At 35.1% G+C, this 57671-nt stretch carries 50 protein-coding genes and 3 tRNA genes (1 of these 53 running past the window's edge); 27 read left to right on the top strand and 26 right to left on the bottom strand.

Going from position 1 to position 57671, the window contains the following annotated elements; translation table 11 throughout:
- The 3 genes in view from FHP04_RS00270 to FHP04_RS00260 are tightly spaced (at most 9 nt apart) and all read right to left on the bottom strand, a layout consistent with a single transcriptional unit that may run on beyond the window.
- Positions 1-1573 carry the 5' end (the start) of a CHAT domain-containing protein gene (locus tag FHP04_RS00270; RefSeq protein ID WP_139853832.1) on the bottom strand. The gene continues 1691 nt to the left of window position 1, outside the view, so only the first 1573 of its 3264 coding nucleotides appear in the window; it begins with the start codon at positions 1571-1573; its stop codon lies beyond the left edge, outside the window.
- On the bottom strand, positions 1570-2316 hold the full coding sequence (locus FHP04_RS00265) for a tetratricopeptide repeat protein (RefSeq protein ID WP_139853831.1): 747 nt from the start codon (positions 2314-2316) through the stop codon (positions 1570-1572). Before FHP04_RS00265 ends, FHP04_RS00270 begins: the two co-directional genes overlap by 4 nt.
- A 9-nt stretch (positions 2317-2325) precedes the next feature.
- The gene (locus FHP04_RS00260; RefSeq protein WP_139853830.1) at positions 2326-2898 is read right to left on the bottom strand and encodes an RNA polymerase sigma factor; all 573 of its coding nucleotides are present in this window, start codon (positions 2896-2898) and stop codon (positions 2326-2328) included.
- A gap of 289 nt (positions 2899-3187) precedes the next feature.
- On the opposite strand from FHP04_RS00260, the gene FHP04_RS00255 reads away from it, so the two are divergent.
- The 3 genes from FHP04_RS00255 (at position 3188) to FHP04_RS00245 (ending at position 6438) form a co-directional block, all read left to right on the top strand.
- On the top strand, positions 3188-4279 hold the full coding sequence (locus FHP04_RS00255) for a diphosphomevalonate/mevalonate 3,5-bisphosphate decarboxylase family protein (RefSeq protein WP_139853829.1): 1092 nt from the start codon (positions 3188-3190) through the stop codon (positions 4277-4279).
- Positions 4280-4445: 166 nt separating this feature from the next.
- Positions 4446-5384, top strand: coding sequence for a mevalonate kinase family protein (locus tag FHP04_RS00250; RefSeq protein WP_139853828.1), 939 nt, complete (start codon positions 4446-4448; stop codon positions 5382-5384).
- Between the two features lie 142 nt (positions 5385-5526).
- Positions 5527-6438 carry a geranylgeranylglycerol-phosphate geranylgeranyltransferase gene (locus FHP04_RS00245; protein ID WP_139853827.1) on the top strand — a complete coding sequence of 304 codons (912 nt, stop codon included), beginning with the start codon at positions 5527-5529 and terminating at the stop codon, positions 6436-6438.
- A 38-nt stretch (positions 6439-6476) separates the two neighbouring features.
- On the opposite strand, the gene FHP04_RS00240 is transcribed toward FHP04_RS00245, so the two are convergent.
- Positions 6477-7010 carry an RNA methyltransferase gene (locus FHP04_RS00240; RefSeq protein WP_139853826.1) on the bottom strand — a complete coding sequence of 178 codons (534 nt, stop codon included), beginning with the start codon at positions 7008-7010 and terminating at the stop codon, positions 6477-6479.
- Between the two features lie 219 nt (positions 7011-7229).
- On the opposite strand from FHP04_RS00240, the gene mutS reads away from it, so the two are divergent.
- The 4 genes from mutS (at position 7230) to FHP04_RS00220 (ending at position 10898) form a co-directional block, all read left to right on the top strand.
- Entirely contained in the window at positions 7230-9866 is a 2637-nt protein-coding gene (gene mutS, locus FHP04_RS00235) for a DNA mismatch repair protein MutS (RefSeq protein WP_179951765.1), read from the top strand.
- Positions 9867-10049: 183 nt separating this feature from the next.
- Positions 10050-10122 (top strand) — tRNA-Gly (locus FHP04_RS00230).
- Between the two features lie 64 nt (positions 10123-10186).
- Positions 10187-10270, top strand: a tRNA-Leu gene (locus tag FHP04_RS00225).
- Between the two features lie 121 nt (positions 10271-10391).
- Positions 10392-10898 carry a hypothetical protein gene (locus FHP04_RS00220; protein ID WP_139853824.1) on the top strand — a complete coding sequence of 169 codons (507 nt, stop codon included), beginning with the start codon at positions 10392-10394 and terminating at the stop codon, positions 10896-10898.
- Between the two features lie 76 nt (positions 10899-10974).
- Here the strand turns inward: FHP04_RS00220 and FHP04_RS00215 are convergent, their stop codons facing one another.
- Genes FHP04_RS00215 through FHP04_RS00205 form a run of 3 tightly spaced genes read right to left on the bottom strand, consistent with a single transcriptional unit; the run spans position 10975 to position 13335 of the window.
- A complete protein-coding gene (locus FHP04_RS00215; RefSeq protein WP_139853823.1) occupies positions 10975-11235 on the bottom strand; it encodes a hypothetical protein in 261 nt (86 codons plus the stop codon).
- A 52-nt stretch (positions 11236-11287) separates the two neighbouring features.
- Positions 11288-12055 (bottom strand): TIGR03915 family putative DNA repair protein, encoded by a 768-nt coding sequence (locus FHP04_RS00210; RefSeq protein WP_139853822.1) that lies wholly within the window; start codon positions 12053-12055, stop codon positions 11288-11290.
- Positions 12052-13335 (bottom strand): putative DNA modification/repair radical SAM protein, encoded by a 1284-nt coding sequence (locus FHP04_RS00205; RefSeq protein WP_139853821.1) that lies wholly within the window; start codon positions 13333-13335, stop codon positions 12052-12054. Before FHP04_RS00205 ends, FHP04_RS00210 begins: the two co-directional genes overlap by 4 nt.
- A 100-nt stretch (positions 13336-13435) precedes the next feature.
- On the opposite strand from FHP04_RS00205, the gene FHP04_RS00200 reads away from it, so the two are divergent.
- Positions 13436-14203, top strand: coding sequence for a LexA family transcriptional regulator (locus tag FHP04_RS00200; protein WP_179951764.1), 768 nt, complete (start codon positions 13436-13438; stop codon positions 14201-14203).
- A 52-nt stretch (positions 14204-14255) separates the two neighbouring features.
- On the opposite strand, the gene FHP04_RS00195 is transcribed toward FHP04_RS00200, so the two are convergent.
- The 3 genes from FHP04_RS00195 to FHP04_RS00185 form a co-directional block, all read right to left on the bottom strand.
- The gene (locus FHP04_RS00195) at positions 14256-14504 is read right to left on the bottom strand and encodes a hypothetical protein (protein ID WP_139853820.1); all 249 of its coding nucleotides are present in this window, start codon (positions 14502-14504) and stop codon (positions 14256-14258) included.
- Between the two features lie 52 nt (positions 14505-14556).
- Complete coding sequence (locus FHP04_RS00190) at positions 14557-14772, bottom strand: hypothetical protein (RefSeq protein ID WP_139853819.1); 216 nt, start codon at positions 14770-14772, stop codon at positions 14557-14559.
- Positions 14773-14919: 147 nt separating this feature from the next.
- Complete coding sequence (locus FHP04_RS00185; protein ID WP_139853818.1) at positions 14920-16164, bottom strand: 3-deoxy-D-manno-octulosonic acid transferase; 1245 nt, start codon at positions 16162-16164, stop codon at positions 14920-14922.
- A gap of 137 nt (positions 16165-16301) precedes the next feature.
- Between FHP04_RS00185 and FHP04_RS00180 the strand changes: the two genes are divergently transcribed.
- The 3 genes from FHP04_RS00180 (at position 16302) to FHP04_RS00170 (ending at position 18873) form a co-directional block, all read left to right on the top strand.
- The gene (locus tag FHP04_RS00180; RefSeq protein ID WP_139853817.1) at positions 16302-17462 is read left to right on the top strand and encodes a DegT/DnrJ/EryC1/StrS family aminotransferase; all 1161 of its coding nucleotides are present in this window, start codon (positions 16302-16304) and stop codon (positions 17460-17462) included.
- A 33-nt stretch (positions 17463-17495) separates the two neighbouring features.
- Positions 17496-18518 carry a UDP-glucose 4-epimerase GalE gene (gene galE / locus FHP04_RS00175; RefSeq protein ID WP_139853816.1) on the top strand — a complete coding sequence of 341 codons (1023 nt, stop codon included), beginning with the start codon at positions 17496-17498 and terminating at the stop codon, positions 18516-18518.
- A gap of 163 nt (positions 18519-18681) precedes the next feature.
- Positions 18682-18873, top strand: coding sequence for a hypothetical protein (locus FHP04_RS00170; RefSeq protein WP_139854400.1), 192 nt, complete (start codon positions 18682-18684; stop codon positions 18871-18873).
- A 96-nt stretch (positions 18874-18969) separates the two neighbouring features.
- Here FHP04_RS00170 and FHP04_RS00165 read toward each other — a convergent pair whose 3' ends face one another.
- Entirely contained in the window at positions 18970-19437 is a 468-nt protein-coding gene (locus FHP04_RS00165) for a hemerythrin domain-containing protein (protein ID WP_139853815.1), read from the bottom strand.
- 166 nt (positions 19438-19603) lie between these two features.
- Between FHP04_RS00165 and FHP04_RS00160 the strand changes: the two genes are divergently transcribed.
- A complete protein-coding gene (locus FHP04_RS00160) occupies positions 19604-19948 on the top strand; it encodes a cupin domain-containing protein (protein ID WP_139853814.1) in 345 nt (114 codons plus the stop codon).
- 57 nt (positions 19949-20005) lie between these two features.
- Complete coding sequence (locus FHP04_RS00155) at positions 20006-21331, top strand: D-serine ammonia-lyase (protein WP_139853813.1); 1326 nt, start codon at positions 20006-20008, stop codon at positions 21329-21331.
- A gap of 111 nt (positions 21332-21442) precedes the next feature.
- On the opposite strand, the gene FHP04_RS00150 is transcribed toward FHP04_RS00155, so the two are convergent.
- The 4 genes from FHP04_RS00150 to FHP04_RS00135 all read right to left on the bottom strand — a co-directional run bounded on the left by FHP04_RS00150 (position 21443) and on the right by FHP04_RS00135 (position 26034).
- On the bottom strand, positions 21443-22486 hold the full coding sequence (locus FHP04_RS00150; protein ID WP_139853812.1) for a hypothetical protein: 1044 nt from the start codon (positions 22484-22486) through the stop codon (positions 21443-21445).
- Positions 22487-22715: 229 nt separating this feature from the next.
- The gene (gene fabD / locus FHP04_RS00145; protein ID WP_139853811.1) at positions 22716-23597 is read right to left on the bottom strand and encodes an ACP S-malonyltransferase; all 882 of its coding nucleotides are present in this window, start codon (positions 23595-23597) and stop codon (positions 22716-22718) included.
- 106 nt (positions 23598-23703) lie between these two features.
- Positions 23704-24558, bottom strand: coding sequence for a fructosamine kinase family protein (locus FHP04_RS00140; protein ID WP_246051376.1), 855 nt, complete (start codon positions 24556-24558; stop codon positions 23704-23706).
- A 30-nt stretch (positions 24559-24588) separates the two neighbouring features.
- Positions 24589-26034 (bottom strand): M28 family peptidase, encoded by a 1446-nt coding sequence (locus FHP04_RS00135; RefSeq protein WP_139853810.1) that lies wholly within the window; start codon positions 26032-26034, stop codon positions 24589-24591.
- 167 nt (positions 26035-26201) lie between these two features.
- Between FHP04_RS00135 and FHP04_RS00130 the strand changes: the two genes are divergently transcribed.
- Positions 26202-26750 (top strand): sigma-70 family RNA polymerase sigma factor, encoded by a 549-nt coding sequence (locus FHP04_RS00130; protein WP_139853809.1) that lies wholly within the window; start codon positions 26202-26204, stop codon positions 26748-26750.
- A 6-nt stretch (positions 26751-26756) separates the two neighbouring features.
- Positions 26757-27011, top strand: coding sequence for a hypothetical protein (locus FHP04_RS00125; RefSeq protein WP_139853808.1), 255 nt, complete (start codon positions 26757-26759; stop codon positions 27009-27011).
- Here the strand turns inward: FHP04_RS00125 and FHP04_RS00120 are convergent.
- Positions 27008-27826: a UbiA prenyltransferase family protein gene (locus tag FHP04_RS00120; protein ID WP_139853807.1), complete on the bottom strand. Its 819-nt coding sequence runs from the start codon at positions 27824-27826 to the stop codon at positions 27008-27010. The two genes, FHP04_RS00125 and FHP04_RS00120, sit on opposite strands and share 4 nt — an antisense overlap.
- 244 nt (positions 27827-28070) lie before the next feature.
- Here FHP04_RS00120 and gcvP point away from each other — a divergent pair, with 244 nt between their 5' ends.
- The 7 genes from gcvP to FHP04_RS00085 all read left to right on the top strand — a co-directional run bounded on the left by gcvP (position 28071) and on the right by FHP04_RS00085 (position 36442).
- A complete protein-coding gene (gene gcvP / locus FHP04_RS00115; protein ID WP_139853806.1) occupies positions 28071-30920 on the top strand; it encodes an aminomethyl-transferring glycine dehydrogenase in 2850 nt (949 codons plus the stop codon).
- Between the two features lie 115 nt (positions 30921-31035).
- On the top strand, positions 31036-32094 hold the full coding sequence (locus tag FHP04_RS00110; RefSeq protein WP_139853805.1) for a 3-oxoacyl-ACP synthase III family protein: 1059 nt from the start codon (positions 31036-31038) through the stop codon (positions 32092-32094).
- A 41-nt stretch (positions 32095-32135) separates the two neighbouring features.
- Complete coding sequence (locus tag FHP04_RS00105; RefSeq protein WP_139853804.1) at positions 32136-32657, top strand: methyltransferase domain-containing protein; 522 nt, start codon at positions 32136-32138, stop codon at positions 32655-32657.
- Positions 32657-33511 (top strand): glycosyltransferase, encoded by an 855-nt coding sequence (locus FHP04_RS00100; RefSeq protein WP_139853803.1) that lies wholly within the window; start codon positions 32657-32659, stop codon positions 33509-33511. Before FHP04_RS00105 ends, FHP04_RS00100 begins: the two co-directional genes overlap by 1 nt.
- 102 nt (positions 33512-33613) lie before the next feature.
- On the top strand, positions 33614-34717 hold the full coding sequence (locus FHP04_RS00095; RefSeq protein WP_139853802.1) for an alkaline phosphatase: 1104 nt from the start codon (positions 33614-33616) through the stop codon (positions 34715-34717).
- 217 nt (positions 34718-34934) lie between these two features.
- Positions 34935-35675, top strand: a complete 741-nt coding sequence (locus tag FHP04_RS00090) for an MlaE family ABC transporter permease (protein WP_179951763.1) — start codon at positions 34935-34937, stop codon at positions 35673-35675.
- Entirely contained in the window at positions 35672-36442 is a 771-nt protein-coding gene (locus FHP04_RS00085) for an ABC transporter ATP-binding protein (RefSeq protein ID WP_139853800.1), read from the top strand. The genes FHP04_RS00090 and FHP04_RS00085 overlap by 4 nt, the downstream gene beginning before the upstream one ends.
- Positions 36443-36455: 13 nt before the next feature.
- On the opposite strand, the gene FHP04_RS00080 is transcribed toward FHP04_RS00085, so the two are convergent.
- The 3 genes from FHP04_RS00080 to FHP04_RS00070 form a co-directional block, all read right to left on the bottom strand.
- Positions 36456-37892, bottom strand: coding sequence for a DUF389 domain-containing protein (locus FHP04_RS00080; protein WP_139853799.1), 1437 nt, complete (start codon positions 37890-37892; stop codon positions 36456-36458).
- Positions 37892-39013 carry a mannose-1-phosphate guanylyltransferase gene (locus tag FHP04_RS00075; protein WP_139853798.1) on the bottom strand — a complete coding sequence of 374 codons (1122 nt, stop codon included), beginning with the start codon at positions 39011-39013 and terminating at the stop codon, positions 37892-37894. The genes FHP04_RS00080 and FHP04_RS00075 overlap by 1 nt, the downstream gene beginning before the upstream one ends.
- A 118-nt stretch (positions 39014-39131) precedes the next feature.
- Entirely contained in the window at positions 39132-39728 is a 597-nt protein-coding gene (locus tag FHP04_RS00070) for a SprT-like domain-containing protein (RefSeq protein ID WP_139853797.1), read from the bottom strand.
- Positions 39729-39981: 253 nt separating this feature from the next.
- On the opposite strand from FHP04_RS00070, the gene FHP04_RS00065 reads away from it, so the two are divergent.
- Together FHP04_RS00065 and FHP04_RS00060 are read left to right on the top strand one after the other, a co-directional pair.
- Positions 39982-42363, top strand: a complete 2382-nt coding sequence (locus FHP04_RS00065) for a TonB-dependent receptor (protein ID WP_139853796.1) — start codon at positions 39982-39984, stop codon at positions 42361-42363.
- Positions 42364-42433: 70 nt separating this feature from the next.
- A complete protein-coding gene (locus FHP04_RS00060; RefSeq protein ID WP_139853795.1) occupies positions 42434-43588 on the top strand; it encodes a PepSY-associated TM helix domain-containing protein in 1155 nt (384 codons plus the stop codon).
- A 14-nt stretch (positions 43589-43602) separates the two neighbouring features.
- Here FHP04_RS00060 and FHP04_RS00055 read toward each other — a convergent pair whose 3' ends face one another.
- From FHP04_RS00055 to porU, 6 genes are all read right to left on the bottom strand, one after another.
- Positions 43603-44283 (bottom strand): SDR family NAD(P)-dependent oxidoreductase, encoded by a 681-nt coding sequence (locus FHP04_RS00055; RefSeq protein WP_139853794.1) that lies wholly within the window; start codon positions 44281-44283, stop codon positions 43603-43605.
- Positions 44284-44412: 129 nt separating this feature from the next.
- Entirely contained in the window at positions 44413-46047 is a 1635-nt protein-coding gene (locus tag FHP04_RS00050; protein ID WP_139853793.1) for a pyruvate dehydrogenase complex dihydrolipoamide acetyltransferase, read from the bottom strand.
- Between the two features lie 3 nt (positions 46048-46050).
- A complete protein-coding gene (gene pdhA, locus FHP04_RS00045; RefSeq protein WP_139853792.1) occupies positions 46051-47049 on the bottom strand; it encodes a pyruvate dehydrogenase (acetyl-transferring) E1 component subunit alpha in 999 nt (332 codons plus the stop codon).
- Between the two features lie 177 nt (positions 47050-47226).
- Complete coding sequence (cdd, locus tag FHP04_RS00040; RefSeq protein WP_139853791.1) at positions 47227-47709, bottom strand: cytidine deaminase; 483 nt, start codon at positions 47707-47709, stop codon at positions 47227-47229.
- Between the two features lie 78 nt (positions 47710-47787).
- Positions 47788-48969, bottom strand: coding sequence for a type IX secretion system outer membrane channel protein PorV (gene porV / locus FHP04_RS00035; protein ID WP_139853790.1), 1182 nt, complete (start codon positions 48967-48969; stop codon positions 47788-47790).
- Positions 48970-49003: 34 nt separating this feature from the next.
- On the bottom strand, positions 49004-52843 hold the full coding sequence (porU, locus tag FHP04_RS00030) for a type IX secretion system sortase PorU (RefSeq protein WP_139853788.1): 3840 nt from the start codon (positions 52841-52843) through the stop codon (positions 49004-49006).
- A 226-nt stretch (positions 52844-53069) separates the two neighbouring features.
- Here porU and gldJ point away from each other — a divergent pair, with 226 nt between their 5' ends.
- On the top strand, positions 53070-54743 hold the full coding sequence (gene gldJ / locus FHP04_RS00025) for a gliding motility lipoprotein GldJ (RefSeq protein WP_139854396.1): 1674 nt from the start codon (positions 53070-53072) through the stop codon (positions 54741-54743).
- Between the two features lie 78 nt (positions 54744-54821).
- Positions 54822-56102 carry a UDP-N-acetylmuramoyl-tripeptide--D-alanyl-D-alanine ligase gene (locus tag FHP04_RS00020; protein ID WP_139853786.1) on the top strand — a complete coding sequence of 427 codons (1281 nt, stop codon included), beginning with the start codon at positions 54822-54824 and terminating at the stop codon, positions 56100-56102.
- A 126-nt stretch (positions 56103-56228) separates the two neighbouring features.
- On the opposite strand, the gene FHP04_RS00015 is transcribed toward FHP04_RS00020, so the two are convergent.
- Complete coding sequence (locus FHP04_RS00015; protein ID WP_139853785.1) at positions 56229-57209, bottom strand: YitT family protein; 981 nt, start codon at positions 57207-57209, stop codon at positions 56229-56231.
- Between the two features lie 147 nt (positions 57210-57356).
- Between FHP04_RS00015 and FHP04_RS00010 the strand changes: the two genes are divergently transcribed.
- Positions 57357-57434: transfer RNA gene (locus tag FHP04_RS00010), tRNA-Val, on the top strand.
- Positions 57435-57671: the final 237 nt, after the last annotated feature.

The following is a 57671-nucleotide window of genomic DNA, read 5'->3' as shown; positions in this document are numbered from 1 at the left end:
TATTTTCTGATAGATGGTATTTAGAGGCTACGTTGGTAAGAATTGCAGTAGGTTTTCGATACTGTATAACAATAGAGTCGGCCGTGCTCATTTCTTCTGCCTTATTGAGAAGGTTAAACGCTATGGCTTTGTCGCTATACTCTAAGGATTTTTTATAATTTTTTAATTTGAAATGTACTATAGCCAAGTTTTGAATCTGGAAAAACTCTTGCAATGTGTTTTTCAAACTATTATTTTGGGAATACTCATAAGCTTCTTCTGCTGCCGAAATAGCCTTGTCCTTTTCTCCTGTTTTCACATAAAACTTAGACAAGTGAATAAACCGATCCAAATTATCCACAGAGTAGCGTCCTTCTGATATTTTCTTGTAAATTCTATCCCCTTCTTCGTAGTAAAACTTAGCTTTTTCTAAATCTCCCATTTCTTCATATAGAGTGCCGCCAACAGAATAAGCTGAAGCTTTCCAATAAGAATCAGCAACCTCGTTGTTTTTGTAATAATCAATTACTTTTTTTAAGTGTAGTTCAGCGTCTTTAAAATTTTGATTCGTTGTTTTAGCTTGAGTTAAAATGATATGTGATATAATCAAATTCATATCGTTTTCTTCATATTCTTTTTGCTTAAGAGCATAGGAATACTCTAAGATTTCTTCGGTTCGTTTAAATTCACCTAAGGTGTTGTGATAAGAACCTAGATTGTCTAATGTGCTAAAAACAAAACCCTTTGCTTGTTTTACGGCATGTTCGTCATTAGAGGTTTTAATGAACTTTTGAAAGTCTTCAATTGCCTCATAGGAAATAGAAATAGCCTCTCGGTTTTTTCCCATTGCATTGAATAAAACAGACATATTCATTTTAAGTAAGCTCGGTCTAAACAGTTCGTTTTTTAAATCGGTGGAGTCGGTTTTATTTAAAGCATTTAAAGCTTTCTCGAAGTAATATTTCGAACTGTCTAATTTAGATTCTTGCCATAATATTCCACCAAGAGCTGTATAAACCTGATTGAAAGATGTGTAGTTTTTTGTTGTGCTTTTATTGTAAAGGGCCAATGACTTTAAATAATGGTTTTTAGCTAATACATAATCTCCAGTTCTCATTTTGTAGTACCCCAACATATATTGAACTGAAGCTGCATCGGTATTTTCAGGATCAGTAATACGTGAAGTTGGTGCTACGGCTTGTTTGAGAATGTTGTATGCTTTTTCTGTTTGCCCTGAATTGTGGTGAACAGATGAAAGTTCGTGCAGCGCTATTTTAATATAATGTGGGTTATTTGATGAGATTATATAATCTGAAAGTTGTTTCGCTTTATCTAATGCTTGTTGTGTTTCTCCATTGTTGAGTTTTAAACTACCTTCAAGCTTTATGTATTCGGAAAGACTGTCGTATTTCTTTATATTTTTATATAATTGAATGTTATTTTTTACAATGGTTTTAGCTTTTTCTAATGAATCTTGACTAATGAGATTTTGAATTTCACTAACCGTCAGAATTTTTTTTTGGGAATAAGATGAAACAGTGCCGAGAAAGCAAAGTAGGGCAAATACACCTATTATTTTGACAATTTGTTTCATTCTTTCTCAAGTTGTCTGAGGAGTTTAGTGTTTTGAATTGATGGGGTGTTTTTAAGTAAGTTTTTGGCTTCTTCAATTTTACCTTCCTTTATCTTAGCTAAAGCCGCATAATACGCAGCTTCTTCTTTAAACATACCTTCTTGAAAACGCTCTTGATTTGTCAAGTACTTTAATGATTCGCTAGCATCTCCTAAAGCTAAATTTGCTACTCCTAAGAAGTAGTTTAATGTGTCGTTTTCTGGGTTGTCTATTAGTAAAACCTCCCATTTCGAAATTGCTTTTTTATAATTTTCTTGCTTGTAGTCTAACATCCCTTCATAAAATTCATAACTATCTGCACTTCCCATTTTTAAAGGTAATCCGATATCGGGTTTAAAGTTTTCTGCAAAAATCTTTTCAGCAGTGTTGTTGCTATCTAACATCCAAAATATACCAAACAACAATATCAATATTGCAGCAGCTGAATACCACATTGTATAGGATTTTGTTTTGGGAGATGACAGGCTTTTTACTTTCGAATTTTCAGTTTCGTCTACGTGTTTGTGAAAATCATTCATTTTGGAACGTCTAATGCTGTCTTCTATCTCTTCACGTATTTTTTTTATGTGTTCTATTTTTTGTTCAAAATCAGGTATTTGTTTTATTTCTTTAGAAATAGAATATTTGTTTAAATCGTTTTCTCGATCTAAATAGGTTTCAATCATATCCCACTCTACTTGGGTGATTTCTATTTGGGTTTTCATTGTGGGGGATTATTTATAATTTAATGCTATTTCTTTTAACTTTTGAATGCATCTGTATTTCTTATTCTTGGCAGAAGCTTCTTCTATACCAAGGTTTTCTGCTATTGTTCTTAAGGGGGCTTTATAAAAATAAAACTGAGTTAAAATGTCTTTACAGGATTGCCCTAAGTTGTTGAATGCATTTAGTGTAATAGACATTTGTAATTCGGCTTTTTCTATTTCATTAGTTTGTACATTGTCTTCAATTGAAAATTGATACAACTTGTCGTTTATAGATGTTGTTTTCTTTTTTGTTGCACTTCTTGTGTAATCTATCCACTTGTTCTTCGCTATGGTAAACAAGTAGGCTTCTATTTGTTGTTCGTTAATAGGTTTAAAATCTCCAGAACATATTTTTTTCCAACAGATTAAAAAAGCCTCTTGGAATATATCTTTTGCATTATCTACGGCACCTCCATTTTTTAATATATAATACTTAGTTTTAGGGTATTCGGCCAGGTAAAATTTTTGCATAGGCATTTCTTTATTGGTCAAAAAAGCATCCAATAGCACGAATTTTTCCTTATTTAGTGTATTATTCATAGAAATTACTATGAAATATACAACATTTTTAAATTAGATTGTTAAAACACCTTATATTCTATATTGTGCTTTTGTGTTTTTTATATGTTACCAATGAATTGTTTATTGTTATAATGGGAAAATCTAAAAAGGTCATCACTAAAAAGCATTTATTTTGAAAAAAGTTTATTTCTGCTGGAAAGGGTGTGATTTTCAGATGAAGAGATAATCACCTCAAGAAGCAAAGGATTTTAAATTGTTATCGCATTCATCAAAAAGTATTTTACTTTTGTTTTCTTAATTTTTAATTATGGCAATAGATCGTTTTGTTGGTTCAAGTTATTCTCAAAAACTTTCCTCAGGGAGTGTTTCGTGGCAATCGCCTAGTAATATCGCATTGGTGAAATATTGGGGAAAGTACGGAGAGCAATTACCAATGAATTCTTCTATTAGCTTTACGCTTAAAAATAGTCATACAAACACCACAATATTCTTCGAGCCAAAGAGTTCTGGCGAATTCGAATTTGAAGTGTTTCTTGACGGAAAGAGGGAATCTTCTTTTGAACCGAAGATTTTAAAATTTTTTGAAAGAATAGAAAAGTACATCTCTTTCTTAAGAGATTATAAATTTAGAATTGAAACCTCAAATAGCTTTCCGCACAGTAGTGGCATTGCTTCTTCCGCTAGTGGAATGAGCGCTTTGGCACTTTGTTTAGTGGATATGGAGCATCAACTGCGCTCAGCTCCCGATGGCTCACCTTCATTGAGCGAAGCAGATATACAAAAAGCTTCATTTCTTGCTCGTTTAGGGTCGGGTAGTGCTTGCCGTAGTTTGCAAGGACCAATTATTGTTTGGGGAGAACATCCCGAAATAGAAGGAAGTAGTAATCTTTATGGAACGCAATACAAGTTCGAGGTACACGAGAATTTCCACAATTATCAGGATACCATTTTACTAGTAGATAAAGGTGAAAAACAAGTTAGCAGTACTGTAGGTCACGAGCTTATGCACGACCATCCTTTTGCGAAACAACGTTTTGAACAAGCTAATTCCAATCTTTCTAAACTCATTCCCGTTCTAAAAAATGGCGATGTTTCTGAATTTATAAAAATCGTAGAGAGTGAGGCGCTCTCATTACACGCGATGATGATGACTTCTATGCCTTATTTTATTTTGATGAAACCAAACACGCTCGAAATTTTAAATCGTATTTGGGCATTTAGAGAGGAGACAGGTAGTAAGGTTTGTTTTACCCTCGATGCTGGTGCAAACGTACACGTTCTTTATCCCGAAGCTGAAAAGGAAAGTGTGCTAAACTTAATAAACACCGAGCTTTCGCAATTCTGCAAAAACAATGAGTTTATTGTGGATGAGGTCGGTTTTGGAGCAGTAAAAAAATGATAAATAAATCATACTTTGTTTTAAGACAGATAATTGTATAAAATAGAATTTAGTTTTAGGACAAAATAATTTACGCTTGTAATTCTTAAAAACTGTATCTTTGCAGCTCATATAGGTTAATTATTACTAAAAATAGTATTTTTAGACCTCACTAAGAATTTATCATATGCACGGCCCCTTATTTTACTCTAAGATTTTACTTTTCGGAGAATACGGAATTATAAAAGATTCTAAAGGACTTTCTATACCGTATAATTTTTATAACGGGGCGTTAAAGATTGATAAGCATCATACAGTTTCCACACACAAGTCGAACGCTAGTTTAAAGCGATTTGCAGATTATTTGGAAAATCTTCAAAGTGAAAATCCTGAATTGGTTTCTTTCGATATGCAGGCGTTAAAAAATGATATTGAAGCCGGATTGTATTTTGACAGTAGTATTCCACAGGGATATGGAGTAGGGAGTAGTGGTGCATTGGTAGCTGCCATATATGATAAATATGCTACCAATAAAATTACTGTTCTTGAAAACCTTACACGTGAAAAACTATTAACCCTTAAGAATGTTTTTGCCGAAATGGAATCTTTTTTCCACGGAAAATCATCGGGTCTTGATCCTTTAAACAGTTATTTAAGCCTGCCTATCTTAATCAATTCTAACGATAATATTGAACCTGCAGGTATTCCATCTCAAACCGAAAATGGCAAGGGTGCAGTTTTCTTATTAGACAGTGGAAGCACAGGTGAAACAGCGCCAATGGTTCAGATTTTCATGGAAAATATGAAGCAGGAAGGTTTTAGAAATATGTTGAAAGACCAATTTGTGAAACATACAGATGCTTGCGTTGAAGACTTTCTTCAAGGCGATGTAAAATCACTTTTTGGAAATATTAAACAACTTTCTAAAGTTGTTTTGGAAAATTTTAAACCTATGATTCCTGCACAGTTCCACAAACTTTGGAAAAAAGGAATAGACAGTAACGCCTACTACTTAAAACTATGTGGCTCTGGCGGAGGTGGATATATGTTAGGTTTTACCGAAGATATCGATAAAGCTAAAGAAGCGCTAAAAGATTACAAGCTAGAAGTTGTTTATAATTTCTAATCTAAGGATTACAAGTTATTTACAATCGTGAATCTGTCTGGTCGAGCACATTCGGATCCTCACCATAAGTATATGTTATTATCGACTTCGTTCAAGTAGTATTGATAATTATTTAAGCATCCTATTTTCAACCTTATAGTTTATGCTCAACCGAAAACAAAAGCTCCTTTTTCTTAAGTTTTTTAGCCTGTTTTCAGTGGTTCGTGGATACAATATTTTAATAATTGTAATTGCCCAATACCTTACTAGTATTTACATTTTAGCACCCGAACTCCCCGTTCGAGAAGTTTTATTCGACGTTAATTTATTAATGCTAGTGCTAGCTTCATCTACTGCGATAGCAGGGGGTTACATCATCAATAGTTTTTACGATAGCGAGAAAGACCTTATCAACAGACCTAGAAAAACAATGTTGGACAGACTGGTAAGTCAGCGTACAAAACTTTCTACTTATTTTGTTTTAAACTTTCTTTCGGTAGTATTTGCTAGCTACGTTTCATTTAAATCGGTTGTCTTTTTCTCGATTTATATCTTTATGTTGTGGTTCTATTCGCACAAACTCAAGAAATATCCTTTTATAGGAAATATGGTGGCAGCCGTACTTGCAGTAGTGCCCTTCTTTGCAATTTTTGTACACTATGCCAATTTCGATATAGTGATTTTTGTTCACGCAACTTTTCTGTTTCTACTTATTTCTATGCGTGAGTTGGTTAAAGATTTAGAAAACCTAAAAGGAGATATCACGCACGGATATAATACAATTCCTGTGGTTTATGGTGAAAAGACTTCTAAACTTATGCTTACGGCTTTAAGCCTGTTAACGCTAGTGCCAATAGTATTACTAATTACAAAGTTTAAAGGTGAAATAGGGTATATGGATTTCTATTTTTACGCAAGTATTGTCGGCTTAGTATTGTTTTTAACAGTTCTGTGGAAATCGAAAAATAAGATTCATTATCTTATTTTACACAATATACTAAAGCTTGCCATTGTAATTGGGGTGTTTAGTATTGTATTGATTAACCCAGGCTTCTTAGCAAATAAATTGTTTTAAAAGAAAAAAACTAACCACTCACCACTCATCACTAACTTCTACTTCATTTTAACAAATAAATCCCAAACCACTACGCCAACGCTTACTGAAATATTAAGTGAATGTTTTGTGCCAAACTGTGGGATTTCAATAACTGCATCGCTTGCAGAAACAACTTTTTGCTGCACGCCTTTAACTTCATTTCCAAAGATTATAGCGTAAGTTTTGTCTTTTGCTACAGTAAATTCGTTGAGGTTTATTGAGTCCTCAGCTTGTTCGATAGACGCTATATAAATGCCTTCTTCCTTCAATTTAGAAATAACATCAAGTGTGTTTTCGGCGTATTCCCAATCTACACTTTCTGTTGCACCAAGTGCGGTTTTATGGATGTCTTTGTGCGGAGGTTGTGCGGTGATACCACAGAGATAAATCTTCTTAACTAAAAAAGCATCGGAAGTGCGAAATACAGAGCCGATATTATTCAAGCTTCTAATATTGTCGAGAATAATAATTAACGGAGTTTTTTCTGAAGCTTTGTATTCTTCAGGATTAATACGGTCTAATTCGCTATTTTTTAGTTTGCGGTTTTTCATAGGCCGGCAAAGTTAATTCTAATAAATTAAAAGTGGAAGGCTAGTTTGTGCTACTTCATAAAAAGATAGGGTTAAGAAAAAGGTGAATTAAAAAATCATTCAACGCGAGTTTTACAAAATCTCGGTTTATTGTTGATAAAACAAGATAATTCATATACACTTCATTTTAAAGGAAACTGCAATTTCGTTACTTTTATCGGTTAAAGAATAATTAGAGTTATGGCGAAGAAGGTTACCCCATTAATGAAGCAATACAACAATATTAAAGCTAAGTATCCAGATGCTTTGCTGTTGTTTCGTGTAGGGGATTTTTATGAAACCTTTGGTGAAGATGCTATTCGTGCTGCCAAAATATTAAACATCACTCTTACGGCACGAAATAATGGGGGCGATAAGATGGAGCTTGCAGGATTTCCTCATCATTCACTAAATACGTATTTGCCAAAGTTGGTTATGGCCGGTTGTCGTGTGGCAATTTGTGATCAGTTGGAAGATCCAAAAATGACCAAAACCATTGTAAAACGCGGAGTGACCGAATTGGTTACTCCAGGTGTTGCCTTTAACGATGATATTCTTCAATCAAAATCAAATAACTTTTTAGCTGCGGTGCATTTCGGTGCTTCAAAGGGATCGGCCAAATCACAAAATATTGGTGTTTCATTTTTAGATGTGTCTACAGGTGAGTTTTTAGTTTCTGAAGGCCCGGCAGAATATGTAGATAAATTACTTCAGAATTTTAGCCCATCTGAAGTGCTCTTTTCAAAACAGAAACGCAAGCTTTTTGCTGAAACTTTTGGAAATGAATATCACGTGTTTCACCTTGAAGACTGGATTTTTCAAGGAGATTATTCTTTTGAAACCCTTACGAAGCATTTCAACACCAAAAACTTAAAAGGCTTTGGAGTTGATCATTTAGAAGAAGGGATTGTTGCTGCAGGGGCTGCGCTTCATTATTTAAGTGAAACTAGACACACCAAGCTTCAGCATATTTCAAGGTTGTCTAGAATAGCCGAAGACGAATATGTTTGGATGGATCGATTTACAATTCGCAATTTAGAGTTGTATCACTCCACACAACAGAATGCTGTTACGCTTTTAGATGTTATAGACAAAACTATTTCACCAATGGGTGGAAGGCTTTTAAAACGCTGGATGGCGCTGCCACTGAAAAACGTTGAAAAAATAAATAGACGACACGAAGTTGTTAGCTTTCTACTTGAGAATCCTGCAGTTTTAGAGAAAATTCAACAATACACAAAGCGGATTAACGATTTGGAGCGACTGATATCTAAAGTTGCCACTGCTAAAGTAAATCCGCGAGAGGTTATTCAGTTAAAAAACTCTTTGGAAGCCATTGTGCCTATTAAAGCACTATCGTTAAACTCAAAGAACGAATCGCTAAAAATTATAGGCGAACAATTACACGATTGTGAACTGCTACGAAATAAAATTAAAGAAACACTTTTTGAAGAAGCACCTGTAAATGTTGCTAAAGGAAATGTAATTGCAGAAGGTTTTTCAGAAACACTTGATGACCTTCGTAATATATCAGTAAATAGTAGAGGATATTTAGATGAAATGCTAGAGCGTGAAACCAATCGCACAGGTATTTCTTCTCTTAAAATAGGTTCAAATAATGTTTTCGGATATTATATTGAAGTTAGAAACACTCATAAAGACAAAGTACCAGCAGAGTGGATACGCAAGCAAACCCTTGTAAATGCCGAGCGTTATATAACCGAAGAACTTAAAGAATACGAGGCTAAAATTCTTGGTGCTGAAGAAAAAATCTTAGCCTTAGAACAAGAGTTTTTTGCTAAGTTAGTAGAGTGGATGCTAGAATATATAGCTTCAGTACAGCAAAACGCTGCCTTGATAGCGCAATTAGACTGTTTGTGCTCTTTCGCAACTCAGGCTAAAGAAGCGAACTATAGTCGTCCGCTACTTGATAATTCCTTCGATTTAGAAATAAAAGACGGACGTCACCCCGTTATTGAAAGGCAATTACCACCCGATTCCCCTTATATTGCAAATGATGTTTTCTTAGATAGGGAATCTCAACAAATTATTATGATTACCGGTCCTAATATGAGTGGTAAGTCGGCAATACTTAGGCAAACAGCTTTAATAGTATTGTTGGCACAGATGGGGAGTTTTGTTCCTGCATCGGCTGTTAGGATGGGTTGTGTAGATAAAATTTTTACCAGAGTAGGGGCTAGCGATAATATTTCGATGGGCGAATCTACTTTTATGGTTGAAATGAATGAAACAGCAAGTATTCTAAATAACCTATCGGAGCGCAGTTTAATTCTATTAGATGAAATTGGACGTGGTACTAGTACTTATGATGGGATATCGATTGCTTGGGCGATTAGTGAATACTTACACGAGCATCCTTCTCGCGGGAAAACACTTTTTGCTACGCATTACCACGAGTTGAATGAAATGACTGAAACTTTTGAGCGAATCAAAAATTTCAATGTCTCGGTAAAGGAATTAAAAGACAATGTGCTTTTTCTGCGAAAATTGATTCCTGGTGGTAGTCATCACAGTTTTGGGATACACGTTGCAAAAATGGCTGGAATGCCACAAACGGTCCTTCAGCGCGCAAATAAAATCTTAAAAAGGCTAGAAAAAAATCACGGATCGGAAGAATTGACTGAAGAAATGAAGTCTATTTCACAAGATGAAATGCAATTGAGCTTTTTTAAATTAGACGATCCTCTGCTTGAAGAATTGCGTGAAGAAATATTAGATATTGATATTGATACACTTACGCCTGTGGAAGCTTTAATGAAGCTAAATGAAATTAAGCGAATGTTAGAGCGGAATGCAACGTTAAAAATAAAAAAGTAAATTTTGAAAATAATTTCTCAAAAAACACTTTGTGATTGAAGTAAAATTTATAAATTTGCCTCCGCTTTGAATAAGAAGCGACGTTCATTAAAAATCTTGCGAAAATAACCTTCTCAGGTAAAATTGAGAAAATAGAGTATCTTCAAATTTATTGGAGGTGCTTGTTTCGGTTTTTAAGAATACGCGAAAATAGCTCAGTTGGTAGAGCGCCACCTTGCCAAGGTGGAGGTCGCGGGTTCGAATCCCGTTTTTCGCTCAACTGAAATCCCGTTTTTCGGTGTTTTTGTTAAGTCCAGGTTGTATTAGACAACCTCTTTTAAGCTCGAGTGGTGGAATTGGTAGACACGCCGGACTTAAAATCCTGTGACCATTTGGTCGTGCGGGTTCAAGTCCCGCCTCGAGTACGAAATCCCCTTTGTTGTAAAACATTGGGGATTTTTTTTATCTGTTATTTATTAACCTTTTATTTCTCCCTAATTCTCTTCTATTCCGTAAATTTGCCATTCATCAAAATGCTAAAAGCTAATGGCTAATTTGATATTGAATATTCTTTCTCTTGGCACAAAACCACTCATCGAAAAACAGCGAAAGTTCCACAACTTAATCGTTGAATTTAGACATAGGTTTTCAAATCCACAGCGAGCTTCCAGGGCTTTAGATGATATTAAGGAGTTCTATGAAAAATTAGACAACCTCGATTTCAACTATGTTTTCTTTAAAGATTACTATCGTGAATATATAGAAAACCTAAACAGGTTTAGACCACAGGACAACAATCCCGATCTAACTTTTATCCGAATAGCGCTTACAGAGAATAAGTGGAAGCCAACCGAACCATTGCCAATATTTGTTCACCATTTAAAATATAAGAATAGACTAACTTCTGGATTGTTTATTTCTCGAGAGAAAAAACTAAATCTCAAAAAAATAAAAGATACCAAGGTAATTACTGAAGCGAGCAGTAAGTCTGAATCGGATAAAAAATGGACTAGGATTCCAATTAGAGAAGAAAGAGAGAAGATGTTAAGATAATCTTCGATTAAACTATAATGCAAAAAAAAGCCTTTTCAATTAAGAAAAGGCTTAAATTTTATAGCAAATTTATTGCTTACTGACCGTCAGTTGCGTCTTCTACAGCATCTTTAGTGTCTTCAGCAGCATCTTCGATAGCATCTCCTGCATCTTCCATTGCATCTCCTGTTGCATCAACAGCATCATCAATAGCGTCACCAGCGTTATCTAGTGCGTTTTCAGTTTCAGTTTCAATAGACTCAGCAGTTTCGTCAACTTTTACTTCAGTAGTTTCTCTACAAGAGTAAACAGAAGCAACTAAAGCAAGAGCTGCAAGTGATAAAAATATTTTTTTCATTTTGGTAATATATTAGTGATTAATAATGAGCAAAAGTAAGTAAAAAAATGATTCAAAATTTTTTTTCTGTTAAAAATTTCCAATACCGCTTAGGAATATGCTTAATATGTAGCTTAATATTCTTTCTTGAGCCTATATTACTGCTATTAAAGTAATTGAACCATAGCTTTTGAAACTCTATTTCTTCATACGTAAAATATAAAGAAGCTTTATCTCCTCTGTGGATATCTTTTGATAGCTCTAAGGTAATGGTTTGAACGTTTAATAAGTCGTAAAATATTCCATAATTTCTTTTTATATCGTAAATCAACCACCTTTGATCTGCATATCTACTTTTGAAGTGGGATGTGTTTAAAGGTAAAACATCAAAATCTGGTTCTATTGTAGCGAAGTATATTCCGTCCTTAGTAAGTTGAAATCGTACAAATGCATCCATTCTGTGTTTTTCTCTATCTACCTTTTTTACGGTTTTTTCTAAATGTAAAATTTCCGAATCGGTAAAATCATTTTCTATACTTACACTCGCGGATAACGCTTTTCTTATATAATAGAGAATAGTATTTTCAATATTTAAGGTTTCACTTAAAAATGCTTTATAAAGCTTAGTCTTCGCCTTAGGTGATATTTTCTTAGACAAGCCCTGCCAGACTCGCTTGGCTTTTTTTGGTTCAGAAAGTATTGTTATGCTATGGTCGAAAAAGTTAGGTTCGTAGTGCTCTTCTTTTATAATTGAAACTTCTTTTAACTTGTGTTCATAAACATAGAACACACTCGACAAAAGACCTTCAAAAGAACCATCGTATTTTAAAATGGTTTTCACGCAGATAGTGTATTCGGATTGTCGAAAAGGCTTAATTGATTGCTTAAAGTTGCCGAAAACTTGGAACTCGAGTTTGATAGAATTATGCTTTTGAGTTGTGCGGAGGTTCTATCCTTTGTTTCAAAAGTAGTAGAATCGCAAACAATAAAATATTTAGCTCGGTTTAAGGAAGCTCCAATAGATTTTAAGTTTTCCCAATTTAACTTTCGATATCTGCGTGCCTTGATAATTTTATTTACAGATTTTAGTCCTAAGCCTGGCACGCGTAATAACATTCTCATATCAGCTTTATTGACATCTATAGGAAACTGATCTAGATTTCTCAACGCCCAACTTAATTTTGGATCTATATCCGACTCTAGATTTGGGTGTTCTTTGTTTAACAGTTCACGAACGTCAAATCCATAAAAGCGAAGAAGCCAATCGGTTTGGTAGAGTCTGTTTTCGCGCAAGATTGGAACGGCCGATCCGATTGTGGGTAAGCGACTATCGTTGCTGATTGGGACGTAGCCCGAATAATAAACCCTTTTTAGATTAAACGATTTGTAAAAATATGCTGAAGTGTACATTATTTCAGCATCGGTTTCGCCACTAGCCCCAACTATCATTTGAGTACTTTGCCCAGCGGGAGCGTAAATGGGAACTTTTTTCAGAAGTTTCTTTTCATTTTTATATTGAATGATTTCATTTTTCACTTTTTCCATAGGTTTTATAAAATCCTTTCTATCCTTTTCAGGTGCAAGGAGTTTTAAACCTTTTTCAGTTGGAATTTCAATATTCACCGACAGTCTATCTGCATAAAGTCCGGCTTCTCGCATCAATTCATCACTCGCACCGGGAATAGATTTTAAATGAATATAACCGTTGAAATTTTCTTCTTGCCTGAGCTTTTTTGCCACTGCAATTAGACGCTCCATGGTGTAATCGGCATTCTTGAAAATTCCACTGCTAAGAAACAGGCCTTCTATATAATTTCTTCTGTAAAAATTAATAGTTAGATCTACCACTTCTTGAACTTTAAAAGCAGCTCGTTTTATGTCGTTACTTTTTCGAGTTACACAGTAAGCGCAATCAAAAATGCAGTGATTGGTTAAGAGTATTTTTAATAGCGAAACACATCTGCCGTCTTCGGTATAGCTATGACATATTCCCATGCCATTGCTATTGCCTAAACCTTTATATGTGTTCTTTCTATTACTACCGCTAGACGAGCAGGAAACATCATATTTTGCTGCGTCTGCCAGTATTTCTAACTTTTCATTTATTCTTTTAAAATCCATACAATATTGGAATATTGCCAAAATTAAGGAAATAATCCTAGAAAGTAGGTTTAAATCCAAAATTAATTTGGATATATTCCAAAATGAAGTATATTTGTGTATGGAATCTAAACTAACCATTGAGGCACAGCGATTTAAGAAAATTCGCGAAGAACAAAGACACACCCAGCAATCGTTTGCTGAACTTTTAGATATTGGGTCTACCACCGCTGATATTGAGCGTGGTAAAACAAAAATTACTGGGAAAGTAGTAATGGAGTTAATGGCGCAATTTAATATTAATCCATTGTGGCTTTACGGCAAAAGTTATGAGAAGCACATCGATTCTTCCAGAGGAGATGTTAGTCCAAAAATTATCACTTTAGATACCGAAGGCAATGACAGTATTCTTTTAGTGAATCAAAAAGCTGCGGCTGGTTATCCTAACAACATTCAGGATACAGGTTGGTATCAAACTTTACCAGCATTTAATATTCCTTTGCCAGAATATAGAAATGCCTCATATAGAGGTTTTCAAGTAGAAGGAGATAGTATGTTGCCAAATATAAAACCTAATGAATGGGTTTTAGGTAGGGCAGTAGCAAGTATTAATGAGGCTACCGATTCTAAAATTTATATTGTTGTTTTAAGAGATTCTGTTTTAGTGAAAAAATTACAGAAAATACCTGGTAACCCTCAGTCTATTAGGCTGATTTCACTAAACGAAAGTTATTTACCTATAGAAGTAAAAGTAAGAGACATTCAAGAGCTTTGGATGGTAAATAGTAAGTTGAGCTTCGGTGTAGATGAGCCTTCAGAAAGTAGTTTGCTAAGACAATTGCAGCAATCTATGGATGAATTAAAAGGACAGATAAGCGGGTTGAAATAAAAAAGGATGCTCATTTCTGGGCATCCTTTAATTTGTATAGGCAAGATGAAAATTAGTCTCTATCCTTTACTTTAATTTTAGTATCACCGTCTTCGTCGGTTTTAATTTTCACCTTTTCGTCTTCGGTTTTCATTTTAATTTTGTCACCGTCGTCTTTTACTTTAATATCTGCGCCCTTGTCTTGCATGTCCTCAATTAAAGTTTCTTCTAAGGTTTCTTCTTTAGTTTCTTGATCTCTACAAGATGTAAGAGAAACTGTTAAAAATCCTGCAAATAAGGCAATCATTGTTAATTTTTTCATTGTTTGATTTAGTTTTAGTTAGTGATTAGTTTATGTTAAAATTACAAAGTGATTAGTCGTTTCCGATTTCATCAATTGTTTTGTCTATTTCTTCATTTACTTCCTTGTCTACTTTTTTAGCAGCTCTTTCTAAAATTCCCTCGTTGTCTGTTTTTTCAGGAGTTTCAACTTTTACTTCGCGAATTACTTCTTTAGTTTCAGTTTTAGTTTCACGACAAGAACCAAGTGCTACAGCAGATATAGCAAATAATAAAATTAATTTTTTCATATATAGATTTAATTAGATTGTTTGGACAAATCTAAGGTAATTAAAAATACACTTATGGTAATTAAATACTAAAAAATGTGAAAGAATTACTAATATAAAAGAGGATTTTTAAATAAGTACGACGTAAATCGTGAAATAAATGAGGGTTTAATTGTGGTGTTTGGCAATGTAATCCAGCACTTTATTGGTGGCTCCAGTGTTTGAGTTAACAAAGTGTCCACTAATCATTCCTGTTTTCTTTCTATAGTTTGCGTCAGAGACCAACTTTGTTAAAACATCACTAAGTTCTAGGGGATTTGAAATTGAAAATAGGCCAGCTAAATTGCGGAGTCGTATGGCTTCGGGGAACTCATTGTAATTCTTTCCAATTATAATAGGCACTCCAAAAGTTGCTGGTTCTAAAATGTTATGTAATCCCGTTCTACCCATAGCACCACCTACATAGGCTATATCTGCATAGCTGTATAACTTGGTAAGAAGACCAATGCAGTCAATAATTAATACGGAGTATTCGGCGAGATTAACATCGTCTTTCTGTGAATGAAGAATAACTTTTTGTTTGTATAGTTTTTCGGTAAACGCCTCAATTTTACTTTGTTCAATTTTATGAGGCGCAATAATAAATTTCACATTTCTTGGTGCTGAATTTATATAATCTAAAAGTACAGCTTCATCTTCTGGCCAAGTACTCCCGCAAACAATACAAAGTGAGTCTCCTTTAAATTCCTTAGCAAACTTTAGCGTATTGTTCATTTCAATTTGATGAGATACTCTATCAAATCGAGTGTCGCCACTTAAGGTTGTGTTTTTAAAACCTATGCTATTTAATAGTTTAACCGAATTTTCTTCTTGTAAGAAAAAGTGGTTGAAACTTTTTAGCGCTTTCCGCATAAATCCTCCATAAGGTTTAAAAAAGATTTGATTATCTCTGAATACCCCAGAAACAAGTAGGGTAGGGATGTTTTTCTTTTTTAATTGAAGAAGGTAGTTTGGCCAGAACTCATATTTTACAAAAATTGAAAGCGATGGATGTATAGCATCTATAAATCGCTTAGCATTTAAAGGTGTGTCCATAGGTAGATAAACAACTACATCTGCTAAAGATGTGTTTTTCTTAATCTCATAACCCGAAGGTGAAAAGAAACTAACTATGATTTTATGATCGGGTTTTGCCTTTTTCATCTCCTCCATAATCGGTACTCCCTGTTCAAACTCACCTAAGGATGCGCAGTGAAACCAAATAGTTTTATCGGAAGTCGAGATGTTTTTACCAAGAATATGCACCACATCTTTTCTGCCATCAACAAACAATTTTATTTTTTTGCTGAATAGCGCCACAATCCTCAAGGCGAAGGAGGCTAAATAAATAAGTAGGTTATAGATTATGTGCATCGCGTGTAAAAATACCAAAATTCGACATCCAAATTCTAAAATATCCTCTCAATAATCTAAATCGCCAATAACTCGTTAAGTTGAAGTTTACAAACTTCATTTTTCGTAATTTTACAAATTCAATACTATTACAAAAAATGAGAAAAATTCAAATGGTAGACCTTAAGGGTCAATATAAAAATATTAAGGAGCGTGTAGATAGTTCTATTATGAACGTAATTGAAACTACAGCTTTCGTAAATGGTCCAGAAGTTCACCAATTTCAAAAGGAGCTTGAAGATTACCTTGGGGTAAAACACGTTATTCCTTGTGCAAACGGTACCGATGCCCTTCAAATTGCTATGATGGGTCTTGGCTTAAAACCTGGTGATGAGGTTATCACTGCCGATTTTACTTTTGCCGCAACTGTAGAAGTTATTGCACTTTTACAGTTAACTCCGGTTTTAGTTGATGTGGATCCGGTTAACTTCAATATTGATATTGAAGCAATTAAAAAAGCTATTACTCCAAAAACAAAAGCTATTGTTCCTGTACATCTTTTTGGTCTAGCGGCCAATATGGATGAAATTATGGAAGTTGCTGAACAACACAATCTTTATGTAATTGAAGATAACGCCCAAGGAATTGGCGCAGATTATACTTCAAAAGATGGCACTAAGAAAAAAACTGGTACTATTGGGCACGTTGCTTCTACTTCATTTTTCCCTTCTAAGAACTTAGGATGTTATGGTGATGGTGGAGCAATTTTCACAAATGACGATGATTTGGCGCACATAATTCGCGGCATTGTAAATCACGGTATGTACGAACGTTATCACCATGATGTTGTAGGCGTTAATAGTAGATTAGATTCTATTCAAGCTGCTGTGCTTCGTGCAAAATTACCTCATTTAAATGACTACAATAAAGCTAGAAAAATCGCAGCTCAAAAGTATTCTGAAGCTTTTAAAAATCATAAGAACATCATCACACCTACTGGCTGTGGAAAGTGTTCGAATGAAGAAATAGATGGATGCAACTGTCACGTTTACCACCAATACACCTTAAAGATTGTAGATGCAGATCGCGATGCTTTAGTGAAACATTTGAATGAAAACGAAATTCCTTGCGGTGTTTATTACCCAATTCCGTTACATCTTCAAAAGGCTTACAAAGATGAGCGATATAAAGAGGAAGATTTTGAGGTTACCAATCAGTTAGTTAAAGAAGTTATTTCTTTACCAATGCATACCGAGCTTGATGATGAGCAGATAGATTATATCACAAAAACTGTCATCGAATTTATGGAGAATAATTAATAAAGAAATAGCCTGAGTTACAGGAGTAGAATTATGAAAAAAATATTAGTAACAGGAGGATTAGGATATATAGGTAGTCACACTGTAGTTGAATTACAAAAAACAGGATATCAAGTTGTAATTATAGATAACTTATCCAATTCGTCTTTAGACGTTTTGGAAGGTATTACAGATATTACTAAAACTCCACCCACTTTTGAACGTTTGGATCTTCGTGAGAAAGCGGCAGTATCCGACTTTTTTAAGCGCAATAATGATATTGATGGTATTATTCACTTTGCAGCAAGTAAAGCTGTAGGGGAAAGTGTAGATAGACCATTATTGTATTACGAAAATAATCTAAACACTCTTATTTATTTGCTTCAGGAGTGTAACACTCATCATATCAATAATTTTATTTTCAGTTCATCTTGCACTGTTTATGGTGAGCCAGATTCGTTGCCAATTACCGAAGATGCTCCTGTAAAACCTGCTACTTCACCTTATGGTAATACCAAGCAAATTGCTGAGGAGATATTAAAGGACACTTGTTCTGTTTCTTCTTTAAAAACTATTGCACTACGCTATTTCAATCCAATTGGAGCACACGAAACTGCGTTAATTGGTGAGCTACCTGCGGGAGTGCCTCAAAATTTAGTTCCGTTTATCACTCAGACTGCAGCTGGAGTTCGCGAACAACTTTCTGTATTTGGTGACGATTATCCAACTGAAGATGGTAGCTGTATTCGCGATTATATTCATGTTGTAGATTTAGCAAAAGCACACGTTATTGCTTTAGAACGCCTTCTTTCAGAAAAAAACAAATCGAATTATGAAGTTTTCAATTTAGGTACAGGAAGAGGAAGTTCTGTGCTGGAGGTAGTAAATTCGTTTGAAAAAACTACAGGGGAAAAATTGAATTACAAAATTGTAGATCGTCGCCCAGGTGATGTTATTTCTGTTTACGCCGATACTAAAAAAGCTAATGAAGAACTAGGTTGGAAGGCACAAAAAACAATGGAAGAAGCCTTAGCATCTGCCTGGAAATGGGAGCTGAAAGTACGTGAAAATTCATAAAAACGTAAGGGTTTATAAAATCGTTTATTTAAACTTAAGATAGGTTTAACGCTCATTTTTTGGAATTAGGAGCTAATATTTGTTTCTTTGCACTCGAATAGTACTCTGGACTTCTGCTTCAAAATGAATGCTTTGCGAGCTGAAGGGGGTCAAAAAAAATATGATGAAGTTAGTTTCAGTGAAACGACAAACAAAAACAGAAAAACGATTTACACAAAAAATGGGAATGTTCACAACAAGTGTGATTTACATTAAAAAAACATTTTTAAACATCCCTTTTAAAACATTACACAAATATCGCGAAACCTATTATGGTGAAATTAAAGATTGCGAAGATTGTGTTATAAGTGCTTAGAAAAATTGTGAATTCATAATTTTGAATTCAAAAGAAACGCCGAATGATTCCTTATCATTCGGCGTTTTTTATTTTAGTTGATTTAAGATATACACATCAAACCTCCCAAAACCGGTCTGTCCACTCATCATCCGAAAACTTTAATTGGGAGTGTTTTTCCTCGACTTCCTTCCACGCTTCTTGAGTAGTAATAGCTCGTATTTCTTGGTATAATATGCGTTCTTCAAAGCCTATATAAGTAGTTAGTTCCTCTTCAATTTTGTGAAAAACTGTATGGAGGCTAGACGTTTCATTAAACAATCGATTTAGTCGTCGGTGATTTGCAATAGCCCTTTTCACTCGAACATTATTATTCCCTAATATTGGAAAAATAAATTCTTGTTCAATTTCAAAATGTGGATCTAGATAAGTTTCTTTAAACCAATCGATATAACCCTTAATCCGATTACTATCAATTTTTCTTTGAAGCGCTTCTCTTATTCGTTCACAAAAAAGAATCACCTCATCGTGATCTTCAATAAGAGGTGTAAGTGATAAATATTTATTTTCGATTCCTTTATGCATTTTTTTTATCCATTCTTAAACAATTAAACAAATTTCATAAAACTGATTTCTAATAGTTATGAGGTTAATCATAAGTAGAAAACTTGTTGTTTTAATTTAGGACAATAAGGTAATTTTATTTAATTTTGAATGATTCTAAATAACGAAACTAAAAAATGTATTAATTATGAAACTAGCATCACTTATAGACAATCTAGAATACAATGAAAACAGACCAGCGATTCAGGTTTTAATAGATACCGATTCAGGGAAGGAAATCAGGATTACTTTTAAGGAAGGTCAGGTAATGAAAGAGCACAAAACGCCATTCCCAATTGTGGTGGAAATTTTTGAAGGCGCCATAGATTTTGGAGTAAATGGGACAATTCATAATTTAAAGAAAGGTGATTTAGTAGCGCTTGAAGGTGGAGTGCCACACGATTTAAAAGCACTTGAAACGAGTACTGTTAGGTTGAGCTTAAACAAAGCTGATTCAGCTACTCGTGTAGAAGGTGTAGCCAAAAATTCATAATTGCTATTCTATTTAGTTATTAAGTTATCACCGGTTTTATTATAAAAACTAGAAAAAATGTATTCATCAAATAAAATAGATTCATTTGTAGAAAAGTCGCCTATTCTCAAGGAAGTAATCGACTTAAAACCTGTGGTTTGGCTTAACGACAAAAAGAAACGCCATTCTGAAATGCCTAAATTTCCTATAAAAATGAAGGATATACAGGCTGCGGAAGAATTGTGGAAACGATTTGCTCCGTTTTTTGTTAAAGCTTTTCCAGAAACTGAAGCTACAAACGGCATTCTTGAATCTCCTTTAAAGGAAATTCAAAATATGAAAGAGCTTTTAAACCAAGAATCGCCAAAGATTGAAGGTCGTTTATTTTTGAAATGTGATAATGCCTTACCTATTGCTGGATCTATTAAGGCTAGAGGAGGTTTTTTTGAGGTGTTACACTATGCAGAAGAATTAGCCTTAAAGGCTGGAATCTTAAATAAAGTAGATAGCTATGAAGTTTTTCTTTCTGATAAATTCAAGCAATTTTTTAGCAAATATAAAATAGGCGTTGGCTCTACAGGCAACCTCGGGTTGAGTATTGGAATTATTAGTGCTAAGCTCGGTTTTCAAGTAACGGTTTATGTTTCTGCCGATGCTAAACCTTGGAAAAAAGATTTGTTGCGCTCCAAAGGAGTTCAAGTAGTAGAGTTTGCAGGAGATTTTAGTGAAGCAATTTTGGCAGGAAGACAAAAAACAAAAGCCGACCCAATGGCTTATTTTGTTGATGATGAAAATTCTAAAAAACTGTTTTTAGGCTATACAGTTGGGGCGCTTCGATTGGCGGAACAATTAGAAAAAGCTAATATTAAGGTGAACGATTCGCATCCGTTGTTTGTATATTCTCCTTGTGGTGTTGGTGGCTCTCCCGGAGGAACTGCCTTTGGGCTAAAACAAATTTTTGGCGATAATGTACATTGTTTCTTTGTAGAACCTACACATTCACCTGCGGTGTTAACAGGTTTAGTTACGGGTGAAATGAGTAATATTAGTGTACAGGATATTGGGATAGACAATAAAACTGAGGCCGATGGCTTAGCAGTAGGACGTCCTTCAAAATTTGCAACTTCGGTTAGTGAACATTTAATTAGTGGTATTTATACTCTTGAAGATCATCGTCTCTTTAGGCTATTAAGTCAATTGATGGACACTGAAAAAATATTCTTAGAGCCTTCAGCTACTGCTGGCTTATGCGGTCCGCAGATTATTTCAAAAACAGAGTATGCCGAAAATAATAATATTAATATGAACAATGCCACCCATATCATTTGGGCTACAGGTGGTGACTTAGTACCAGATTTTGAAAGAAAAGAGTTTTATAATAGAGGTAAAAGTATTACAGAGTAAAGCATAGTGTTTACTAAAAAAAGCGAGAGAAACTTTGTTTCTACTCGCTTTTAATTTGAAGGCCCCCTCAACCTTCAAAGATGTATTATGGCTAATTCTATAAAGGGTTTTTTAATCTATAAGTTCTATTCCAAAGACATAATCGTTGAAAACCTGAGTGTTTGAAATTGAATTTGCCACTAAATCAAATTCAAAATAATTGGTTTGTACAGTATTTCCGTTAGCCAAAGAAGTGAGATAGTAAGTCTTGTTGCATTCACTGTAAACTGTAGAATAAAATTCAGTATTTATATTTGTCGGAATTGAAAGTAAATCTGAATACGTTCCGTTAGTAGGATCTATTTTTACGATTTTTCTCGAATTGATATCAGGCATATCCATTATTGCTAACAGTCCAAAGCTTTTAGAATATTCTAATCCGATAAATCTCACAAAATCTGTATTTGAAAATGATGGATATAAATCAACATGAGAGCTTGTATTATTAGATACATTTACGGTTATCAAATTCGTTCCTGAAACAAAATACAATTCGTTTACACCGTTTGAAGCTGCACTCATAGATTCTACGTGAAAGAAACTGTTATTGTTAAAAGTGGTGTTTATCGCTGGAATTGTAAGTGCTGTACTTGTAGTTCCATTGCTCATATTAAATGGTTTTACAGAAAAGTGATTGTCGGTTCCAGAATTTGCGTAACCAGAGTTTGAAACTTCAATTACATAACTTTCTCCACCGACAATTATAGGTGCAGCTATATTTGATGGAGTAGTAAATTCCTGTCCTGTCCCCGTATTTGTGTTGAAAGTGAAATATTTTCCAGCTCTCGTTACAAGAATACCGTGTAGCCTACTATTATCATTATATAAGGAAGTACTTGTAGGTAATTGATAAGTGAGATTGGTATTAGTTGTTAAACTTCCCTCAAAAATAGGAGCGGAACTGTCTAGGTCGTTTATAAGAAACGAATTGTAATCTATAACAGCATTTACATTGTTGTCGAATACTGTATTTAAAGCCAGTAGATTTTTATTGTAATTGAAACATGGTGAATTGTTTGTGTCATCGTTTATAGTACTGTCGTCATCAGAAGAGCAACTAGTAAATATTAAGCAAGTTAGAACTGCAAAGCTGAAAATTGATAAAAAAGTTTTCATAGTATTGATATTTTTGATGTTATATCATTATATCAACACGGGTTATAAATTGTTACCCTTAAAAAATAAAATAAATAGAAAATTAATGGGAACTCGATATCGAGTTATAGGTGTATAGCCTTTAATATCTAGGCTAAGATTAATAATACATCTTTAGAAAAGGAATAAAAAAACGTCGGAGCAAATTGGCTTTCGACGTTTTAGATTATTTTAAATATGAAGTTTTGCTTTACATTTCTGCTTTTTCAGTTTCTGCCGAACGGTCAATTTTCTTTACCAAACCTTGTAATACATTTCCTGGTCCAACTTCAATAAATTTTGTTGCGCCATCTTTAATCATATTCTGAATGCTTTGAGTCCATTTTACTGGAGCTGTAAGTTGGAATATAAGATTTTTCTTTATTTCAGAAGGGTCTGTAACTGCGAATGTTGACACGTTTTGATAGATAGGGCAAGCTGGAGCTGTAAATTGAGTAGCTTCAATGGCAGCAGCAAGTTCTTCTCTTGCTGGCTCCATTAATGGGCTGTGGAATGCACCACCTACTGGTAAGATAAGTGCTCTACGTGCTCCTGCTTCTTTTAAACTTTCACAAGCTGTGCCTACAGCATCAATTTCACCAGATATAACTAATTGTCCTGGGCAATTGTAATTTGCAGCAACTACAATTCCTGGAGTATTTGCACAAATCTCTTCAACTAAATGATCTTCTAAACCTAAAACAGCAGCCATAGTCGAAGGTGTTTGCTCACAGGCTTTTTGCATTGCTAAAGCACGCTTGTAAACCAACTGCAATCCATCGCTAAATGCTATGGTTCTATTTGCTACTAAAGCTGAAATTTCTCCTAATGAATGTCCAGCAACCATATCAGGTTGAAATCTGTCGCCCATTACTTCTGCTAATATTGTAGAGTGTAAAAATATAGCTGGTTGTGTAACTTTTGTTTCCTTCAATTCGTCGGCAGAACCTTCAAACATAATTTTGGTAATATCAAAGCCTAAGATTTCATTGGCTTGATTAAATAATTCTTTTGCTTTCGCAGAATTATCGTAAAGGTCTTTACCCATTCCAGTGAATTGAGCACCTTGTCCAGGGAAGATATATGCTTTCATTTAATTCGTTTTTTTATTTGAGTTGCAAAAATAGGAATTAATTCCACGATTTTACTTGCTAACCATAAAGGATTGGTTTTGCGATAAGCGACACGTTTTTATTAAATCAAGAATATTTATTTATAATTGAGTTCACTTTCGGTAAATAACTACTTCCAAATAGATTAAGATGCACGAGTAAGTAGTAAAGTTGCCAAAGAGAAACCCTGTCTTCCCAACCTTTTTCTAAAGGAAAAATAGAATTGTAGTTGATGATTAATTCTTCTGAAAATCCTCCAAACAACTCCATCATTGCAATATCCATTTCCCGAGGAGCAAAAGCGACCGCAGGATCTATTAAAACAGCTTGACTTTTTTTACTGACCATATAGTTGCCACTCCACAAATCACCGTGAATTAAAGATGGTGCTTCATTTGGGATTATTTTGGAAATGGTTTTATAAAAGCTAGCTAGCTTTTTAAACTGAAATCCATTTTCTGACGCCATATTAAATTGTGGCTCTAACCGATTACTTATATAAAATTCTGAAGCAGATTTACTAAAGTTGTTTTTTTGAGGCAGACTACCAATATAGTTATCGTGGTCTAATCCAAAATCTGTTTGTGTTACCTGGTGAAGCTTTGCTAAATTATCGGCAAAAGATTCCCAAAAACCAGCATTTAGCTCTCCATTTGAGATATATTGGAGTAATAAATATGAGGTGTTTTCAATTTCCCCATTTGCTAAAACCTTAGGGATTTTAAAACTATTCGAATCTCTCAAATAGTTTAAACCTTTTGTTTCAGCAGTAAACATTTTAGGGAATTTTGTAGCATCATTCAATTTAACTACAAAATCCCCTTCTTTACATTTCAGTAGGAATACTTCATTGATATCTCCACCAAAAAGTTGCTTAACCTCAATTAGATTTAAGTTGTTTTGGGTCGCAATATTTTGAATTCTACTGATATAAATAGACAAGCTATTAAGGTGTCCTGTTGATTACGAGAATTAATTTAGAATAAACTTTTTACTCAATGTTCTACCGTTAGTAAAGTTGAATTTTACAATGTAAAAACCTTTGTCTAAGGCTGTAAGATTAACAATTCCAGATTGAGAATTTGCTTTTTCATTGATAACACTTTGTCCGCCTATATTGTAAATAGAGATATCGCCAACGTTTGTAGTTAGATTGTTTAGTCGGTAATTAAGTATGTTTTCATTTACAAATACAGCAATAGCGTTTTCTGAAAAATCATTTACCGACATTGTTTGTGGCTTGGCAGCTTCAATTAAGAATTGTAAGCCTAGTTTGGTAAATTTTGCTGAATGTTCAGGGGTGTCGAAAAAAGAATAAACATCCTCATCTGTATGTATTTTTGGATTAGACTCGCTGAATTTAGCTTCAAAAGGAAATGCTGCTTCGTAACCATTGTTTGCCCAGCTTGCGTGATCTGAACAACCGTATCCACATTCGGTAAAGTTATAGGTAAAAGCGTGGTTACCAGTTCCGTTATAATGATCCATTAAATCAACCAAAAAGTTGTTTAATGCGCTACTGTTGTACCAATCTGTAGAAATCCAAACATCTTCGTTAGAACCATTGTAGCCTGTCATATCAAACTGAACATAGGCTCCAACATTTATTCCGTTGCTTGCATATTCTGAAGCTATTTCTTCTGAACCTACAAGTCCAATTTCTTCAGCAGCATAAGCCATAACTTCAATAGTGCGATTTGGAACAAACTCCTTTGCTATAAGCACACGAATCATTTCATTTAAAGAAGAGATTCCTGAAGCATTATCATCGGCACCAGGAGCATCATTAATATCCCAAAATGAAGTTGAATCTAAATGTCCACCAATAATAACATATTCATCTGGAGTGTTGGCTCCATCAATAGTTAGAATTACAGAAGGCATTGGTGTGTTTTGATGATTGTAAATACGAGTGTGAATGTCGGTTCTGCCGGATTGTGCAATCATAGCATCCCATTTGGCTTTTAAGTCGTGAACAGATTGTTCGCCTTGAGATGTTTCGTGATGACGGGTTCCGTAAGCTTGCAATTCTAGAATATCATCTTCTATGTTTTGGTTATTAACCAGATCTAGGCATTCATTTACCAAATCGGTTTCTGTGATTGTGTATTCTAAAAATGAATTTCTGCTTTGAACTCTATTTAAAGCTTGTAGCGCCTTTTCTTTAGAAGGTCTAAAAATATATCCTGGACCGTGAACTTGAACGTTTTCGTGTATTTTGTGAGAAACTTCATCAGTAAGATAAACAGCAGATTCGTTGTTTTTTGTATCTAATATTTGAATATCATTTGGGTACAGCTGCTTAAATTTTAAAGCAGTCTCTCCACTCATTGTTGCGTAAAATGAATTGTTGTTTTGTGCAATTACCGCAGTTGCTAAAAAAAAGAATAAGATAAAGGTTGTTGTAAGGTTTTTCATTGGGAAGTTTGTAAGTTAATTTACGTAAAATTAAAACTTTTAATGAATTTAATCTCCTAATAATGAAGTTTAAATTTTTTGACGTATCTTATGGTGTTAAATAAGAACTTAACTTAAGTCTAAATTAATATCCTCCTCTATTTTGAAAAAGATAAAACAATTATATAGTGGAAGTATTAAATCCGAGTAAGTGGGTAGATAATTACGCCGATTATCTTTACAATTATACAATTGTAAGGGTGAATGATGCTGTGATTGCGCAAGATTTGATTTCAGAAACTTTCCTAGCAGGACTAAGGTCCAAACACAATTTTAAAGGTGAGGCTAGTGAACGCACATGGCTTATTTCGATTTTAAAGCGGAAAATAATTGATTATTACCGTAAAAAAAATTCGAATAAAGGGAAGGCTGAAGTTCTTGTTTCATATAAAAACGATGATATAGAAGGTAATTGGCTTGAGGAAAATGCTGCAGATTTATTTGACAGAACAGCCGAAGATAGGATGGAGAATAGTGAACTGGGACTCGCCATTATAAAGTGCTTAAATAAACTACCAACAAAACAAGGCGAAATTTTTAAAAAGAAAACAATCGAAAATCAAGATACGGATGTTCTTTGTAAAGAATACAATATTACTCCGTCTAATCTGTGGGTTATTATCCACAGAGCACGTAAGAATTTGATGGAGTGTTTAGAAAAAAACTGGTACAATTAATATTCTATGAAGTTATTTTTAAAATGTCACGAAGCAGCATATTTGTGTGACAAAAACCAATATAAGGAGATTAGTATATCCGAAAAATTAAAACTTAAACTACACCTCTTGCTTTGTAAACTTTGTAACAAATATGCGAGGAAGAATCAAAAACTTACAAATACTTTAAAAGCTGTAGAGATTAAAACTCTTAATCCCGAAAGTAAATTACAGTTAAAAGAGAAACTTCAAAAAGAGCTAGCCGATAAGCTTAATTCTTAGATTGTTTTAAGAGTGACATACATTACAAACCAGAGTATCGGTAAACCCTCAACCCAAAATGAAGAGAAATATCTCTTCTGTTCTTTTTTTGAAATAAATACAGCCCAACCTAGAATTATTGAGAATAATAGCAAACTTGTGATATAAGCAGCTTCTGATGCTTCCTTAAAAAACTCAATAAATAAACTAATTGATAAAGCAGCTAAACCTGCTTTTTTAGTGTTTTTAATACCAAGTTGTTGTGGGATAGTTTTTAAGGCTACCGCATCATATTGAATATCGCGAATTTCAAAAGGTAAAATAAGCACAACTACAATTAAAAAACGTTGTATAAAAGTAAGAATCACATCAGTTGTGATTGCTGATTCCGAAGCTATAAATGGAATAATAACCGTAATTCCTGCCCAAACAAATGCAACTACAAATATTTTTAATCCTGAAAACATTCGCAGACTCCTGTGTTGTGCAAAAGGAACTGCATATAGTACCGTTGTGACTCCAAATAATGCGATAAAGAGAATTGTTGTAAATGAAAGTTGAAACGCTAGAAAAATCCAGAGCAGCAAGCATACTGCAGAAAAAATTTGAATCGCCCGTAAAGAATTGGTAAGACTTCTGTGATGTAAACCTGCTATTGAAGCGTATTTTACAAAGTTGTAAGCCGATATTGTTCCTAGAAAAATAAAGGCTGAGGTGGTAGTTGATGGTTTTAAATTATACTCTAAAGCGGTTATGAAAAAGAAGGCTAAAACAGCTAAAGCAACGTGTATGCTGCCGTTTATATAAAACCTGAAAACACCCCTCAAAAAATTCATGATATCAAAATTAGACAAACTGTTAGTAACCTATTGATTTAGTTGAAAAAATTAATTTTTCAAATCACTAAAAAGGAATTGATTCTCGTTAAAAATCGTAATTTTGCGCCGCATTGCAAACTATTGAGTTTTAATAGTCTGCTCATATTAAAAATCTAAATGTTATTATTATATAAATCCTAAGTTTTTTTGATCGTTTTATTTGGCAATCAATAAGGCTAAGGATTAAAATTCGGCAATTTTTATGAACACAGATTCTTTTGCATTAAGACATATTGGCCCAAGGGAAAGTGACCTTCCTGAGATGCTTGAAACAGTTGGTGTAAGCTCTATGGACCAACTAATTTATGAAACCGTTCCAGACGATATTCTACTAAAAAAACCCCTCAACCTAGAAACGGCTATGAGTGAGCAGGAGTATTTAGAGCATATCACAGAATTGTCGTCTAAAAATAAATTATTTAAAACATACATTGGTTTAGGATACCACCAATCTATTCTTCCTCCTGTAATCCAACGTAATATTTTGGAAAATCCAGGATGGTATACTGCTTATACACCTTATCAAGCAGAGATTGCACAAGGTAGGCTAGAAGCATTATTAAACTTTCAAACAGTAATTAGTGACCTTACAGGAATGGAGCTTGCAAACGCTTCTCTTCTTGACGAGTCGACTGCAGCAGCAGAAGCTATGTCGCTTCTTTATAATGTACGTGAAAGAGATAAGAAAAAAATTAACGCTTCTAAATTCTTTGTTTCAGAAGATATTCTTCCACAAACACTTTCGTTATTACAAACTCGTTCAAATCCTTTAGATATTGAATTGGTTGTAGGAAATCACGAAGATTTTGATTTCGCTGATGAGTTCTTTGGAGCTATTCTTCAGTACCCAAGTAGAACAGGAAAAGTTCACAACTATAAAAACTTTATCGAAAAAGCTAACGCAAACAATATTAAGGTTGCGGTTGCTGCAGATATTTTAAGTCTTGTGATGCTTGAGTCTCCTGGACATTATGGAGTTGATGTAGTTGTTGGTACTACACAACGCTTTGGAATTCCATTAGGATATGGTGGCCCACACGCTGCTTATTTTGCTACAAAAGAAGAATACAAACGCAGTATTCCAGGACGTATAATTGGAATTACGAAAGATGCAGACGGAAACCGTGCATTGCGTATGGCGCTTCAAACTAGAGAGCAGCATATTAAACGTGACAAGGCAACTTCAAACATTTGTACTGCACAAGTATTATTAGCTGTAATGGCTGGTATGTACGCTGTTTACCATGGACCAGAAGGATTAAAGTATATTGCAAGAAAAGTACACAACAGTGCAGTTACGCTTGCAAATGCATTAGAAGAATTAGGTTTCGAGCAAGTGAACGATACCTTCTTTGATACTATAGCTATTAAAACAGATGCTACAAAAATCAAATTCTTAGCTGAAGCAAAAGAAGTAAACTTCTATTATCCAGATAGTGAAACAGTTTCTATTTCGATAAATGAAACTACAACAGTAAAAGACTTAAATAAAATACTTGCTATTTTCGCTGAAGCTGTTAAAAAAGACTTTAAAAAGTTAACTGAACTTGAAACTGGAAATAAAATTCCACAAGAAGTAGCTCGTAAAACTGAATTCCTTCAACAAGAAGTTTTCAATAAGTACCACAGTGAAACAGACATGATGCGTTACATCAAAAAATTGGAGCGCAAAGATCTTTCATTAAATCATTCAATGATTTCATTGGGTTCTTGTACTATGAAACTAAATGCTGCAGCTGAAATGTTGCCATTAAGTGATCCAATGTGGGGGAATGTACACCCATTTGTACCAGTAGAACAAGCTGAAGGGTACCAAACAGTTTTAAAGAAACTAGAAAAACAACTTACTGAAATCACAGGATTTGCTGGAACTTCACTACAACCTAATAGTGGTGCGCAAGGTGAATTTGCTGGGTTAATGGTAATTCGTGCTTATCACGAATCACGCGGAGAAGGACATAGAAATATTTGCTTGATTCCTTCTTCTGCACACGGAACAAACCCTGCAAGTGCTGTTATGGCAGGAATGAAAGTGGTGGTTACTAAAGCTACAGATGAAGGGAATATAGATGTTAACGATCTTCGTGAAAAAGCGTTAAAACACAAAGACAACCTTGCTTGTTTAATGGTTACATATCCGTCAACACACGGAGTTTACGAATCTGCAATTCGCGAAATTACTAGTATTATTCACGAAAATGGTGGGCAAGTATATATGGATGGTGCAAACATGAACGCTCAAGTAGGGTTGACCAATCCTGGTGCTATTGGAGCAGATGTTTGTCACTTAAACCTTCACAAAACTTTCGCTATTCCTCACGGAGGTGGAGGTCCTGGAGTTGGTCCTATTTGTGTAGCAGAACAATTAGTTCCGTTTTTACCAACCAACCCAGTAATTCCAATTGGAGGTGATCAGGCAATTACATCAATTTCATCGGCTCCTTACGGTAGCTCGTTGGTTTGCTTAATTAGCTATGCATACATCTGTATGTTGGGAGTAAATGGTTTGAAAAAAGCTACAGAACACGCAATATTGAATGCCAATTACATCAAAGAAAGATTAAGCGGACATTACGAAGTGCTTTATGCAGGTGAAAGAGGTCGTGCAGCTCACGAAATGATTGTGGACTGTCGTCCGTTTAAAGCAAAAGGAATTGAAGTTGTAGATATCGCTAAACGATTGATGGATTACGGATTCCACGCGCCAACAGTTTCTTTCCCTATTGCTGGTACTCTTATGATTGAGCCAACTGAAAGTGAAAGTAAAATGGCGTTAGATCAATTCTGTGAAGCTATGATTTCTATCAGGCAAGAAATTGAAAGTGCTGATAAAGATGAGCTAAACAATGTATTGAAAAATGCACCTCATACTTTACAGATGCTTACCTCAAATGAATGGGACTTCCCTTATACAAGACAAGAAGCAGCTTTCCCATTAGAGTATATTTCAGACAACAAATTCTGGCCTTCAATTAGAAGAGTAGATGATGCTTATGGAGATCGTAACTTAATTTGTACTTGCGACCCAATTGAAGCTTATATGGAAGCTTAATTAATTAAAAAGTAACGGTATTCAGTAAATAAATTCAATACTGAATACCGTTTCATTATTTAGCTATCGGGATTAACTATTTTTTTCCGTATTTTTAAAAAAAACTTTTCAAAATATGAATGTCAAAATAACAGGTATAGGCAGTTATATTCCAAGCGAAATTGCAAAGAATGAACAGTTTGGGAATCATCATTTTTACAATGAAGATGGCACCCGATTTGGTCAAAAAAATGATACAATTATTGAGAAGTTTAAGGCTATTACAGGAATAGACGAACGTCGTTATATCCCTAAAAACTTAAATACTTCTGATATAGCAACTTTTGCTGCCGAAAAGGCTATTAAAGATTCGGGGATTGATAAGGAAGATTTAGATTACATTATTGTAGCGCATAATTATGGTGATGTTAAACACGGCTCTGCGCAAAGTGATACGGTTCCAAGTATTGCAACTCGCGTAAAGCACAATCTTAAAATTCAAAAACCAACCTGCGTAGCATACGATATGCTTTTTGGTTGCCCTGGGTGGATAGAAAGTATGATTCAAGCCAATGCCTTTTTAAAATCTGGTATTGCAAAAAAATGCTTGGTGATTGGTGCTGAAGCGTTATCTAGAGTTGTTGATCCTCACGATCGCGATTCAATGATTTACAGCGATGGTGCAGGTGCTGCGGTTGTTGAAGCGACAGATGAAGAAGGCGGCATATTAAGTCATTTTAGCGCTACCTATGCGTTTGACGAGGCTCATTTCATCTATTTTGGCGAAAGCAATAATTTAGAAATTAAAGATAAGCGCCGATATATAAAAATGTATGGCCGTAAGATTTATGAATTCGCCTTAAATCGAGTGCCAGACGCTATGAAAACTTGTCTAGATAATTCTGGAATTGGAATTGATGAGGTTAAGAAAATTCTTATCCATCAAGCCAATGAAAAGATGGACGAGGCTATTATTAACCGTTTCTATAAACTCTACGACAAGCCTACTCCAGATAAAATTATGCCTATGAGTATAGGTAAGTTAGGAAATAGCAGTGTAGCTACAGTTCCAACACTTTACGATTTAGTTTTAAATGGTGAACTTGAAGGACATTCCTTAAACAAAGGAGATGTAGTTATTCTAGCAAGCGTGGGTGCAGGAATGAATATTAATGCGATAGTTTATAGGGTGTAATTAATTCAGAATTCCGAATTCTGAACTCTGAATTAAAAAATATGTACGAAGGTAAATTTCCTACTAAAAGATATAAACACACATTACGTTTTTTAAATGATGTAATTTCTAAAGAAGAGAAAATTCTTGATTTAGGGGTTGCAAACCCTTTTTCTGAAATTCTTACTAGGGAAGGTTACAACGTAACAAATACTAAGGGGCAGGATTTAGACCTGGAGACCGATGTTGTAAAAACTGATTCCTATGATGTTGTTACAGCATTCGAGATTTTTGAACACTTAGTGTCTCCTTTTAATGTTATAAAAGATATTGAAGCTAAGAAATTAGTAGCATCAATCCCGTTAAGACTATGGTTTGCTTCGGCCTATAGAAGTAAAACCGATAAATGGGATAGACATTATCACGAATTTGAAGATTGGCAATTTGATTGGCTTCTTGAAAAAGCTGGGTGGCGAATTATTAAGCGCGAAAAGTTTACAAACCCAGTAAAGAAAATAGGAATACGTCCAATACTACGTAGTTTTACACCGAGATATTATTTAGTTTACGCTGTTAGAGATTAATGGATTTTTACATCATCATACCCGCCCATAACGAAGAGGCTTATATAGGTAAGATGCTGCAATCAATCGTTGAACAAACAATTCTTCCAAAAAAAGTTGTTGTTGTAAATGATGCTTCAACTGACGACACTCAAAAGATTGTCGATCAATTTTCAAAACAGTATCCCTTTATCCAAAGTGTTTTTCACAATTCAGAAGCACTTCACGAGCCTGGAAGTAAAGTAGTAAATGCATTTTACAAAGGCTTAGAATCGCTGGATTCAGATTTTGAACTAATTGGAAAATTTGATGCCGACTTAATACTTCCTAAAGATTATTTTCAAAAAACCATTCAATTTTTCAAGGCTGATAATAACGTAGGTTTAGCTGGAGGGAATCTCTATATTGAAAACGATGGGGAATGGAAGTTTGAAGCTATTTCAGAGAAAACTAAAGTTCGCGGACCTATAAAACTGTATCGTAAAAAGTGTTTTGAAGATATAGGCGGACTTAAAAAATCTATTGGTTGGGATTCTGTAGATGGTTTATTGGCAGAATATCACGGGTGGACTATAAAAACTGATACTTCCTTAAAAGTAAAGCACTTAAAACCAACGGGAAAAGTTTATACAGAAGCTTCAAAATATAGACAAGGTGAAGCTTTTTATAAAATGCGTTATGGGTTTTGGCTAACGTTTATCGCTTCAGCAAAACTAGCTTCCAAAAAAAATAGCTTTTCATTTCTCATAAATACAATAAAAGGTTTTTACAAAGCGAAAAGGGAAAACCTAGAGTATATGGTTTCAGAAAAAGAAGGAAAGTTTATCCGAGATTTGCGCTGGAAAAATATTTTTAGGAAAATAGGAGTTCGTTAATTCAATGAGCGGGAGAATAGTGTAGAATACCTTATTTAACAACAAACTCTTAACACATCATAACCTTATTAATTCCTATTTTTACCGGAAAAATTAAATAATATGAAGATTAAGTTTTCTCTCCTTACAATTTTATTGTCAGTTTCAATTATTTCAACTTCTTGTGTTTCTGTTAATGTGAAAGATAACACCGTTTCACATGTGCCTCAAGAATCGAAAAAACCTAAAAATATTATCCTGTTAATAGGTGATGGTATGGGCTTGAGTCAGGTTTCAGCAGCTATATATTATAAAAATGCGAAGCCAAACTTTGAGCGTTTTAATACTATAGGTTTGAGTAAAACTTCTTCTTCAAACGAGTTGATTACCGATTCTGCTGCAGGTGCAACAGTTTTTTCTACAGGGGTTAAAACCTACAATGGAGCTATTGGAGTAGATAAAGACACCATTCCAGTTCCAACTATTGTAGAACATCTTGTAAAAAGAGGATACGGCACCGGACTTGTTGCAACTTCATCTATACAACACGCGACGCCTGCTTCTTTTTACGCACACGTAAAAAGCAGAAGTATGTATGAGGAAATTACTGAATTTGCTCCAAAAAGTGGAGTTAACTTTTTTGCAGGTGGTGGTCTAAAATTTTTCAACAAAAGAAAGGACGGTAAAGATTTATTGGCGTCTATGAAGGACAATGGATATGAGGTGATAACAGATAAATTACCAAAATCTCCAAGTGATAAAAATGAATTGATTTTACTTGCTGAAGACGGAATGCCAAAAATGAGTGAGGGTAGGGGGGATTTCCTTCCGAATGCAACAAAATTAGCGATGGAGAAATTGTCTAAAAACGAAAATGGATTTTTCCTAATGGTTGAAGGTAGCCAGATTGATTGGGGCGGACATAATAATGAAGGTGACTACTTAATTGAAGAGCTTTTAGACTTTGATAAAGCTATAGGTGTTGCTTTAGATTTTGCTGCTAAAAACGGTGAAACTTTGGTAATCGTTACTGCAGACCATGAAACCGGAGGCTTTACTTTAGCTTCTAAAGATGGAGATTATAATAAAATAAACCCAGTGTTTTCAACTACGGGACACTCTGGGACTATGGTGCCTGTTTTTGCTAAAGGACCTGGAGCAGAATTGTTTAATGGGATTTATGAAAACAATGAGATTTACTTTAAAATGATGGAACTTTTAAAGTAATTGTTTCTTCGAATATTGATTTTTATTTTAATGACTGTTATTTAAGCTTAATAATTGCATTAAGCTTAAATAACAAGTTATAAAAGGTCTGGGAGGTTAGATACTATGTTTTGAATTTAATTTAAATTGTAAAAAGCATCTTACCAATGAATTCTTAACGCACTTTTATAAATTACACTAATGTAAATTTAGTACTTTAGCCATAACTATAGATTTTATGAAGTATTTACATGATATTGGTTCTTATTTTTTGATGCTTAAAAAAGTGTTCGCTAGCTTCACTAAAACATCAGTATTGAAACATATGATCTTTAAGGATATAAACGACCTTATTATAAGTTCTTTGGGTATCGTTGCTTTTATATCTTTTTTCGTGGGAGGTGTTGTGTCTATTCAAACAGCATTAAACATGGACAACCCAATTGTTCCAGATAGTTTAATTGGATTTGCAACTCGACAATCTGTTATTTTGGAGTTTGCTCCAACTTTTATCTCAATTATTATGGCGGGTAAAGTTGGATCTTTTATTACTTCCAGTATTGGCTCTATGCGAGTTACAGAGCAGATTGATGCTTTGGAAGTTATGGGAATAAACTCCCTTAACTACTTGGTATTTCCTAAAATTGTCGCTCTAATGTTTTATCCTTTTGTGATAGTGCTTTCAATGTTTTTAGGAGTTTTTGGAGGTTGGGTAGCAGCGGTATATGGTGGTTTTAGTAGTTCTGCCGATTTTATTGCTGGAGTTCAAGAAGATTTTATACCCTATCAACTATTTTACGCCTTCTTTAAAACATTCATATTTGCCTTTATATTAGCTACTGTACCTTCTTGGCAAGGTTACTATATGAAAGGTGGCTCACTTGAAGTAGGTAAAGCAAGTACAAATTCCTTTGTGTGGACTAGTGTGCTTATAATTGCCGCAAACTATATAATAACCCAACTCCTTTTAAGCGCATGATAAAAATTGAAGATGTACATAAAAGATTTGGTGAAGAAGAAATTCTAAAAGGGATTACCACTGTATTCGAAAAAGGGAAAACCAACCTTATTATCGGGCAGAGTGGTAGTGGTAAATCCGTTATGCTTAAATGTCTTATTGGATTATTTAAGCCAGAACAAGGTAAAATCTATTACGGAGACGAGGCTATTCAAGATATGGACGACGAAAGGCAACGAAAGCTTCGAGAGGAAATGGGGATGCTTTTTCAAGGTGGAGCATTATTTGATTCGATGAATATTGAAGAAAATGTAATGTTTCCGTTGCGAATGTTTACAAAGATGAAAAAGCCAGAAATGCTGGCTCGAGTAAATGAAGTTTTAAAACGTGTAAACCTCGAAGGGGTTAATAAAAAATATACTGCCGAAATTTCTGGTGGAATGCAAAAACGTGTTTCTATTGCTCGTGCAATTGTAAACAAGCCGAAGTATTTATTCTGTGATGAACCTAACTCTGGACTAGACCCAAAAACAGCTACCTTAATCGATACGTTAATTCAGGAGATTACTCATGAATACGATATTACAACTATCGTGGTAACTCACGATATGAATTCAGTTATGGAAATTGGTGAGAAGGTAATGTTGCTTAAAAATGGCAAATTAGTTTGGCAAGGGACAAACCAAGAAATATTCAAAACTGATAATGAAGATGTTACCAGTTTTGTGTATTCATCAGATCTATTTAAGAAAATACGCGATGTTCAGTTAAAGGAAAATAAAGCTTAATCAGTCTATAACCCTATCTGTATTCTGATACATCCAGCGTATCCAATTTCATTTTAAACTTAATCCAAGCTTCAATTTTCTTTAATTCTGCTTGGCGTTGTCTAGCTGGTACATTTTTCTTCCAACGTATGTTTATAACAGGCAGTGTATCTGTTTTTTTAAAGTCGGTTGTAATTTTGTTTGAATAGCTAAATGTTTCAACGTTTTCGTAGTTTATCTTAAGCTCTTTACTCACTTCATCAAAAGGAATACTCTTAACTTTTAACATGGTGATTTGATCCTCTAAAAAGCGAATTCTTTCATCCTTATTTTGGATAATCTGTTCGTTTTTTACGTAAAGATCTTCTAAAATACCTGCTTTAATTTCCCCGGAAAGCCTTGCTGCCATTTCTCCACTTTGATCAGTTCCTTGGTAAATTCGCAAGCGAGCTGTTTCTAGCTTGTCAGTGTTTTCTAACTCGGTTAACCATTCATTTATTTTAGATTGTGGCACTGGGCGACCAATAAAATAAACGTCTATATCTTTTGTCTTGTAATCTTGAGTGAATTTAACTACTTCGGCTCCGTCGTATTTTACAGTTTTGTTTACAAACTCTTTAGCTCTGTTTTCAAAAACTTGTTGGTCTAATAGTTTTATAAATAACCATACACTAGGAACCATTACCGCAATAGCAATTAAAGATGCAATTTGTGAAATTCGCTTACGTCTTTTACTGTTTGCATACCTTACTAATGGAAACCTTAATATTTTTGAAACTATAAATGTGGATAGCGCAATAAATACTGCATTAATGCTAAATAAGTATAAAGCACCACCGGCATATGAAGCATTTCCAATTGCTAATCCATAACCCACAGTACACAAGGGTGGCATTAAGGCGGTGGCAATTGCAACCCCAAATATAACGCTAGCTATTGTCCCGCTTTTTGTTTTAGCAACTATAAGTCCCAATCCACCAAAAATGGCAATCAGCACGTCCAAAATTGTAGGATATGTTCTTGCAATAAGCTCAGGTGTTTCTTCGGTAAGAGGAGATAACTTAAAGTAAAGAAACGCTGTAAGCACACTTAAAAATACCATTACCCCTAAGTTTATAAGCGAACGTCTAAGGGTTTCTACATCGTTAATAGCTACAGACAGTCCAATACCTACAATTGGTCCCATAAGTGGAGAAATAAGCATGGCTCCAATTACAACAGCAGTACTACTTACGTTAAGGCCAATAGATGCAACGAATATGGAGAAAATAAGAATCCAAGCAGTATGCCCTTTAAAGGAAATGTCTTTTTTTACTGCATCAATGGTAGCGTCTCGGTCGGTGTCTGCGCGAATGTCGAAAAGTTCTTTTAAGAACTGTTTGATGCTTTGCCAAGTATTGAGTTTTACTTGCTCAAACTCCTCGTCATTAGGAGTAACCTTTATTTCATTATTGTTATTTGAATTCTCCATTATAAATATTTTTTACCAAACTTATTGGAAACGTCTTTTAAAAGTTCTTTTATCTCTTGTTCCTTATCCTTTGGAAATACAAGTAAAACATCTTCTTTATCCACTACAATATAATCTTCAATTCCGTCTAAAACAACAAGTTTTTTTGACGATGTAAATATCATATTGTTTTTCGAGTTTTCTATGAGAGTGTCAGCATTTACAACAGAATTGTTGAAATTATCTTTCTCTAACTTGTCGTGAAGCGCTCCCCAAGTACCCAAATCGTTCCAATCGAAAGTAGCTTTTTTTACGTAAACATTATCAGCTTTTTCTAAAATTCCGTAATCAATAGATATGTTTTCTGCCGCTGAATAGTTTTCTTCAATAAAAGTCTTTTCTTTATCTGTGTTTAAAAACTCATTTCCTTTTGAAAATAAGGTGTGCATCTCACCTAAATATTGCTCAAATGAACTCACTATGCTTTTGGCACTCCAAATAAAAATACCAGCATTCCAATTAAAATTCCCAGCGGCTATAAATTTCTTGGCGGTTTCATAATCTGGTTTTTCTCGAAACTGTTTTACTTTAGTGATGTTTTTAGTTGCTACTTTTTGGCTATCAAGTTCTTCAGCTTCATTTAACTCAGTTTCTGTAGTGCTTTCTATATAGCCAAATCCAGTGTTAGGGAAAGTAGGTTTAATTCCTAAAGTGAGTAAAATATCCTCTTTTTCAGCGGCGTCAAAACATTCTTGAACGTCTTTTGAAAAAGCAAGTTCATCCTCTATCCAGTGATCGCTTGGTGCTACCAACATTAGTGCATTCGGGTTTTCTTTCTTTATTTTTAAAGCGGAAAGCAAAATGCAAGGTGCGGTATTTCGCATAGCAGGTTCTAATACCATCTGCTTTTCTGAAATCTTGGGTAGTTGCTCAAGTGTAATCTCCAAATACCTTTCGTTGGTAAGTATATAGATGTTTTCCGAAGGTATAATTTTGTTAAGCCTCGAAAACGTTTTCTGCAGTAAGGTTTCTCCAGAACCCAACATATCGTGGAATTGCTTTGGAAATTCTTGTGTGCTTACTGGCCAAAATCTTGAGCCAATTCCACCCGCCATTATTACTGCATAATAGTTTTTATTCATAGTTAATGTTTTGATTCAAGACACTAAAAAATTAGAGAACAAGATCTAATTCGATGTCTGTATGTTTTAATAGGTTAAGTCCAGTTCTTGCTAACTGTTAACCGGAATTTTTTCATATTTATTTCAAAAACTCCACTTCAGCATTTGGATTAAAAAGGTAAACTCTGCCTGTTGCAATTTCTACACATTCATATCGCTTCACTTTCTTTTTTCCGCGTTTAAATATTCTCCCATTATATAGTCTAAAACTACCACCTAAGGGGATTTCAAAGATATAATTTTTATCATTCTCGGGATCGAACTGCTTCAACGCTAGTGATAATTTTGCGTCGGTGTCACTAGATGCTGTCGGATTTTTAAAATGTCGCGCTAATAATGGTAAAAGTTGATTCGGAAATACCTCTGGACGTAAAAAGGGAAGCATTAGCAATTGAAATGTGCGCTTCCATTCAATTCCGTGTGGTTTAATAAGCCTGCCGTGCTTTTCGAAAGCTTCTAAATGTGCTATTTCGTGAATAAGGGTTATAAGGAAACGATATTTATTTAAAGAAGTGTTTACAGTAATTTGATGTTGCCCATTAGGCATTCTTCTGTAGTCTCCGTGACGTGTAACACGTTGGTTAACAATTTTTAGGTGAACATTGTGAGTCTTTATTAGCTCAAAAACTGGAACAACAGACGCCTGTGGAATATATTTCTCAAGAATCTCTATCATAGAAGGTCAAGATATGAATTTTTACACCTAGAAACAGCTTCAAAAATACCCAGATTTAGCCTTAAAGAGCTCATTTAGATGCCAAAATATAAAATTTAAATCAGAATGGAAAGCGAAAGGATCTGTCATTTATTTTAGTATCAACTAGTTAAATATTTTTATTTAAATTAATTCTAAATAGTCTTGGATAATTGAGTTTTGCACAATAGTTTTGCGCTTTATTTAAATTCAATCCAAATTAATATAACATAAAATGAAATACATTACTTCGTTACTTTTTATGATTTGCGCACAGTTTGTGATAGCGCAGGAAGTAGCAACAATTCAAGGAAAGGTTATCGATATCGACAACAATCCTATCCCTTTTGCTAGTGTTTATATCTCCGAAATAAAAAAGGGAGGAACAGCAAATGGAGATGGTGAATTTACCTTAAACAATATTCCTTATGGGGAATGGCAATTAACTTCAAGTGGAGTAGGGTATCAGGCAATTTCAATTGCAATTCATCCAAATCAGCCAGTATTAAGCGGGATTGTTTTTCAGCTTCCTTTTGATAATGAATTAGAGCAAGTGGAAGTTTTTGGCAACCGAAACGACCATCCAGATAAAATTGAATCTATTACTCGATTACCATTAAAACCTTATGAGCAGATTCAGAGTATTTCTGTTATTTCTAAAAAGGTAATTGAAGATCAAGGAGCTCTATCTATTTCTGAAGCTACTAAAAATGTACCCGGGGTATATACTTTTGCCACTTATGGGAATAAACGTGAAAGTATGTCGTCTCGTGGATTTAGGGGTATTCCAATACTTAAAAATGGCGTGCGAGTGCACTCCGATTTTAGAGGTGTGGGTGTGCTAACCGATATGCAGGGAGTAGATAATATCCAAATTCTAAAAGGTACAGCCTCAATTACACAAGGGGTGGCTACCGATTTAGGAAGTCCGGGTGGAATTATAAACATAGTTACCAAAACCCCTAAATACAACACAGGAGGAAGTGTGAGTTTAAGAGGAAATAGTTTTGGACAGATTAGGCCAACCTTCGATTTATATGGACCACTTAATAAAGAAAAAAACATTGCATTCCGTTTAAATGGAGCATTAGAAAGAGCTGATAGCTATCGCGATATGGTAGATAAAGAAAGCTTTTATTTCAACCCCTCTTTCCAATGGAAAGTGAATAAGAAAACTACTGTAACACTAGAGTTAGACCATTATTACGATAGTCGTACGCCAGATTTAGGAACCGTTAACCTTGCAGATAATGATGTAAACGCAATCTACAATCTTCCAGATTCACAGTTTTTAGGGTTTGAAAATGATCGTTCCATTACCCAAAATACGACCTATGCAATTCGAATGGATCACGAATTAAATGATAAGCTTACCTTAAAAGGTGCGTTTTACAGCTCGTCTTTAAGTTTAGACGATAAAGGTGCTAGCCTAGGGAAAACAATTGAAGAAAATGACGCTCCATTATACAATGTTCGTCAGCGTAGCTATACTACATCAACCCGAGATGATAACAACAGCGTTTTGCAATTCGATTTAATTGGTGACGAGGTATACACGGGTTCTATTAAACACACTTTTCAAGTTGGTTTTGATTATCGTTCTTCTCGAGTAAGTACTAGTAGCCAATCTGCCGGAGTAGTCGATACCATTAATGTTTTTCAGAACATAGCACATCGCTTACCAAATGTTTCTCTAAACGACCCCAATATTAGCGGTGGAAAAACAAATTCACTAGGTTTTGTGGCACAAGATGTAATTTCATGGAATTCATGGTTAAAAACATTTTTAGGAGCGCGCTATAGTTCTACGGAAACAATTTCTGAAACTGAGAATACGCGTAGCGACGCTTTTAATCCATTAGGTGGTTTTATTATTTCACCAATTAAAAACATCAATATTTTTGCTTCATACACCAATAGTTCTTATCCAAGAACAGCTTCACGCTTAGGTGAAAACGGTGAGGAATTGGGTAATGAACGTTACGATCAGATTGAAACAGGTTTAAAAACTACTTGGTTAAACGACAGACTGCGTTTTAATGTGACACTTTTCAAAATCAACAATAAAAATATTAACCTCCCTGTTTACGATGAAACTTGGACTAACATCTTGTATTACACCCAAGGTGGTAATGACCAGCGACAAGGAATAGAAGTTGAATTAACAGGTCGTCCGCTTCAAAAATTGGAGTTGATTGGTGGGTATTCGTATATAGACGCTCAATACAAGGAGCACACCTCTTATGTTTACGGATCTGCCCCGCTTAATACTCCAAAACACACGTTTAATGCATATGCTAATTATTCGTTTGCAAATACAGCTTTAGATGGTTTAACTATTGGAGCAGGAGCTTACTTTACAGGTGAACGCCCAATTAACGATTGGTCTTCAGGTCCCGTAACGCACGAAGGGATTGTTCCTGGGCAAAAACCTTTCGATGTAGAAGCATATACGCTAGTAAATTTCCAAGCTGAATATAAATTCGACCAAAATTGGAGTGTTCAATTTCTTTTAAATAACGTCTTTAATGAAATAGGCTACAACGCCTATAGAACTCGCTATATCAATCAAACTGACCCAAGAAGTGTTGCTGGGGTAGTTCGTTATAGCTTTTAGTTGTTTGAGTTGTTAATTAATAAAGGCACGACCAAGGTTGTGCCTTTATCATTAATTGAATTATTTATAGATGAAAACCAAAAAATATACAATCCGTAGATTTATAAATGATGTTCACTTGTGGTTAGGAGTAGGGAGTGGAATCATTTTACTTATTATTTGCTTATCGGGAACCATACTTACTTTTGAAGAAGAAATTAAAAGTGTTTTTGCTGAAGACATTACTGTTTCACCAACCGAAACAAAGCTACCTATTGAGCAATTAGCGCAAAAACTAATTTCTGAAGGTGAAGTTATGCGCGTGAGTATTAGCCCAGAGCCTACAAAACCCTATGAATTTTCTGTAAAGACAAATAAAAATGACCGTCGTGGGACTACGTTTTTTGTTGACCAATACAAGGGGGAGTATGCCAAAAAACCTGAAAACCCGTTGGATGGGTTTTTTATGGCTAACTTTAAATTGCATCGGTGGTTGTTACTAGATATATCTATCGGAAGGCCTATTGTTGGAATTTCAACTATTATATTTTTAATTCTTTCTATTTCTGGAATCGTACTTTGGTTTCCGAAGAAAAAATTGTCAAAACTGAAGTGGAAACATTTAAAACCTGGTTTTAAAATTGCTTGGCGAGGCAAGTGGAAGCGTATTAACCATGACCTACATGTAACTTTGGGATTTTACACTGCTATATTTTTAGTTATAATGTCTGTAACAGGTTTGTTTTGGTCTTTTCAATGGTATAGGGATGCCGGGAGTGCAGTACTCGGGACTGAGGTTTTTGGAGGTCGAGGTGGCGGTCCTAAAATAGAATCTAAAATTGATTTAGATAAAAGAAGTGTAGATGTTACTGATATATTAAACATTACCGAAAGAGAATTACCTTTTGAGGGAACTACGGTTTTACAAATTCCTGCAGATGAAAAAGAAATATTTAATATTAGAAAATACCACGATCAAGATTTTTTTAAGACAGCTGTAGACGAATTGAAAATAGATCGGGATGGTTCAATAATAGCTAAAGAAATTTTTTCAGACAAACCCCTAAACGAGCAAATTGCGAGTTCCATAAAATCACTTCACATGGGAACAATCTTTGGCTGGTTTTCAAAAACTATTTACTTTATTTCCTGTTTGATTGCCACAAGTCTTCCGATTACAGGGGTAATTATTTGGCTTAAAAAATTAAAAGATAAAAAGAAAAAACTTGCTAAAAAGAAAGCTTAGATAATTGTAAAAAGTTAAGGCGTAGTACTCGAAACCTGTAAAATTTTCCCATTGTAAAACTTGTTTCCTGTAAGCGAAAAATCCATTATGTATTGCGCCATTTCGGTGGCTGAAAGTGGGGCTTTTAAACCTGGGAAAGCTTCTTCAAGCATTTCCGTTTGTACAGAGCCTAATGCTAAAGCATTAAAAGAAGGACCCGTTTCTTTATACTCCTCAGCAAGCAATTCTGTTAGGGTAAGTATTGCACCTTTACTACTGCTATATGCACTTAGTCCTGGGAACTTCACACTGCCTTGAACACCACCCATGCTACTTATATTTACCACGTGTCCGTCCTTGTTTATATAAGGTAGCAAGGTTCTTATTAAAATAGAAGGCCCTAACACATTTACATCGTAACAAGCCTTAAACTCTTCGGCAGTAATTTCTTCAAAAGGTTTATTAACCAAGTGTCCAGCGTTGTTTATTAAAACATCTACCCTTTCCATTCTTGATTGAAGAAAGCTGGATAGCTTTACAATTGCAGCTCCGTCAGCGATATCAAATTCTAAAGCAGTAACATTTTTCAAGTTTAACGCTAAAACAGGCTTAGAGTTTCTCGAAAGCGCTAATACATTATGTCCAGCTTCTGAAAATAACTTCACCATTTCAAAGCCAATACCTCTTGATGTTCCTGTAATTATTATGTTTTTCATGGAGTGATATTTAATGAAAAGACCTGCAAGGTGTTGCCGGAGCCCACCTTGTAGGTCTAAACCTAATGAATATTAAACTTACAAGGAGACCTGTTAAAAAGCGGAAAACAACTTGTAGTCTTTTAATTTCTACACAAACATAGTAACAGGATTCTCGATATACTGTCGTACTGTTTGTAAGAATTTAGCTCCTGTTGCACCATCAACGGTTCTATGGTCGCAAGCAAGTGTAACCTTCATAGTATTACCCACAGCTATTTGCCCGTTTTTAACCACTGGTTTTTGCACAATAGCCCCAACCGATAAAATCGCTGAGTTTGGTTGGTTTATAATAGAAGTAAATTCATCTATTCCAAACATACCAAGGTTAGAAACAGTAAACGTACTACCTTCCATTTCTTGTGGAGTTATTTTCTTATTTCTTGCTTTTCCAGCCAACTCTTTTACTTGAGCTCCAATTTGCGAGAACGTCATTTGGTCTGCAAATTTCAATACAGGTACAAGCAACCCTTCATCTACTGCTACTGCAACCCCGATATGGATGTGCTTTGCAATTTTTGTAGCTTCTGGTGACCATTGGCTGTTTACTTGTGGGTGCTTACGCAACGCCATTGCACACGCTTTAATGATCATATCGTTAAACGATATTTTAACATCTGGATCAGAATTAATTGCTTGGCGAGAGGATATTGCGTTATCCATGTCCAACTCAACAGTTAGATAGTATTCTGGAGCCGTAAATTTAGATTCAGACAATCGCTTGGCGATGGTCTTACGCATCTGAGAGTTTTTCACCTCTTCAAAACTTTCTGTTCCAACTGGAGTGTAAGCTTGTGCTCCACCTGCTGCAGCTGGCTGATAGTTTTCAATATCGCTTTTTACAATACGCCCATTTTCACCACTTCCACGAACATGACGCAGGTTAATTCCCTTTTCTTCAGCTAAAACTCTTGCTAAAGGAGATACAAATAGTCTTCCCTCATTAACAGTTTCTGATCTTGTATTTTCTTTTGAAGCTTGAACCGGAGTCGCTTTTTCCGTTTCTTTTGGTTTAGAAGTTTCTTTTTTCTCCTCTTTAGGTGCCTCAGAAGTATTTGATTTTGTTTGATAGCTTTCAACAATTCCAGATACGTCAGTTCCTTCCGGACCAATAATAGCAAGTACAGCATCTACAGGTGACGACTCGCCTGCGCCAATGGCAATTTTTAAAAGCGTTCCAGAATAGAACGACTCAAACTCCATGGTAGCCTTATCCGTTTCAATTTCAGCTAAAATATCACCTTCTTCTACCTTATCGCCTTCATTTTTAAGCCAACTAGCAACGGTTCCTTCCGTCATTGTATCACTTAGACGTGGCATTGTAATTACTTCAACACCTTCAGGTAAATCTGCTTTTTCTGATGTTGATGACTCCTCAGTTTCTTTTGGAGAATCTTCAGCCTTTTCCTGTTCTTTTGATTTGTTGTCGGTATCAGTTTCTTTTTCTTCAGAACTTTTACCTTTTAGTAAATCAGAAATGTCTTCGCCTTCTTCACCAATTATCGCCAAAAGAGTATCTACAGGTGCGGTTTCACCTTCTTCAATACCTATGTGAAGTAATGTTCCTTCGTAAAAAGATTCAAACTCCATTGTGGCTTTATCGGTTTCAATTTCGGCTAAAATATCGCCTTCGTTTACGGTATCCCCAACTTTTTTAAGCCAAGTTGCTACCGTTCCTTCCTCCATGGTGTCGCTTAAACGCGGCATGTTTATTACTTCTGCCATCTCTTATAATTTATCTGATAAAAAAGGGTAATCTTGTTGTTCATAAACAGAATCGAACATCACGTTCTTCTCTGGATATGGAGATTCTTCAGCGAATTTTTCACATTCGTCAACCAAGTCTTTAACCCTTTGGTTTATCTTTTTAATCTCGTCTTGAGTTGCCCAATCGTTTTCATAAATTTGGTGAAGAACATAGCTAATTGGATCTTCTTCTTGTTTCTTGGCAACTTCTTCTTTTGTTCTATAATGCTGTGCATCACTCATTGAGTGTCCACGGTAGCGATACGTACGCAACTCTAAGAAAGTCGGTCCATCTCCGCGACGTGCGCGTTTAATAGCCTCGTCCATTTCTTTTGCTACAACTTCTGGTTTCATAGCATCAACTGGTTTACACGGCATTTCGTAGCCAAGACCAAGTTTGTAAATATCGGTGTGGTTTGCGGTACGTTCAACCGAAGTTCCCATAGCGTACCCATTATTTTCAACACAGAATACTACTGGAAGTTTCCAAAGCATTGCAAGGTTAAAAGTTTCGTGAAGCGAACCTTGACGCGTAGCACCATCTCCCATATAGGTTAAGGTTACAGCATCTCTTTCAAAATATTTATCGGCAAAAGCCAAGCCAGCACCTAGTGGAATTTGTCCTCCTACAATACCGTGACCTCCGTAAAAACGGTGTTCTTTAGCAAAAATATGCATAGAACCTCCTAAACCTTGAGAAGTACCAGTTGCCTTACCATAAAGCTCTGCCATTACTTTTCTTGGGTCTACACCCATGCCAATAGGTTGTACGTGGTTTCTATATGCGGTAATCATTCGGTCTTTAGAAAGATCCATAGCGTGCAAAGCACCTGCTAGAACAGCTTCTTGACCATTGTAAAGGTGTAGAAAACCTCTTACTTTTTGATTGATATAAACTTGCGCAAGTTTGTCTTCGAATTTGCGCCAAAAGAGCATGTTTTCGTACCAATCTAGGTACGTTTTCTTAGTGATTTTCTTCATCTATCTGCTATAAGGTTTTCCCAGGGGAAAATTTATTAAACGGATAACAAAAATAGTACTTTAAAAGGAGAAAATACAAATAACAATTCCTAAAATACAAATGCCTGAAAAATTGCTAAAAGCGAGTTTTGGACAAAGTTTATTTAGAAAGTGAGTATTTTAGATTTAATGCTTCTGTTAGAGGTATTTTGCATCGAAACCTAAGGGAAGTAAATCCATTACTGAACTAGTTTTTACAATCTTTCCAGTTTCACCCATAAAATATACAGCGATTGGAGATTTTTGTTTTTGTTCGTATTCCGCCAAAGACTGTCTGCAGGCGCCACAAGGTCCAATGGGTTCGGTTAAAACTTGCTTAGAAGAACTGGCAGAAATAGCAATTGCTTTAATTTCTTCGTTTGGATAGAGTACTCCTGTATGGAAAATAGCCACACGTTCTGCGCATAATCCTGAAGGATAGGCTGCATTTTCTTGATTACTGCCAATAGTAATTTCGTTTGAAGCAAGCCTAATAGCTGCTCCAACTTGAAAAAGTGAATAAGGCGCATAAGCATTATTACGTGCTTCTTGCGCCTTATTCATTAATTCTTGAATATCTTTTGGAAGCTCTGAAACAGATTCAAAAACTTCAATTGATATTTCTATTTTTTGTTTTTTCACGTGTGATTATTAATAAACTATTCCTAAAAGGTTTTGAAAAACTTGTAGGAAGAGAGCTCAATTGCTCAACTTTTTATTCTAATACTCGTCGTAAGTATCGCCAAAGTTGAAAGTCAATCCAAAACGAAGTGTTCCGTCTAGTGGCGTAACAACTTTACCAGTTCCAAATAAGTAAGAAATATCAATGTTGATAGCAGTATAACGGAAACCTGCACCTACAGAAGCAAATTTTCTTCCCCCTTTCATGTCGCTTTCGTTGAAGTAACCCGCACGGAAAGCAAATACATCCTGATACCAATATTCAGCACCTAATGCCCAAGTAAATTCTTTTAATTCTTCAGACATTCCTCCTGGAGCATCGCCAAACGACTTAAACATACCAGAGATAAAGCTTATGTTTCTGTAATCTCTGTTGTTTTGAGCAATCTCTTCTGAAGTAACTTCACCATCACCGTTAAGGTCTGGGTCTTGTGGAGTTGGTACTAAAAGTTTATTAACTTCCAATGAAACCCCTACTTTGTTGTACTCATCAAGAATAAAGTCAAAACCTCCACCTAAAGCTAGGTTTGTTGGAAGGTTGCTTTCAGAATTGTCTGAGTTGTCATATTTAATTTTAGGTCCAATGTTTGAAATATTGAAACCCATTCTCCAACGGCCATCAAAATCGCTGTAAGGAATTTCTTCACTTTGGTAATATCCTGAAACATCTACTGCAAATGAGCTTGCTGCAGAAGCATCGGCATCACTTGTTTGAAGTTTTAAATCTGAACGAAGGTATCTACCAGAAACTGCCATAGAAAAACGTTCACTTAATCGAAGTGCGTAAGACACATCGAAAGTAAATTCGTTAGGGCTTAAGATTAATGGGTCTTGCTCTAATGTTTGACGTGCTTCAATGTCACCAAGTTTAAAATATCTTAAACTAGCACCTATAGCACTACGCTCGCTTAGACGGTTGTAATAGGTTACGTCGGCTAAAAATATATCGTTTACCAATTTACTTAAATATGGAGTGTATGAAATACCAACTCCTTGTTTAGACAATGCAAAAACGTTTTGAGCTGGGTTCCAGTGCTGTGAAAAAGCATCGTGAGAAGTCACAACACCAATGTCTCCTAATGCGCCAGCACGAGGGTCAGCGGCAATAAGTAAGAAGGGAACACCTGTTGTAATTGGATTAAATTTTTCGATATCATTTTGTGCTTTCACCGATTTAAAAGCAACTAAACCTATTAGTACGGTAATAAGAATTTTCTTCATTATTGTGAATTTTGAGCAAATATAATTTTAATTTTTAAAGGATAACGAGTTTCTCAAATTTTTCAACTCGCTGATTGGTTAACGCAGATTTAACTGTAATCTTATATACATATACACCTTTTCCTATTTTATCTCCAAAATCGTCGCGACCGTCCCAAGTAATTTCTCGAGATAGATAGCTTCCAGATGGCGGAATAGCTGCATTTTTGGTCCAAACTACTTTCCCAGTCACTGTAAAAACTTGAACTTGCACATCTAATGTTTCATCAGGTCTGTTATGGTTAAACCAGAATTCTGTGTAGTTCACAAATGGGTTTGGATAGTTTAAAACGCGAGTTATTTCTAATTTTTCATTACCAGCAACTACAAATTGTATCTCTGCAGTGGAAGAATTGTTGTAAACATCCCAAGCTTTTAGCTTTAATGTGTGCAATCCATCTTCTAAATCACGAAACTTAAAAGTTGCAGTACCTTTAGTGTAATCGTCCACTTCGGCTTGGTAAAATTCGTTTAATACAAATGGTTTTGACTCATCTCCGTCTAGTGTAGCTACTATATCGTGACCAATTCCGCTGGCGGTATTTATTCCATTAGGGTCTTCAAGTTTTGCTAATAAGATAGGGGAGTCGTCCGTAATGCCACCCGAAACGAAACTTTCGTCGTTCATAAATAATTTAATAAGTGGGCCTTCGTTGTCTTCAGGAGCATTTTCATTTAATCCTCCTACGTTAATATCTAGGTTTACACCTGCTTGATCTTCCAAAGCGTTTTCTCTCTCGGCATAAAGGCTTACTCGACCTTTACCTACGGGAATTTGAATGTCTCGAGGAACAACAAATTCAAAGTCGAATTGCCCATTTTGTATAGACGCTTGTCCGTTAAACAATACTTCACCTAATACTTCAAAATCCATTATTTCACCAATATTGTCGTTGTCTAAGGTTTGGCGTTGAACTTTTTTATCGAAAACTTTCGCGCCAAGGGTGCCGTTGTAATCTGTCATTGGTGTCCCATTTGGGCTTAAAATTTGACCGCTAAATTTTACTTTGCTCAAGGCTTTAAGTGTGTCGGTAGCTTGGGCAATTGGAACATCGTTTAAATGAGTAATTTGAATATCTTTTTTTGGAAAAGCAAGATTCATCGCAGGATCTCCAATATAGAAAACTACACGACGAAGTGGTGTTCCTATTCCTAAGTCGGCTTTTGATAGACGAAGTCCTTCAGAAGGAGCAACCGGTACATCTCTGCCATAACCAAAAAGGTGTTCTGCTAGGTATTCATTAAAAGTTACCCCCGTTCTAATAAAAATTGCACGGGTAGTAGTAACCATAGAAATTGCACCGCCTTCTTTATTTTGATAAGTTAATTCTCCAGCGGTAATGCGAAGCGGATTATCAAACTTTGTGAATTCACAAGTTACGGTAATAACACAAGGCAGTTTGTTTTTGTTTTTAAGTCCTTCAGCTATTCCTTTAGTATATATAAATTCGTGTGCTAGTCCGTCTTCACCCCCGTGACCAAAGTAATCGAGAATAATTGCTCCCGCTTCAAATGCAGTTTTTATGGCTTCATTTACTTCAGGGTATCTATTTCCACCAGCGGATGCTTGTTGCTGGTATGAGTCGGAGTGAATTTTCTTTACATTTATAAAGGGTTTTTCGTCTGATATTTGATCCCCGAGGGCATCTAGATTACGCTGTAAGGTTGCGTCTGTGCTATTATCGGCATCATCAGAAACTAAAACAAAATTTGTTCTCCAGTTGCCATAAGTGCTTTCAGAGGTGTAGTTGATTACCTTGTCGACCATTGCATTTGCTAATGGAACATTGTCTGCAACAATTCTTCCCATAGCGATATCTAACAAATCAATATCGCCAGACCTTTGCCCGATAGTACCTTCATTTTCATCCATATTTCCAAAGAAATCATCAGACATGAATGAAAAACTTATACTAGTGCTCGATAAGGTGTGAAAAGTTGGTACTATATTATTGTTGTTTGAAATTCTGTTTTTATAGTCAATTGAGGTGTCTCCTAATATACCGACGTATTTAACGCGATTAGCTTCGGAAGAGGCATTGAAATAAACATATCGAATAAAGTTTCGAATTGCCGATATATCTTGACTGCCAGAGCTAAACTCTTCGTAAATCTTATCTGTAGTAACCACTTTTACATTAAGGCCGTTTAAGTTTTTATGGTGATTAGCAAGGCGTAATGCAGGTTGAATTAAAAAAGGAGCGGTTATAATAATGTAGTCGATATCTTTAAATTGTCCCGATTCATCTTTAAATATACTTCCCTTTAAATTTTGATTTGCTACTGCAGATTGAGAAATCTTAATAGGCGTGAAATAATCGTTTGGATTAATTGCTACATATTTTCTGAGTCTGCCTAAATTTTGTTTAAAACTTATTGAAGATGCGCTTTCTTCATTTTTTTTTGAAGTGATAAACTGTGGGTCTGTAACATCCCAAATCTGACTTATCTGACTTGCATTTGCTATTTGATAATCTGCCACTCCACTTAGATTGACAGCATCGTTATATTGAAAAGCCATTTGTTTAGCTGTTCCCGTAAGTTTTCTTTTAACCCATATACTAATATAGTCTAAGTATCCTATACTAGACGGGTTTCCGTTGTTGTTATAAGCTAGGTCAATTGTTACCGACTCTCCACTAGCAGGAACTTCGGTGTCAAGTTGAGATAGGTTTAAAAGTCCAGAAGAGCCTAAAGCAGAAAATGTAATAGGATTAAGGCTGGTGCTATTTACTGTTACATTCATAGAAGTAGCACTTTCGGATGCTGCGGCAGCCTTAATTAATATTTTCATTGGAGCGCCCGATACAATATTAGGGAAGTCGAAAGTGAAGCTTTGTTCACTTTGAATGTCGAATCTGTTTCCAAACCATCTTCTCCCCAATTTTGTTGGGCTTTCCTCGTCTTTTTCGTGAAATTGATAATCGTCAAATTCATCGATAATCACAGTAGCCGAAGCGGTTGGTTCAATCATTTGAGTTATACGTTTACCGCTTTCGCCACCTGCTGTAATATAATAATAGGACTCATCGGTATAAGGGTTAATGTTGGAGTCGTTTTCTTCAACATAACCTTTGGTGCTTGTACCGTAGAAAAGTATATAATCGCTAGAATCAAAGCTTCCGTCTGCTTCTCCAACTACCTGTATAGGGGTTTCAGGTAAATCGAAAAATCTGTTTTCAGCATTTAACAAGGGTAGCGATTGTCCGCCATGCCCGTAAATTTTTATGGTTTGCGGGTTTATTCCGTCGGTATTCATGCCTAAGCTATTTAAAAAAGCTTTGTCAATTTTATAAACACCGGTTTTTTCAACTTTAAATTTAAACCACTGGCCTTGTGATAGAACAGAATTAGTAATACCCGGAGGCATATTACGACTTTGTGGCCCGTAATTATAATCAACTTTTAATGCTGTAATGCGTCTATAATTTCCATTTGAACCTACAATTGGAGAAACAATAAATGTTGTAAAAAGCTTTTCTCTAGATTTTGTACTAACTAGATTATAGGTCAGCTCATTTGGAATTAAATCTGTATTTAGATTGCTAACAGCGCTTGATGACAGTGGGGCGTAGGTAACGTTGGTAACTCTTACTGAATTTTTATCGGCGAAGCCTTGATCCTCCCATTGTGTGCCATAACTGATGGTTTCTTCGTTAATTTGAAGTTTTAATTCTTCAAGTTTTTCTTGCTTTGTAGCATTATCTGAAAAATTATTTCCTGATGTTTCAACAAATTCAGGTTTGTTGTTCCAGCTAATTGAAATGTTTCGAGACTGTGCTATACCTATAGATGGGATGCAAAAAAGTAGTAATAAAAATAATTGTTTTTTCATCAATATTATTAACGCTTTAAATAAACAGTTAGTATAGCTGATCCTTTTTAATAACTTTGTGCAATATTGTAATTAGGATAATATTATCAAAACTAATACGTTTGCTATCGTGAAAAGGTTTTTTAACAAAGCCTTTACTAGAACGCAATAATAATAAAATATTATTGTGATTTTGTCGTTAATTACTATATTGCGAACCCAATTCTCACATATTTTTGAATTTATGATGTTAAGAAAAAACCTTGCATTAAAGCTATTTGTTGCTGCGCTTGCAGCCACAGTATTTGTTAGTTGCAATAAATCTAGAGACTACAAAGACAGTTCTCGTGCTACCGGATGGAAGCTAAACTCTAAAGAAGGCGGCTTTCAGTACGACCCTCAGTTTAAAGAACAAGAAACTGGTCCTGGACTAGTATTTATTGAAGGAGGTACATTTACCATGGGCCGTGTTCAGGATGATCCTATGCACGACTGGAATAATACCCCAAACCAACAGCACGTTCAGTCTTTTTACATGGACGAAACCGAAGTAACTAACCTAATGTACTTAGAGTATTTAGATTGGTTAAAGAAAGTTTTCCCACCTTCTAACGAAAATTATCGCAGAATTTACGAAGGAGCTGTTCCTGATACATTAGTTTGGAGAAATCGTTTAGGTTTCAACGAAGTGATGACTAATAACTACTTGCGTCACCCTGCATATGCAGAGTATCCAGTGGTAGGAGTTAGCTGGGTTCAGGCAGTAGAATTTAGTAAATGGCGTACCGATAGAGTAAATGAAATGATTCTAGAAAACGAAGGCGTTACTTCTAGAAATGCTCGTTATGAAGTTGAGCCAGGTGAAACCTTTAGTACTGAAACGTATCTTAATGCACCAACTAAAACATATGGTGGAAACGATTCGATTACACGAGGAGGAAAAAAATCTGAAGCTATTGCTAAAAGAAGTAAAGACAGTACAAACCTATATATTCAACGTCAGGATGGAATGTTGCTACCAGCATACCGTTTACCAACGGAAGCTGAATGGGAGTATGCTGCTTTAGGTTTAGTAGGACTTCGTGAGTACAATGCATACAGAGGTAGAAAGAAATATCCTTGGGAAGGACAATACACTCGATCTGGTAAGAGAAGATCATTAGGTGATCAAATGGCTAACTTTAAGCAAGGGTCTGGTGATTACGGTGGAATTTCTGGATGGAGTGATGATGGTGCCGATATTACTGCTCAAGTAAAATCTTATGCGCCTAACGACTACGGTCTATACGACATGGCTGGAAACGTTGCAGAATGGGTAGCGGATATTTACAGACCAATTATCGATGACGACTTTAACGACTTTAACTACTATCGTGGAAATGTTTACACTAAAAACGCAATCGACGAGAATGGTCAAGTAAAAGTAGTTACTATGGATTCTATAGTTTACGACACTTTAAGCAACGGTAGAATTATAGCACGTAACTTACCTGGTGAAATTCTTCAAGTACCAGTTGATGAAAAAGATACTTACTTAAGAACAAACTTCTCTAAAGCAGATAACCGCGATTTTAGAGATGGTGATAAAGAATCAACTAGATATTACCAATCATTCCAAAACGATTTTGGAGAAACTGGTGATGATACTAAAAGAATGTACAACGCGCCAGTTCACAATGTATACGCAGATACCACAGGGCAGTTAGATCGCGTTTACGACAAATCTAATAACCGAACTACTTTAATTAGTAACGAAGTTAGAGTATACAAAGGTGGATCTTGGAGAGATAGAGAATATTGGTTAGACCCAGCTCAAAGAAGATATTTCCCACAAGATATGGCTTCAGACTTCATTGGCTTTAGATGTGCTATGAGTCGTGTTGGTTCTAAATCTAAAAAAGGAAAGAAAGCGAGAAACTAAAGTTCAAACTTTTTTAAAAATTATGCCCTTCAAAGTGATAAACTTTGGAGGGTTTTTTTATATATTCACACTAAGATTATGGATATAAAAACAATACATCAATACTTTTTAGAAAGCTCTGGAGTAAGCACCGACTCTAGGAATGTTCCCGTAAAATCAATCTTCTTTGCATTAAAAGGCAATAATTTTAACGGCAATATGTTTGCACAAGAAGCCTTAGATAAAGGGGCTTTTAAAGTGGTAATAGACGAAAAGAAATTTCATAAAGATACCGGTGAAACAATTTTAGTAGAAAATGTTCTAGTAACGCTACAACAATTGGCGTACTTCCATAGAAATTATTTAGGACTTCACATTATATCGCTTACAGGTAGTAATGGTAAAACCACTTCAAAAGAACTTATAAATGCGGTTTTATCTCAAAAGTTTAAAACGGTTGCAACTAAAGGTAATTTAAACAACCATATAGGGGTGCCGCTTACTTTGCTTTCGATGGATTCGGAAACGGAAATAGGGATTGTTGAAATGGGCGCAAATCATCTAGGTGAAATTAAAATGCTAAGTGAAATAGCAAAACCTGATTTCGGATATATTACAAATTTTGGAAAAGCGCATTTGGAAGGATTTGGTAGCCTAGAAGGTGTAATACAAGGGAAAACTGAGCTTTATCAGTTTTTAAAAGACCACAATAAAAAAATATTTGTAAACGCTAACGATTCAAAACAACTAGAAAATTCTAAAGAGATATATAGAATTACCTTTGGCGACTCAAATGCTGATTATGTTATAAAACTTTTAGATGGTTCTAATCATCTTTTAGTTGAGTACAATGGCACTGAGATACAAAGTAACCTGGTTGGTGTATACAACTTCGCAAACGTCTCTGCGGCCATTGCTATAGGCGCTTATCTAAACGTTTCAGTTAACGATATTAAACAGGGGATAGAAAATTATGTTCCGTCAAACAATCGTTCGCAATTGATGCAGCGGGGTTCAAATACTATATTGTTGGATGCTTATAATGCAAACCCAACAAGTATGATGGCGGCCTTGGAAAATTTCAAACAAACCAAAGGAGATAATAAAGTTATATTTCTAGGTGACATGTTTGAGTTAGGAACAGATTCTGAAGCTGAACATCAAAGTATTGTAAATTTCTTGACAGAAAACAATTTTGGAAAAGTGTTTTTGACGGGAAGTAATTTTTATAAAGCAAAAAACAGTGCTTCACATATAAAGCAGTTTAAAACATTTGATGACTTAAAAGAAGTGATAAAAACTCAGGAGCTAGAAAATGCTACTGTTTTGATAAAAGCATCAAGAGGAATGGCTTTAGAGCGAATTTTAGATCTCATATAATTGTGGTGAAACTACTTCACCTTTAATGAAACATTGCAGCTGAATTCCAGAGATGATTAGTATTATTGATATTCAACCTGGCTTGATAAGAATCAGCTTTTAGTAGTTAGCCGAAATTTTATAAAACTATTTGTCGAATTTTTTAATTGGCTTCTTTTTAATCATTCCGCCTTTGGCGTCTTTAATGGAAGTCATAATAATAAAGGCATTGCTGTCAATCTTTTCTACTTCAGTTTTTAGTTTTGTCATCTCTAACCTTGTTATAACTGTGTACACTACATCTACAGGTTTGCGCACTTCTCCGTTTTGCGAGTAACCTTTTTCGGCTTTAAATAAGGTACAGCCTCGTCCCATTTTTTGAATAATAGCAAGTCGAATTTCATCACTATAATCTGAAATAATGGTTATCCCCATAAATTCTTCAATACCGTCTATCACAAAATCTACAGTTTTTGAAGCTGCGAAATATGTTAGAATAGCATAAAGAGCAATTTCAGTAGAAAGAAAATAAGCAGCATTTATAAAAATGATTACGTTAAATAGAAGTATAACGTTACCAACAGTTAAGTTCGTTTTGCGGCTTATATAAATTGCAAGAACCTCTGTGCCGTCTATAATCGCCCCACCACGTATTGCCAAGCCGATTCCGAGTCCTAAAAAGAGACCTCCAAATGAAGCAATTAAAATCTTATCATCGGTTATTTGCGGGAATGGAATTAGAGCAACAGCTATTGCTAAAAAGGTAATTCCCATTACACTCTTTATGGCAAAGCTTTTTCCTACAGTAAAGTAGGCCATTATTAAGAAAGGGAGGTTAAAACAAACGAGTAATAAGGGTAGTGAAATATTTGTAAGCTCATTTACCATAAGTGAAATCCCTGTAATACCTCCGTCTATAAAACTATTCGGCATTAAAAATCCTCTAAGTCCAAATGAAGCAGCTAAAACTCCAAGTAGTAGGTAGAAAAATTCATAAATTTCGTGTTTAACTTCTACTTCAAGGTTTCTTACACTTTTGTCAAAAGACGATTCGTTTTTCGCATTTTTTGGTTGTTGGTTTTGCCTTTTTACAACCGATATGATAATTTTTTTAATGAATGGAATCAAAAAGTAGATTTTTTATGGTTAATCGATTTCAAAGATAAACCATAAAAACCCTCTCACAAGATATAATTTTTATAGAATTTAAATTTTTTTTTAAAAAATGTTTGTTGGTATTAAAAAGTAACCTATATTTGCAACCGCTAAGTGAAAGGGCGATTAGCTCAGCTGGTTCAGAGCACCTCGTTTACACCGAGGGGGTCGGGGGTTCGAACCCCTCATCGCCCACCAACTTTCAGAAGCCGAAGTCTATACTTCGGCTTTTTTTATGGAATATTTCGTCTACATATTATAGAATCAAGAACAATTGGGGATCAAGAACAATTGTTGTGTTTATAAAAAAACCGCCCTAATTAAGGATCAAGAACAATTGTTGTGTTTATGCAAAAATCGTTGTTAATCTATACAGAAAGAATTCTACGTTTTTCACTCCTCTAAATTGTGCCCTAAATGCTTTTATCTTTGCAT

The organism is Aequorivita sinensis, assembly GCF_006346335.1.
Taxonomy (GTDB): Bacteria; Bacteroidota; Bacteroidia; order Flavobacteriales; family Flavobacteriaceae; genus Aequorivita; species Aequorivita sinensis.
The sequence above is the reverse complement of the archived record's forward strand: the minus strand, read 5'-3'. Positions and strand labels throughout refer to the sequence as shown.

What these genes read in the sequence shown, in the direction of transcription:
- FHP04_RS00185 (WP_139853818.1), bottom strand. Translation starts at nt 16,164, where the DNA reads ATGCACATAATCTATAACCTACTTATTTATTTAGCCTCCTTCGCCTTG.
- FHP04_RS00125 (WP_139853808.1), top strand. Translation starts at nt 26,757, where the DNA reads ATGAAGTTATTTTTAAAATGTCACGAAGCAGCATATTTGTGTGACAAA.
- FHP04_RS00160 (WP_139853814.1), top strand. Translation starts at nt 19,604, where the DNA reads ATGAAACTAGCATCACTTATAGACAATCTAGAATACAATGAAAACAGA.
- FHP04_RS00055 (WP_139853794.1), bottom strand. Translation starts at nt 44,283, where the DNA reads ATGAAAAACATAATAATTACAGGAACATCAAGAGGTATTGGCTTTGAA.
- porV (WP_139853790.1), bottom strand. Translation starts at nt 48,969, where the DNA reads ATGAAGAAAATTCTTATTACCGTACTAATAGGTTTAGTTGCTTTTAAA.
- FHP04_RS00190 (WP_139853819.1), bottom strand. Translation starts at nt 14,772, where the DNA reads ATGAAAAAATTAATTTTATTATTTGCTATATCTGCTGTAGCACTTGGT.
- FHP04_RS00155 (WP_139853813.1), top strand. Translation starts at nt 20,006, where the DNA reads ATGTATTCATCAAATAAAATAGATTCATTTGTAGAAAAGTCGCCTATT.
- FHP04_RS00090 (WP_179951763.1), top strand. Translation starts at nt 34,935, where the DNA reads ATGAAGTATTTACATGATATTGGTTCTTATTTTTTGATGCTTAAAAAA.
- FHP04_RS00120 (WP_139853807.1), bottom strand. Translation starts at nt 27,826, where the DNA reads ATGAATTTTTTGAGGGGTGTTTTCAGGTTTTATATAAACGGCAGCATA.
- FHP04_RS00240 (WP_139853826.1), bottom strand. Translation starts at nt 7,010, where the DNA reads ATGAAAAACCGCAAACTAAAAAATAGCGAATTAGACCGTATTAATCCT.
- FHP04_RS00080 (WP_139853799.1), bottom strand. Translation starts at nt 37,892, where the DNA reads ATGGAGAATTCAAATAACAATAATGAAATAAAGGTTACTCCTAATGAC.
- FHP04_RS00070 (WP_139853797.1), bottom strand. Translation starts at nt 39,728, where the DNA reads ATGATAGAGATTCTTGAGAAATATATTCCACAGGCGTCTGTTGTTCCA.
- FHP04_RS00075 (WP_139853798.1), bottom strand. Translation starts at nt 39,013, where the DNA reads ATGAATAAAAACTATTATGCAGTAATAATGGCGGGTGGAATTGGCTCA.
- FHP04_RS00215 (WP_139853823.1), bottom strand. Translation starts at nt 11,235, where the DNA reads ATGAAAAAAATATTTTTATCACTTGCAGCTCTTGCTTTAGTTGCTTCT.
- FHP04_RS00260 (WP_139853830.1), bottom strand. Translation starts at nt 2,898, where the DNA reads ATGAATAATACACTAAATAAGGAAAAATTCGTGCTATTGGATGCTTTT.
- FHP04_RS00220 (WP_139853824.1), top strand. Translation starts at nt 10,392, where the DNA reads ATGGCTAATTTGATATTGAATATTCTTTCTCTTGGCACAAAACCACTC.
- FHP04_RS00205 (WP_139853821.1), bottom strand. Translation starts at nt 13,335, where the DNA reads ATGGATTTTAAAAGAATAAATGAAAAGTTAGAAATACTGGCAGACGCA.
- pdhA (WP_139853792.1), bottom strand. Translation starts at nt 47,049, where the DNA reads ATGAAGAAAATCACTAAGAAAACGTACCTAGATTGGTACGAAAACATG.
- FHP04_RS00050 (WP_139853793.1), bottom strand. Translation starts at nt 46,047, where the DNA reads ATGGCAGAAGTAATAAACATGCCGCGTTTAAGCGACACCATGGAGGAA.
- FHP04_RS00180 (WP_139853817.1), top strand. Translation starts at nt 16,302, where the DNA reads ATGAGAAAAATTCAAATGGTAGACCTTAAGGGTCAATATAAAAATATT.
- galE (WP_139853816.1), top strand. Translation starts at nt 17,496, where the DNA reads ATGAAAAAAATATTAGTAACAGGAGGATTAGGATATATAGGTAGTCAC.
- FHP04_RS00110 (WP_139853805.1), top strand. Translation starts at nt 31,036, where the DNA reads ATGAATGTCAAAATAACAGGTATAGGCAGTTATATTCCAAGCGAAATT.
- FHP04_RS00165 (WP_139853815.1), bottom strand. Translation starts at nt 19,437, where the DNA reads ATGCATAAAGGAATCGAAAATAAATATTTATCACTTACACCTCTTATT.
- FHP04_RS00105 (WP_139853804.1), top strand. Translation starts at nt 32,136, where the DNA reads ATGTACGAAGGTAAATTTCCTACTAAAAGATATAAACACACATTACGT.
- porU (WP_139853788.1), bottom strand. Translation starts at nt 52,843, where the DNA reads ATGAAAAAACAATTATTTTTATTACTACTTTTTTGCATCCCATCTATA.
- gcvP (WP_139853806.1), top strand. Translation starts at nt 28,071, where the DNA reads ATGAACACAGATTCTTTTGCATTAAGACATATTGGCCCAAGGGAAAGT.
- FHP04_RS00135 (WP_139853810.1), bottom strand. Translation starts at nt 26,034, where the DNA reads ATGAAAAACCTTACAACAACCTTTATCTTATTCTTTTTTTTAGCAACT.
- FHP04_RS00095 (WP_139853802.1), top strand. Translation starts at nt 33,614, where the DNA reads ATGAAGATTAAGTTTTCTCTCCTTACAATTTTATTGTCAGTTTCAATT.
- gldJ (WP_139854396.1), top strand. Translation starts at nt 53,070, where the DNA reads ATGTTAAGAAAAAACCTTGCATTAAAGCTATTTGTTGCTGCGCTTGCA.
- FHP04_RS00100 (WP_139853803.1), top strand. Translation starts at nt 32,657, where the DNA reads ATGGATTTTTACATCATCATACCCGCCCATAACGAAGAGGCTTATATA.
- FHP04_RS00195 (WP_139853820.1), bottom strand. Translation starts at nt 14,504, where the DNA reads ATGAAAAAATTAACAATGATTGCCTTATTTGCAGGATTTTTAACAGTT.
- FHP04_RS00020 (WP_139853786.1), top strand. Translation starts at nt 54,822, where the DNA reads ATGGATATAAAAACAATACATCAATACTTTTTAGAAAGCTCTGGAGTA.
- FHP04_RS00245 (WP_139853827.1), top strand. Translation starts at nt 5,527, where the DNA reads ATGCTCAACCGAAAACAAAAGCTCCTTTTTCTTAAGTTTTTTAGCCTG.
- FHP04_RS00200 (WP_179951764.1), top strand. Translation starts at nt 13,436, where the DNA reads ATGGAATCTAAACTAACCATTGAGGCACAGCGATTTAAGAAAATTCGC.
- mutS (WP_179951765.1), top strand. Translation starts at nt 7,230, where the DNA reads ATGGCGAAGAAGGTTACCCCATTAATGAAGCAATACAACAATATTAAA.
- FHP04_RS00150 (WP_139853812.1), bottom strand. Translation starts at nt 22,486, where the DNA reads ATGAAAACTTTTTTATCAATTTTCAGCTTTGCAGTTCTAACTTGCTTA.
- FHP04_RS00065 (WP_139853796.1), top strand. Translation starts at nt 39,982, where the DNA reads ATGAAATACATTACTTCGTTACTTTTTATGATTTGCGCACAGTTTGTG.
- FHP04_RS00255 (WP_139853829.1), top strand. Translation starts at nt 3,188, where the DNA reads ATGGCAATAGATCGTTTTGTTGGTTCAAGTTATTCTCAAAAACTTTCC.
- FHP04_RS00250 (WP_139853828.1), top strand. Translation starts at nt 4,446, where the DNA reads ATGCACGGCCCCTTATTTTACTCTAAGATTTTACTTTTCGGAGAATAC.
- FHP04_RS00085 (WP_139853800.1), top strand. Translation starts at nt 35,672, where the DNA reads ATGATAAAAATTGAAGATGTACATAAAAGATTTGGTGAAGAAGAAATT.
- FHP04_RS00265 (WP_139853831.1), bottom strand. Translation starts at nt 2,316, where the DNA reads ATGAAAACCCAAATAGAAATCACCCAAGTAGAGTGGGATATGATTGAA.
- fabD (WP_139853811.1), bottom strand. Translation starts at nt 23,597, where the DNA reads ATGAAAGCATATATCTTCCCTGGACAAGGTGCTCAATTCACTGGAATG.
- FHP04_RS00170 (WP_139854400.1), top strand. Translation starts at nt 18,682, where the DNA reads ATGAAGTTAGTTTCAGTGAAACGACAAACAAAAACAGAAAAACGATTT.
- FHP04_RS00060 (WP_139853795.1), top strand. Translation starts at nt 42,434, where the DNA reads ATGAAAACCAAAAAATATACAATCCGTAGATTTATAAATGATGTTCAC.